Raw genomic sequence first — 44,348 nt, 5'->3', positions numbered from 1 at the left:
ATTTCAGCATCATCAATACTCTTATCTGCCTTTAGGTATTTATTAATAATTTTTATATTTTCTTCTGCTGATAATAATACGTCTTCTTTAACTTCCTTAGCTTTTGAATGCACATGATTTATCTCATCTCTACTTTGAGAATGTGCAATTATTACTTTACCTGATTTATTTAGAAGCTTTGATAAATGATTAAACAACTTTTCTTTATCTCCAAAATGAGGATATGCAGAATATATAAATATATAGTCAAAATTTTCTCCATCAAAATCCATAATATCAGTTACAACAAACTTTACATTTCGGTCTTTATATTTACTTTTCGCAACTTCTATCATATTTTCTGAAATATCTACTGCAACTATCTCTTTAGGTGATTTTTCTAATAAATAACTTATTAATATACCTGTTCCTGTGCCTATATCAAGTATCTTTGCATCTTCTTTTACATTAGACAAATCAATTATCTTCCTTATTTTATCATCATCATGATGGCACATACTATCCCACTTATATGCCAAATCATTAAAAAACTCTCTATTATTCATTTACAAGTACATTTCCTTTCTTTACCTTCTCTATAACTTTAACTAATATTGGTATTAATATTAACTGTATAATCATTCCCCATACACCTTTTACAAAAGTCCCAGTTATAAAGGCACTTAGTATAAAGCCACTTCCACCAACTGTTAGTAATATATAATTAGCAATTCCCGAAACTACTCTTCCTAAAATCATAGCGATTATTAGTGACATGAATATGTTGTACTTCTTTCCTTTATAAAGTACTCCTGTAATAAATCCATATGTCGCAAGTTCAAAAACCATCGCTACTCCTGTTGGAAAAATTGGAGGCATTCCTAAAATAGCTGAATTAACCAGTGGTGATAATACACCTACTAGCAATCCATATTTTCCCCCTAAGATTAAACCACATAAAATCACTGGAATATGCATTGGCAAAAACACTTGACCTGGTAGACCAGTTACGTGAAAGATATAAGGAATAACAATACCGATAGCTAAAAAAAGTGATGCCCATACTAAGCCTTTTGTTTTTTCGTTCATTTTAATTACCCCCATTTAATTATAAAAATAAAAGGTATAGCAATAAAAGCTATACCTTCGTGATATACATAAATAAATTCCTATTTGTTTTTTATTTTTCACTCGTCTTCGTGACACTTTTATAATATCATCAAAACTGAAATTTGTCAATAATTGGATTGCTAAATTTTCGGTTTATAGTTCTATATCCTGTCTAGTATCTATATCCCTTAACTCTTCTTCATCTTCAATCTGAATTACCTTTAGGTCATCTATATGTTTTTTCAATACATACTTTCCACCAACATCATCCTTTAAACTTAATAGGTCATTCAAATACCTACTACTAAAGATATTTGGATTTCCTAATCTATCTTTATAGCCTACAGAACATATCCCTTTATTACAACTATTAAATTCTTCTATTAATTTATTTATACTTTTTACTTTAATAAAAGGCTGATCACAGACCATAAACATATATCCATCAGCACTTTTATCTCTATTTATCCCTAAAATAATAGAATTAGATATACCTAAATCACTATCTTGATTTAATACGACATCAAAACCTAAATTTATAGACTTTGACTTTATTTCATCGTATTTAGTCACTACAATAACTTTATTTAAACCTTTTATACTTTTTATCTTATCTAATGTATGCATATATAGTGGTTTATTATTGAAATTAGTTAACAGTTTATTCCCATTAAACCTCTTACTATTTCCTGAAGCTAATAAAATTAAATTAATCCTCATTCTCCATCATTCCCATTGCTATTTTTTCAGCAGTAATAGGAAGTGTTCTTATATTTACTTTAGTAGCATTATAAACAGCATGTGCCAATGCTGGAGATGGTGTGTTTATAACAATCTCTCCAATTGATTTTGCCCCAAAAGGTCCACTTGGCTCATAGCTACTTTCAAATTCTACTCTTATATTTCCTACATCAAGTCTTGATGGAATTTTATATTGCATAAATGAATCATTTCTCATTCTTCCTTTAAAATCATAAGATATATCTTCATATAATGCCATACCTATTCCTTGAACTATTCCACCTTCTGCTTGTATCTTAGCTAAATTTGGATTTATCATAGTCCCACAATCAACTACTGCTACATAATCTATTATATCAAGTTTTCCAGTTGATTTGTCAATTTCTACTTCAACTGCTCCAACCATAAATGGCGGTGGTGATGTCTTTGAATAATGAGACTCACTAGCACTAATTGTTTTACTTCCCCCAACTAAACATCTATTAGCTAAATCCACTAGAGATATTTCCTTATCATCTTGGTACGAATGAATTGATTTTCCATCAAACTCTAAGTTTTCTATTGGACACTCAAGAATTTTAGCTGATTCTTCTAACATCCTAGCCTTTAATGTTTCACAAGTCTTAATAACTGCTCCACCAGTTACATATGTAGTACTTGAAGCATAAGACCCTGTATCATATGGACTTTGGTCTGTATCAACACCATGAACTACTATATTTTCAACTTCACAATTTAAGCAATCTGCTGCTATTTGAGCTAAGATAGTATCACAGCCTGTCCCCATATCAGCTGCCCCAATCATCAATGTGTAGAAGCCATCATCATTAAGCTTAATTTCTACAGCAGCAGTATCCACACTAGAAATACCTGACCCTTGCATCGCCATAGCTACACCAACTGATCTTATCTTTCCATTTCCCATATCTCTTGCTGGATATTTATTATCCCAATCAATCATATTTTTAGCTTTTTCTAAGCATCTATCTAATGCGCAGCTGTTGGCAACTTCTCCATAGTAAGCAGGCATTACATCCCCTTCTCTAACCATATTAAGTTCTCTCAATTTGATAGGATCCATATTTAGTTTTGCTGCTAATTCATTTACAGCAGATTCTAATGCAAAAATACCTTGAGTAGCTCCATACCCTCTATAAGCTCCAGCTCCCATAGTATTTGTATATACTACATCATAATTAAACTTATAAGCTCTAGGAGTACTGTATAAAGGCATTGATTTATGAGCACTTAATCCTACTGTTGTTGGTCCATGTTCTCCATAAGCTCCTGCATTAGATAAAGTATTAATCTCTATTGCTTTGATTATCCCATCTTTATTCGCACCTAAACGTACACGTATCTCCATTTCATGTCTTGGACTTCCATTTGTCATACTTTCCTTACGACTAAATATAAGCATTGCTGGTTTACCAGTTTTCATAGTTACTATTGCTGGATAAACTTCACTTACAGCACTTTGCTTTGCTCCAAATCCTCCACCAATCCTTGGCTTTACAACTCTAACTTTAGATTTAGGTATTTCCAGTGCATTAGCAATTATACGTCTTACATGAAATGGAACTTGAGTTGCAGAAGTTATATTTAATCTTCCATAAATATCAAGCTCTGTAAAAGTTCTAAAAGTCTCCATCATAGCTTGATTATTAGCTTTTGTATGATAAGTTTCTTCTATTATAACGTCACAACTTTTAAGTTCTTCCTCTAAATTCCCATGTTCAAATCCACCTGTTGAGCAAAGATTTCTCTTATTATCTGCTCCTACATCACATAAAGCTTTAAAATCTTCTTCAGGATGCACTAATATATTGCTATCTTTAGCAGTTCTAAAATCTAAAACAGCTTCTAAAACCTCATATTTAACTTTAATAAGTTTCATAGCCTTATTTACAGCTTTCTCACTTTCCCCTGCTACTATAGCAACTGGGTCCCCTACACATCTTAACCTTCTATCTAATATTAATCTATCATATGGACTAGGTTCAGGATAAGATTGACCTGCTGTAGTAAATCTAGATCCAGGCATATCTTCATAGGTTAAAACGCACTCAATCCCTGGAACCTTCATAGCTACTGTAGTATCTATACTTTCTATTAAAGCATGAGCATGTGGGCTTCTAAGTAATTTAACAACTAGACAATTCTTTGGTGCTAAGTCTTCTGTATATACTGGTTTTCCTGTTAATAGTGACATAGAGTCGCTTTTTCTTATGCTTTTATTTACATATTTCATCTTTACTACTCCTTAGTTAATCCTAAATAGTTTTTTATCGCTCTTAATTGCCCCATATACCCTGTACAACGGCATAGGTTTCCTGATAAATACATTTTTATCTCTTCATCACTTGGATTTCTTAATTCTTTCTTCATAGCTAAAACATTCATTACAAACCCTGGACTACAAAAGCCACATTGTTCTGCTCCTTGATTTGCCATAAACTGTGCAAATTCTTTTGCCTCTTCTTCTAATCCTTCAATTGTAGTAACTTTTAAACCATTAGCTCTCATAGCAAGAGTTGAACATGAAAGTACAGGTTTTCCCTCTAAATGAACTGTACATAATCCACAGTTTGCTGTATCGCATCCTCTTTTTACACTTAAGAATCCTTTACTTCTAACAAAATCTATTAATAATGTATCTGGTTCAATATCATCCTCAAAAACTTTATTATTTATCCAAACCTTAATTTTCATATGAACCTCCAATTATTCCTTCTATTCCTCTATTTATCAACGCCTTAGCAAGAAGTAATCTATACTCCTTACTTCCCCTCATATTACTTTCAAATTTAACTTCTTCAATTACCTTATTTATTACTTTTTCTATTTCATCCTTTGTAGGTATCTCACTTAGTAGTTTACTTACTCCTATAACTTTCATTGCTTTCTGAGGTCTAGCCCCTAAAACAATATTCCACTCATTATCCAGCTTAGATACTGCACAAGCTAAAGTAGGTATATCAGTTGCACTATTTCTATGAGTTAAGTATCTAACTTTTCTATTATCTTTTCTAATTAACACTCTTACTAGTATGTCATTATCATAAGGCATGTCCTTATATTCTTCTAAAGGAATTATTCCCCCTTTATATAATTCTACATATGTATCTAATGCTAACAGTACTGTTAATATATCAGAAAATCCAAATCTCGAATAAATGCTTCCACCAATAGTTGCACAATTTCTAAATTGAACACCTACAATGTACTTTAAACTTTCCTTTATAGCTTCATCAAAATATCTATTAAGCTTATTGCTTACTTCCATATCTCTTAAAGTACACATACATCCAATTTTAATAAACTCATCATCTTCTTCTATTTTATTTAATCCTAAGCCTGACAAATCTATAGCATTTTGAATATTTCTTTCACCCATTTTAAGCCAAGCTGTGCCGCCTAAGATTACATTATTTTTCTTCTGATTTAGTTCATAAGCTTCTTCTAAACTTTGAACTACTACATAGTTTTTAATAGTAAACAATTCACAATTCCTCCCAAACTCGTATCTTAAATTTTTCTCATAGGATTCTTTACATAAGAAATTTGCATATCTCCTAGAAATATGCAAATTCTAACAATATATATTCTACATTGTTTTTATTACAAAAAACAACATTTTTTTCTAATTATTAATTACAACTTCATTTTCTTTTTTATCTTTAGGTAAAATTAAATTTAAAACAGTAGCAATAACAAATGTCATTATTATTCCATTTTGTGCAAATATATTTCCAACCCAACTTGGTAATTCTGCTAATGCTTCTGGAACATTTCCAAGTCCAACACCGATTCCTATAGCAAGTGCTACTATTAAGCCATTTCTACCATCTAAGTTTTCTCTAAATAATGATTGAAGACCACTTACAAAGATCATTGCAAACATTATAACAGCTGCTCCCCCAAGAACTGATTGAGGCATTACTGATAAAACTGCACTTAATTTTGGGAAAAATCCAGCTAAAATTAAGAATACTGCACCTGTCATAATCACAAATTTATTAACTACTTTAGTAACTGCAACTAGTCCAACATTTTGGCTAAAAGAAGTATTTGGTGCTACACTAAATAATGCCGCTATAAAGCTTGCAACCCCATCAGCTATTACTCCACCTGATAATTCTTTATCTGTTGCCTCTCTTCCAAGTCCTCCAACAGCTATAGCTGAAACATCTCCTATAGTTTCAACTGTTGTTGCTATGTACATAATTGCCATTGATATAATTGCATCTAATCTAAATTCAAATCCCATAATAAATGGTCTTGGTAAACTAAACCATGCTGCTTCTTTAACTTGTGTAAAATCAACCATTCCCATGAATATAGCTACTAAATACCCAACGATTATTCCTATTAATATAGCAGAAGTCTTCATAAAGCCTTTTGTATAATTTTGAATTATAATAATTACTAACATTACTATAGTTCCAACTAATAAATGCTTAGGTGCTCCGAATTCTGGAGAACCTGCTCCGCCAGCAAAGTATTTAATTCCAACTGGAAGTAAAGAAAGTCCAATAGAAATTACAACTAAACTTGTCACTATTGGTGGAAATAATTTTCTTAATGGTTTAATAAAGAATCCTAAAACTATTTCTAAAAGTGCTCCAACTAAAGATGCACCCATTATTGCTGCATATCCATAAGTTGCTCCAATAACTTTTTCTGTCCCTATAAATCCAGAACTTGTCCCCATAACAACTGGTAATCCTGAACCTACTTTAAACACAGGATATAATTGAATTAAAGTTGCAACCCCTGCAATAAACATAGAGTTTTGAATTAACATACTTTTTGTATTTCCATCTATATTTAATAATCCACAAACTATTATTAAAGGTGAAACATTCCCTAAAAACATAGCTAAAACATGTTGTATACCTAATGGTATTGCTTGTTTTAATGGCACCCTTCCATCTAATTCATAAACACTTCCATTTTTCATACAAATATCCCCCACTCACTGAACATTAAAATAATTATTTAATTTAATATTCGTATTTCCAAAAATATAGTAACATATTTTTTTATGTATGTATACACTTTTTTAGCATTTTTTTCATTTCTTTGTCACTTTTACGAAAAATACTGCATTTTTTTATAATTACATATGTGTTTTTAAGTTGTTTGGCGAATATTCTCCCTTGATTCCTTATAATATTCAACTTTATTATATAATTAACACTTAGTGAATAACAAAAAAGTTATTAAATCAACCTAAAAAGATTAATTTAATAACTTTACCAAATTTATATATATTCAAAAACAACCTTTACTTTTCCGCCACAAATCATTCCTAAAGTTGATGCATCAGAATTGGATAAGTTATAGATTTCCACATCAGAACTTCTATTTTTAATAAGTTCTAAGCTTTTCAAATAAACTGCATTTTCTACACTTCCTCCACCTACAGTACCTTTAAAACTTCTATCTTCCTTTATAAGCATTTTAGTTCCTACTCCTCTAGGTGAAGATCCTAATTTCTCTACTATTGTAGCTAGAACTTTACTTTGCTTATCTTCAATAAGCTCCCTTAAAATCTCTTCAGAAATCTCAGTTTTATTATTTATATTTTTTTCTTGTATAATTTCTGCTGCTATACTAACAGCTATTTCAGCAGGAGTTTGCCCACCAATATTTAATCCAATAGGTGTATGAACCTTATCAATTAACTCTTGAGTATAACCAGCTTCTAGCAATGCTGTAACTACAGTTGCAACCTTTGCCTTACTTCCTATCATTCCTACATATGCATAACCCTTATCTATAACAGACTCTAAACATATTCTATCATCCCTATGGCCTCTAGTTACTATAACAAAGTAAGAGTTTTTTCCAAAACATCTTTCTTTAAGTACTTCTTCAAAATTTCCACATATAACTTCATCTGCAAGATTGAATCTATCATAATTAGCAAATTCTTTTCTATCATCTATAACTGTTACGTTAAAATCCAAAAGCTTCCCAATATTACATAAAGGTAATGCTATATGTCCTCCCCCACAAATAACTAAATTTGCTTTACTTGCTAAATATTCTATAAATATCTCCTTATTATCATAAGTACTGTTATATGTGCCTTTATTCAAGGTTATATTGTTTAAAATCTCATTCCATAATTCTTTATAATTATCATCTTCTATTAAAATATTGTTATCTGCTTTTAACAACTTTTGTCCAGAAAGTTTTTTACCTTGATGCTCTCCTGAAACAATCGTTATCAAGTAGACTTCTTTACTTCTCTTTAATTCATTATATAGTTTGGTATAAAAGTCTCTTTTCATCTTTTCTCTCCCATTAAACATTTTTTATTTATTTTTTAAAAACAGTATTCCCTCTAAAACTCCACCACCAATAGATCTTGCTTTATCAGATATAGTAAAACAATGTTCCTTATCACATCTTGGGTCTATATCTCCACTTTTCATTCCTTTAAAAACTGTTATCCCCTCTTGTAACATACCTCTTACAATACCGCTTATACTTGCATAGACAGGCGTCTTATCTACATAAGCTACTACTTTTCCCTCTTCAACATAATCTCCAATTTTTGCAACTGGATATATTATTCCATCGCTTGTTGCTCTAATAATTCTTCCTACAGTATGGCCTCCTATATTTCCTGGAATTCCTGTGTTAGGTATAGCCTTTCCTTCTGTAATAACTTTCCCTAAATAATGTCCTCTTTTAGTTTCTATTACTAATTGGCAATCTACCCCCGCTTCAAAGCCTGGTCCTACAGCTATTACTATAGGTGCATCATTTATTGATGTCCCCGTATTTTTCTTAGCTATAATAGCATCCACAACTACATCAGGCTTGATCTCTTTTATGATATTCGCCTCCTTGTCCACTATTACAGAGATAATACCATTTGCTATATTTTCTTTTATCATTTCCACATTTGTAACTAATGCAGCTTTAATACCTTCTACTTCTACAGTTTTATCATAAACAGCTTGAGAAAAAGCCACTGTTCTTCTAACTGTAGTGGGCTCTTCTATTTCTGTCATGACAATATCAAAGCCACACCTTCTTAATCTATGTGCTACACCTGTAGCTAAATCTCCTGCACCTTTTATTAATACAAGCACTTTAAATTCCCCTCTCTATTTTAACGTCTAAATATGTGATGTCATTATAACTTTTATATTTTTACCGGCTAAAATTTTTTCAATTTTAGTTGCCCTTACTAATAACCCATCATTATCAACTTTATTAATAATTACTCTAAATTCCATAGTATCTACATCCACACCTTTCATAGTTCCATCTTTACTAGAAAGTATATGTGCAATATCCTCTTCCTCTACTATATCATCTTCAGGTTTTCTAATAATTTTTGAAACTATAGTAGATCTATGGCATGTCTCTTTTATCGTCTTTCCTAATGCATCTATACCACAAACGCCAACAACCATACTAGATATATTTAATATTACAGGCTCATGGCTAGCAGGAGCTTTTAATGGTAACATTTTTGCACCATCAGCTTCTATAAGTAAAAAATCACATATTTCTTTAAGTTCATTTACCTGCTCCATAGATACAGATGAAATTTTACCATTTTCAGCTTTTATCCCTACAGTTACAAAATTACTTTCTTCCAAAATTTTATTAATATCATATATATTATTGTTTAGAATAACTTTATTCTTAGGCATCTGCATATGGGTAGTAGTCGTTACTATAACCCTTTTACCTTTTCTCGTTAACTCATCTGCTAATTTATAAATGGATGTTGTCTTACCTCCACCTCCTACAAATGAGATAACATATTTTTTATTTAGATCTATTTCTAGTCCTTCATATAAATATTCTATAACTCTACTCTGATTCCCTTTATTTTCAATTATCTTCACCAGCTATCACCACACTTTAATTATTAATACTTACTATATACTTTTTACCAATATTTATTAAATGCTATATATTAAATATAAAATCACATAGTCTCTATTTCAAGTAATTATTATATCTATATAATAATTTTCTAATAATTCGCTCACTCTTTTCATCACTATTTCATATACTATACTAAATAAAACTTATGAAAAGTAAACTACCAATAGAATATTTACGCTCTGTAATGTACATAATTATAATTATCAAAACATATAGGAGAGTATTTATGAGAATTCCAAATCATATAGGCATAATTCCAGATGGAAATAGACGTTGGGCTGAATCAAAAGGCTTTTCAAAAGAAAAAGGATACTCGCTAGGAGGTATTACCCCTGGTTTATTGCTATTTAAACTTTGCCAAAAGGCTGGGATAAAAGAAATTACATACTATGGTTTTACTACCGATAATACCAAACGTCCATCTATTCAAAAAGAAGCTTTTGTTAAGGCTTGTATAGATGCAGTTAAAATATTATCTAAAGAAGATGCAGAACTATTAGTCGTAGGAAATACAGAATCAAAATCTTTTCCTAAAGATTTAATACCTTATACTACTAGAAGAGTATTTGGAAAAGGAGGAATAAAAGTTAACTTTTTAGTTAATTATGGTTGGGAATGGGATTTATATAATTTAAAATCCTCCTCTAATAAAACTAAGAGTATAATACCAACTATTCACTCTAACGAAATCTCTAGAATAGACTTAATTATACGTTGGGGCGGAAGAAGAAGATTAAGCGGTTTCTTGCCTGTTCAATCTGTATATTCAGACTTTTATATAGTTAATGATTTTTGGCCTGACTTTAAACCAGAGCATTTTTATGATGCATTAAATTGGTACAATGATCAAGATATTACTTTAGGTGGTTAATATCCAGAAGGAGTTATTTCTATGAAAAAAGTATTTATTATCGGTGCTGGTATTGGAGGTTTATCAATCGCAGCGCGATTATTACAATATGGATTTAAAGTTGAAATCTTCGAAAAAAATAATACTATTGGTGGTAAAACTAATTTTATTCAATATAAAAATTTTAAATTTGATTTAACAGCTTCCATAATGATGTTTCCTCAAAACTATATAGATCTTTTTCTATTTTGTAGAGAAGATTATAGAAACTACTTTACACCAATACCTATAAATAACCTATATAATGTTTTTTATTCTGATAATAGCATATATACCTTTAATGCACACCTTCCTACTTTAAATAAAACTATATCAGAAATAACAGAAGGCAATATAAAAGATAACTATGGTTATTTCGAATTTCTATCAAATAACTATAAAAAGTATCTATGGGCTGAAGATTCTATTTTAAATAAAAGCTTTTTAAAAACATCTAATTTATTAACTTCTTTGACATTGCCTAAAGTAATAAATTTAAATGCATTTGCTTCAAGCTATGATGATGCAAAAAAGTATATAAAAAATAAAAAATTATTAGATTATTTAATGTTTCAGACTATGTACGTAGGTATTTCTCCCTACACCTCATCTTCAATATATAATATAATACCAACAGTCACACAATATTATGGATTGTATCATATAAAAGGTGGGATGTATTCTTATATTGCAGCCTTAGAAAAGCTTGTAATAAAGAAAGGTGGTATTATACACAAATCTTCACCTGTGCATAAAATATTATTCAAGAATAATAAAGCTAACGGAATAGTAGTTAACGGTCAAAATCACTACAGTGATGTAGTAGTATGTAGTAGTGATTATTCTTATACTATTAAAAGTCTTATTAAAGATTCTAATGTAAAAGACTTAATTAAACCAATTAACAATTTAGAGTATTCATGTTCAACTTTCATATTATATTTAGGATTAGATAAAAAATACCCTAATCTTAATTTGCATAATATATACATTAATAATGAACTTAAAGAAAATCTAAAACTTACTTTTGACGGATTTCTTCCTAATGATATATCAATGTATATCTATTGTCCTAGCTCACTTGATGATACTATGTGTCCCAAAAACTGCGAAGCAATCAATGTTATGGTAAGAGTTCCAAACACATTAAGTAATAATGTAAATTGGACTTCTGAAACTATTTACTATTTCACTAAAAAAACCTTAAAAACTCTAAGTTCACTGAGAGGACTGAAAGATATTTTAGAGCATATAGTTTATATAAATCATTTAACACCTTTAGATTTTAAAAATAAATTTAACACCTATGGTGGTTGTGCTTTCGGTTTAAGCCATACTTTAAAACAAAGTGTAATTTTTAGACCTCAATGTCAAATTCCTAAGATTAAAAATTTATTTTTTACTGGTGCATCTATCCATCCTGGTAATGGAGTTGCTATGGTATTAAAATCCTCAAAAATTTGTGCCTCTAAAATAAATAAAATGTATATGCACAACACTTAATAAGTTAGTGCATATACATTTCAACTCTTTACTATAATAATTATCATTCTTTTCACTTCCTAGAAAATAGTACTTATGTAGCTGAAAATAATAATTTGGTAAAATATTATGCGAAAATTTAAAAATTAAATATATACACTACTAACTATTTTCAAATCAAAAATCAATTCTAAATAATAGCTAATAAAAAAAAATTAGGGTCTATAGAAATTAATTTTCTCTAGACCCTAACAAACTTACTATATGATATTATAAATTAAAGGAATCTTATTAATTCTAATTAACCTCTAAATTATGCATTTTGCAGGTATTCATCTATAGCTATTGCTGCTTTTTTACCTGCACCCATAGCTAAAATTACTGTAGCTGCACCAGTTACGGCATCTCCACCAGCGTAAACACCTTCTTTAGATGTTAATCCAGTTTCCTCATCAGCAACTATACATTTCCACTTATTTATCTCTAATCCTTCTGTTGTTGATGATATTAAAGGATTAGGAGACGTCCCAAGGGACATAATTACAGTATCTACGTCTAAGATAAATTCAGATCCTTCTACAACTACAGGTCTTCTTCTTCCTGACGTATCTGGTTCACCTAACTCCATTTTTACACATTTCATTCCTTTAACCCATCCATTTTCATCTTCTAATATCTCCATTGGATTAGTTAAAACATCAAATATTACGCCTTCTTCCTTCGCATGATGAACCTCTTCTAATCTTGCTGGAAGCTCAGCTTCACTTCTTCTATATACAATATGAGTTTCTGCGCCTAATCTTAATGCCGTTCTAGCAGCATCCATAGCAACATTACCTCCACCTACTACAGCAACTTTTTTCCCTACTTTAACAGGTGTTTGATACTCATCTTTGTAAGCTTTCATCAAGTTTACTCTTGTTAAAAATTCATTTGCTGCAAATACTCCATTTGCATTTTCCCCTGGTATTCCCATAAACTTAGGAAGTCCTGCGCCTGATCCAATAAATACTGCATCAAATTTTTCTTCTTCCATAAGTTCATCTATTGTAACAGTTCTACCTATAACTACGTCTGTTTCTATCTTTACTCCAAGCTTTTTGATATTTTCAATTTCTGACTTTACTACTTCCTCTTTAGGTAGTCTAAACTCTGGAATTCCATAAACCAAAACCCCACCTGGTTCATGTAAAGCTTCAAATACTGTTACATCATACCCTTTTTTAGCTAAATCGCCAGCACAAGTTAATCCAGCAGGACCACTTCCTATTACAGCAACTTTTTTACCTTTTTCTTCTTCTTTATTAGTTAAATCTACATCATTGGCTCTAGACCAATCTGCTGTAAACTTTTCTAATTTACCTATAGCAACAGGTTCCCCTTTAATCCCTAACACACATTTACCCTCACATTGTGTTTCTTGAGGGCATACTCTTCCACAAACAGCAGGTAAAGCACTATATTTTGCTATATCTTTTGCAGCTGCTTCAAAATTTCCATTCTTTACTTCTGCAATAAATCCAGGTATATCAATAGAAACTGGACACCCTTCTACACATTTAGGATTCTTACAGCCTAAACATCTATTGGCTTCTTTTATAGCTCTTTCTTGATCATATCCTAAACATACTTCTTCAAAATTCTTTGCTCTTAATTTAGGTTCTTGCTCTGTTACAGGAGTTCTTTTCATTCTATCTTGCATACTCATTACTTATCACCTCCGCAACCACAGCCAACACGATGATGTGTATCGCCTTCTTCTACCTTTAAAATAGCTCTTCCTTCTTCTGTCTTATACATTGTTTGTCTTCTCATTGATTCATCAAAATTAACTAAATGTCCATCAAACTCTGGTCCGTCAACACATGCAAATTTAACTTCATTTCCTACTGTTACTCTACAAGCCCCACACATTCCTGTTCCATCTACCATAATTGGATTTAAACTTACAGTGGTTGGTATGTGTAATTCTTTAGTTAATATAGACATAAATTTCATCATTATCATAGGCCCAATAACTACTGCATGATCATATTTCTTTCCTTTATTATTAACTAAATCTAAAAGGCAATCAGTAACTCTTCCATTAAATCCATATGAACCATCATCAGTAGAAACATAAAGGTTACCTGCTACTTTTCTCATTTCATCTTCTAATATTAGAAGTTCTTTATTTCTTGATCCTATTATCACATCAACTTCAATTCCATTTTCGTGGAACCATTTAACTTGCGGATAAACTGGAGCTGCCCCAACTCCACCAGCTACAAAGATAAACTTTTTATTTCTTAATTCATTAATATCTTCATGAATAAATTCACTTGGCATCCCTAATGGTCCTACAAAATCTTGAACATATTCACCAACTTCAAATTCTGATAATTCTCTAGTTCCAACTCCAACAGTTTGATAAACTATTGTTACAGTTCCCTTCTCTGAATCATAATCTGCAATTGTCAAAGGAATTCTTTCTCCCTTTTCATCTGTTTTAACAATTACAAACTGCCCTGGTTTTGCTGATTTAGCAACTCTTTTTGCTTCTATATCCATTAAATAAATATTATCTGTTAGAAGCCTTTTATCCACAATTTTAAACATTTCATCGTCTCCTTAATTTTTAGAACTCAACTTTATTTCCATAATAAGTACATTCAAATAATTTTGCCATCGTATTAGCATCTATTTCTCTTGGATTTGATCCTGTACAAGCATCAGCTACAGCATTTTTAGAAATGAAATCTAAATTAGCTTTGAAGTCATCTTCTGCAACTCCATATTCTTTCATTGAATGAGGTATATTTAAATCATTATTAAACTTATTAATTCTTTCTATTAATGCATCTGTTAATTCAGCATCAGTAGAACCTTCTAATCCAATTGATTTTGCTATATCAGCATATCTATCTTCACAAGCTGTTCTATTGTATTGAATTACATATGGTAAGAAAATAGCATTGGCGCATCCATGTGGTATATGGAATACAGCCCCAACCTTATGTGCCATTGAGTGAACAATTCCTAATAATGCATTTGAAAATGACATACCAGCTAAACATTGAGCTTCATGCATTAAGTTTCTTGCTTCTTCGTTTCCAGCATAGGAATTAACTAAATTTTCTTCTACCATTTGAATAGCTTTTATTGCTAATGGATCTGAAAAGTTTGATCTTAATGATGCAGTATAAGCTTCAATTGCATGAGTTAATGCATCCATTCCAGTATGAGCTACAAGTTTCGCAGGCATTGTTTGTGCTAAATCTGGATCAACTATAGCTATATCTGGAGTTATGTTAAAATCAGCTAGAGGATATTTAATCTTAGCTTTATAATCTGTTATAACTGAGAAAGCAGTTACTTCTGTAGCTGTTCCTGATGTTGATGGTATTGCTATAAATTTAGCTTTTTGTCTTAGCTCTGGTAATCCAAATGGAACTACAGCTTGTTCAAATGTAAATTCTGGGTATTCATAGAATATCCACATAGCTTTAGCAGCATCTATTGGAGAACCTCCCCCCATTGCAACTATCCAATCTGGCTCGAACTCTCTCATTACTTCTGCACCCTTCATTACAGTTTCAACTGATGGGTCCGGTTCAACACCTTCAAATATTCTTACTTCCATTCCTGCTTCTTTTAAATAATTTTCTACTCTATCTAGGAACCCGAATCTTTTCATTGATCCGCCACCTACAACTACTATTGCTTTCTTACCCTTAATTGTTTTTAATGTTTCTAAAGATCCTTTTCCATGATATAAATCTCTTGGTAATGTAAATCTTGCCATTTTTATCCCTCCATAAATCAAAAAAATCATTTCTCAATTATTTATTTAGCAATTACTATGCCAAACCTACAACCCCTTATTATTCGTTATTTTTTTAACCATCTTTTATTTCTTAAGTAATTCTAAGTGTTCATTTTCTTCGCACTTTCTTATTTTTGCTGTTATATTTTTGAACACTGTTCACTTTTAGCACACTTCTATTTGATATTTTTTTATCTTATTGTACAAAGTATTTCTACTAATCCCTAAAGCATTAGCTGATTTATATATATTGTTTTTGTATTTTCTTAGAACTTTAATAATATGTTTTTTTTCAATATATTCTAAAGTTATTTCATCATTTTGGATCTCTTCTGCTTCCTTTACAGAATTATCATAACTTTTTTCTTTATCTACGTCTAATGAAAAAGACATATATCCATCTAGATTAACTATATTCTCAATAACATTCTCCAACTCTCTTATATTACCTGGCCAACTATAATTAATAAGGTCATTATATAGTTTTGTGCTAACTTCTGGGACAGTTTTATTAAGTTTAAATGACTTCATCCTTAAAAAATAATTAATAAGTTCTTTTATGTCACCATTTCTTTCTCTAAGTGCTGGCAAATTTATAGGAATAACACAAAGCCTATAATATAGATCTTCTCTAAATTTCCCCAATTCAATTTCTTTTTTTAGATTCTTATTAGTTGCTGCTATTATTCTAACATCAACACTAATCTCTTCTGTGCTGCCCAATCTAGTAATTTTACCTTCTTGTATTACTCTAAGTAAATTAACCTGATGTTCTAGTGGCATTTCTCCAATTTCATCTAAAAATAAAGTACCTCCATTAGCCATTTCAATTTTCCCTATCTTTCCACCCTTTTTCCCACCTGTAAAAGTACCATCTTCATAACCAAAAAGCTCGCTTTCAATTAAATTTGATGGAATAGCGCCACAATTAATAGCTATAAATTTATTATTTTTTCTAACACTATAATTATGTATTGATTGAGCTAAAACCTCTTTACCTGTACCACTTTCTCCTTGAATCAATATTGTTGAAGGACTATTAGCTACTATCTTACAATTAGTTATTACATTATTCATAATGGAGCTTGATCCTATTATATCCTCAAAATCATAACGAGCAATACCTTTTGCATACGGTTCTTTCTCATCCTTTAATGTAATAACTAAACCTATTAATCTTTTACCATTTCTAACACCTTTAATACTTAATAATGTCTTAAAATTACTATTTTCACTTGTCTTTACTTCTCTAGTTATAGATTTCTCATCTTTTTCTAAAACTTCATAAATTTTAAACCAATCAGGCAAAATAAAATCAATATCTCTATCAATAATATCTATTTTATTGCCCTCTAATATCTTGGCTCCATGTTCATTTATATTTTTTATTTTTCCTTTTGAGTCAACTATAATTACACCTTTATCAACATTTTTAATTATACTATCCATATAATTATAGGCCTCTTGAAGTATTTCTTGAGATTTAACATTATGTATTTCATTTTCTATAGCTTTAACCCCAAAAATAACTAATCCTAATGTATGAGGATGCTTTTTATCCCATTTCCCTGTTAAATTTAATGTTCCAATTATATCGCCTTTTATATTATGTATAGGAGCTGCTGAACATGTTAATCCTTTAAATATATCTACATAATGTTCATCTGCTGTAACTTGAACTGGTCTATCTTCAGCAAGAGCTACTCCCATAGCATTAGTACCTATATTTTTTTCATCTACAAATACACCTATATCTAAATTAAGCCTTGCAAATTCATGCACTACTCTTTCTTCACCTTTTATATCTAATATACAACCATTCCTATCAGTTAATATTAATATAAAATCATTATCTTCTATAGTTTCACATACCATATTTATATATGGCATAGATATAGTTATAAGTTCTTTATTCTTCTCTAATAATGTATAGACTTCATTTGCTTTTAATTTCTTTTTAGAGTTATTAGTCTTAGTTTGTACTCCAAATTCCTTTGATCTTTCATGAGATTTTTCTATCAAATTCCCTTTATCCACTCATTTCATCCCCTACCAAATAAATTGTTTTTGTAAAACAGATAAATTTTAATCCCCATATATATTTATATTATACATTTTTTACAAGTTACTCTCCAGTGATTTATTATATTTTTCTCTTAATATTTGCATATCTGTTCCATTGAAGCTAATACTAAATTTATTAGGAGGTGTTATTGTGAGTGATGAAATAATATGCTTATGCAAAGGTATCCCAGAAGATACTATAATAGAAGCTATAAAAAATGGAGCAGATACAGTTGAAAAGGTAAAAGAAACTACTGGAGCTACAACAGGTTACTGCCATGGTTCTAGATGCAAAGGCAAGATTGAAGAACTTATAGCTAAATATAAATAAAACAAAGGATCTAAAGCTTATATTCCTATGCTTTAGATCCTTTGTTTAATCTATAAATGTTACTACTTCATCTAACGGTTTACGTGGTGGTGCTTTAGGAGTTTCATCTTCGGGAACACCTAAGGATATCATAGACATTAACTCATATCCTTCTTTATTAAAATCAATGAGTTCTTCAATCTCTCTTTTAGAATGAGCTGGTCCTGTCATATAACAAGTTCCGTATCCCATTGCAGTTGCCGCAAGAAGAAAGTTTTCTACTGCCGCACCTATCCCTTGAACTTCAGAATGTGTCGATTTCAATATATCAATTATTTCTTTATTAGCATTATTAGCTTTTAAAATCTCTTCCTCTATCATCTTATAAGCCTTTGAATATACTACTACTACAACTGGTGCATCCTTAAAACAAATATAATATGGCAGTGTACTCATCATAAGCTTTCTTTGCTTTTCATCTTTAGCTATTTCCGCTAGATAAGTATGCGTTTTAGTAACTATTTCGGCCATCTTATTTATAACTTCCCTATTCTGAATAACTACAAAGTGCCATGTTTGCTGATTTTTAGGTGAGGGTGCTTGCGTTGCAGCTTCTAATAATTTAATTATATCTTCTTTAGGTATTTTAGTATCTTTAAACTTCCGTATACTTTTTCTATCATAAATAAACTCTAAATTACTCATCTATTTTCCTTTCGTATCAATATTATTTATATATTGATATCTTTAAATTTTTATTTTTCTCTCAAAAGCTATTCTTAGACTTTTATCTTCAAGATATATCACTCCACAATATTCAAATCCATTATTTAAAAGAAATTTTTGCATTGAATTATTATCTTTATGAGTATCTATCTTAATACTTTCTATCCCTTTAGCTTTACAAATTTCTATTGCATTATTTATTATTTCTGCGCCTAACTTTAACCCTTTAAAGTTATTATCTACTGCAATTCTATGTATTACTGCATATTTACCTTCAGTCAACCACTTCCCATCATATATGTTATCGTATGTTTTATCTCTCTCAATCGCAAACATAGCAGTGGCAACTATTTTCCCATCCACTTCTAAGAGATAGCTATTACTATTAAAAATATCATTTTTTATAACATCTTCATTTGGATATCCATCTTGCCATTGATCTATATTCATCTCTTTAAAATATGCTTTTGCATCATTAATAATTTTCATAATATTATTTATATCATTTGCAGTCGCTTTTCTAAAAAACATCATTAGCTTACTCCCTTTATCTATAATTTATAATATATTTATTATGTATTATTATAACATAATGTCCGATCAAATTTATTAAATAATCATAACTTTAATTATTTAACAATCAAGATATAGTGAAAATAAAACTAATTCGAATATAAATCAAACTCATTAAAAATAGGGCTAAAAATTAGCCCTAGACCTTTAATAAATATTATTTATTTTTTAAACAATTTTCTGGATTTAAATAAATCCTCTCCCATTCATTTGCACTATTCTTCTTAAATTGTGCTACCTCTATATCATAATCATTTGTCAATGTAAAAAATTCTATTTTATACTCTTTTCCATCTGTTCCATCAAACTGAATATCTTTTACATAATCGTTTATTTCAACTTTAGGATCACCTTTAATCAAATTGCACCAATTTCCATATTTAATCTGTACAGAGTATTCTCCACTATAAAACCAACTATGATATGGTGCACATAAATACTCTTCCGGGGTTACTGTTATATTAGATATTTTATATACATCATTATCCCTTACCAAGTTAATATAACCATAATAGTATGCAAAATATCCTATCCCACTTTCCGAACCTTGAATAGTCTCTATCTCATAAAAATATTTTAACTCTTTATTATTAGTTTCAGGTATTTCCTTAAATTTAATTAAGTTTATATGAAGTATATTCTTAAATGAATCTTCATATTGTCTATATTTTATTTTTTCTTTATATTCATTAGTAAAAAAATTATACGCTATTGGATATGGTGCTTTTCCTTCTCCAATGCTTCCACAACCAGTATATTTGTCTTTTTCAGGGTTAGAAGCCTCTCTTAATAAGGAAAAATAATTAATTATTGTATTCTCTGGACTTTTTAAATATTCTTTAGGTATCTCTACATTTTTATATTCAACATTTTCACTTTCCCAGATAAATTTATTTATGTCTTTATTATCATTTAATATAGGAAGATTGGATGGTCTAAAATATTTCTCCAAATCTATATCCTCATAAAACGCTTCACTCTCACCAACTAAACATTCAACACTCTCTAGACTACCACCTATTAATACTTTATTTTCTTTTTTTGAATACATATTCACCCCTACAACGACTGAAGCTAAACACATTATAATAAAAATAATAATTATAAATCTTTTTTTTATAAATAAAACCATAGATTCCTCCTATTTAAATACATTTCAAACTCTTCCTAATTAAAGCTATTATTAAATTATATTTAATATTACATAAATCTACTTTTCATTTTATTTTAATTTCTAAAATAAAAGTAGATTAATCCTTTCTCTTAAGATTTAACCTACTTTATTTATATATCAATTACCAAGTAACATTAATTTTATTTTTAGAATTTCTACAAGGTAATTTAAACTCGAAGAACTTCAGCTTCTTACCTCTTGGAGAAAATCTATCACATACTATATGTAATACATAACCCATAGTAAATCCAATAGTCAAATAAGTATTTCCTAATGTATATACACTAAAACAAAACAATGTCGTACCAAACCACTTGTGAGTAAACATCCTATGAGGAGATAATTTACCCAATATAATTAACATAGCAAAAAATATAATAGGAAAATACTCCTGACCATGTTGCTCAAAAAATATAATTATATCATTTATATTTAAAGCCATCCCTAACGTATATCCTATAACTAAAGCTATTATTAAAAACACAATAAATTTATTAAAAAACTTCCTTGCTTTTGAATTTTGCGAATCTATGTCGGGCATATAAGATCCTATAAATCCTCCAATAATTAAAGGAAAAATAAATTTTACATTTGATATATTATTAGTTAGTAAAAATCCTATTCCCATAGTAGTTGTCGCTGTTGTTCCTACTATCATGTGTTCTCTTCCGGTCATATTATTAATCCATCCTTTGTTAAATATAGTTTTATTCTACTATATTTTACGACAAAGAGAAAGTATGTTCTTTCATTTCTTTATTTTAATAAAAAGAGAGTTGCTATTCACAACTCCCTTCTATCACATAACTTTATTAACCTTCAATTATATCTCCGACAACTTCATTAGTACCTTTATTCTTTAATCCTGATTTAAGCATTACTGTTCCAGTATATATTACAACTACAACAACTACCCAACGTAATACATCTAACGGTAAAGACTTAACAACAAAAGCTGCTACTAAAACTGCTATTGATCCTGGTATAGCCATAGCTAATGCCGCTTTTCTATTGTATGCTTTTTCTTTTATAAACTTAACTGATGCTGGTGGCATTAAAAATGCACATGAACCCATCATTATAGGGAATGCAACTAATGGTGACATTCCAAGCATAAAGATTAAAGCCATACATGGTGAATATAATCCAACTCCAGCAGTCATTAATGCACCTAATACGAAGTTTATTGCAACAGCAAATACTAACTTAACCCCTGTTAGCCCTATTGCTTCTCCCCCTACTGGCATTAATCCTAATAAACTTGCAAGCATAACTATAGCCGTAATAAATAATGCTACTCCCATTGTAAGTTGAACTTTTTTCTCAGGCAGTTTTGCTACGATACCAGCTCCTACTACAGCTCCTAATGTAGCAGATACTAACATAGCAACTAAAGTAACTACTTCAACCTCAACAGCTTTTATAAATATTAACGCTTGCAATAACACTGGCACTGTATTAGCTACATTCATTGTACCTGGTATTACTCTATCCTTTGTTTCCTTTGTAAATTTCAACAATGCTGCTTGTGGTGCAAAAGCTCCAATTCCTAATACATCAAAAAAATTAACAAACCCGCCAATTAATCCTGACTTTATCCATGATGAATCTTCTAACTCATCTCTGTGTTGCCATACATCTTTCCCAAAGACATACACATACCAAACTAACATAACCACTAATAATCCCCAAATAACCTGTACCATAATATCAACTCCTATTTCTATTTATTTAATTTTTATTTAGACATAAATTTAGATTTCTCATAACATTTATTCATAGCTGATATTACAGCACTTCTGAATCCATTTGCTTCTAATTCTGCTACCGCCTCTATTGTTGTTCCACCCGGCGAACAAACCATATCTTTTAATGCACCTGGATGCATTCCAGTTTCAAGTACCATCTTTGCAGATCCTAAAACTGTTTGACTAGCAAATTTATAAGCCTTATCTCTTGGCATCCCCTGTAATACTGCAGCATCTGCCATAGCCTCAATGAACATATATACATATGCAGGTGCTGACCCACTAACTGATGTAACTGCATCTATTAATTTTTCACTAACTACTTCTACTTTGCTAAAACTACTAAGTAAATTACATACTTCTTTAACATCGTCTTCAGTAACTAATGAATTAGGACAAACAGCAGTCATACCTTCTCCTACAAGAGCTGGTGTGTTAGGCATAGTTCTTATTACCTTTAAAGTTCTTTCAAAAGACTTTTCAGTGCTTTCTATAGATTTTCCTGCCGCAATTGTAACTATAATTACATTATCTTTTACTATATCCTTTATTTCATTTATAACCATTGGATATAAATTAGGTTTAACAGCTAAGACTAAAATATCAGATTTTTCTGCAACAACCTTATTTTCAGTAGTAACTTCTATACTGTATTTTTCCTTAGCCTTTTCTAAACTTGGCTTATATAAATCAGACATAATAATATTGCTAGAAGGTATTAAATCCGAGTTTATTATTCCACCAACAATCGCTTGCCCCATATTACCAGCGCCAATAAATCCTACTATCTTTTCCATATCTTCTTCTCCTATCCTCACTTTAAACTAACAACATGTCATCGATTCAAAGGATTGCTCTGTTCTTTCTATAATTTCATTTTGAAGCACTCTATCAAGATTATTGAAGTAATCACTATATCCAGCAACTCTAACAATTAGATCCTTATACTCTTCTGGATTTTGTTGAGCCTTAATTAATGTTTCCCTACTGATAACATTAAATTGGATATGATGCCCATCTAAGTTAAAATAAGATCTAACTAAATTAGCCATACTATCAAGACCTTTTTCACCTGCAACTACTGATGGTGTAAACTTTTGATTTAATAAAGTTCCTCCAGTTTTTAGATGATCCATCTTAGATGCTGATTTTATTACAGCTGTTGGTCCATTTATGTCCGCTCCCTTTTCTGGAGATATCCCTTCTGATAATGGCGCCTTAGCTCTTCTTCCATTAGAAGATGCTCCCATAACAGATCCAAAGTATACGTGACATGTAGTTGGTAACATATTTATTTTGTATACTCCACCTCTTATACTCTTTCTTCCATCAACTTCATTATAGTATGCAGCAAAAATTTCTCTCATAATATCATCTGCGTAATCATCATCATTACCATATTTAGGTGTTTTATTCTTAACTAGATTTAATATTGCTTCATGCCCAACAAAGTCATCCTTAATAGCATCTAATAGTTCTTGCATAGTTATAGCTTTTCTATCAAATACTTGATACTTAATTGCTGAGAAACAATCAGTAATCGTTCCTATCCCAACGCCTTGAATATAGTTAACATTATATCTAGCTCCTCCAGCATTATAATCCTTACCTTTTGTAATACAATCATCTGTAACAACTGATAAGAAAGGTACTGGCATCATTGTTGCATATAACTTTTCTATTATTCTATTACCTTGCATTTTTATATCAATAAAATGATGTAATTGCTTTTTATAAGCATCCATTAGCTCTTCATAACTTTCGAACTCTATTGGATCTCCAGTTTCTATTCCTAATCTTTCTCCAGTCATTGGATCTATACCATTATTTAATGTAATTTCAAAAATCTTAGGTAGATTCATATACCCTGTTAATATATAAGCTTCCTTACCAAATGCTCCTGTTTCAACGCATCCACTAGTACCACCACATCTTGCATCTTCTAAGGATTTTCCTGCATTAATCAGTTCTTGTATAACAGCATCTGCATTAAACATTGATGGTTGTCCCCAACCTTTCCTTGAAATCTCACAAGCTCTCTTCACAAATCTTTGAGGACTCTTTTTACTAATTTGAACATTTGAACTTGGTTGTAATAATCTCATTTCATCAATTACATCAAGTAGCATATAACTTACTTCATTAACTCCATCAGAGCCATCAACTTTAACTCCACCAACATTAATATTCGCAAAATCTGTATAAGTGCTACTTTCTTTTAAAGTAACTCCAACCTTTGGTGGTGCAGGTTGATTATTAAATTTAACCCAAAAACATTGTAATAGCTCCTCTGCATCATCATGAGTTAATGTACCTTCTTCTATTTCTTTCTCATAGAACGGATTTAAATGTTGATCTAATCTACCTGGATTATAAGCATCCCAAGGGTTTAATTCAGAAATTACGCAAAGATGAGTAAACCAGTACATTTGAAGCGCTTCTCTAAAATTTCTCGGAGCATGAGCAGGCACATTACTACACACTTCTGCAATATCAAGTAATTCTTTTTTTCTAACTTCGTCATCTTCTTTTTCTGCTAATTCTCTTGCATATTCCTCATAACGTTTACCTAAAATCATTATTGCATCACAAGCAATACTCATAGCTTCTAATTGATGTTTTCTATCTAAAGCCTCATCATCATTTTGATAATCTAGATTTCCCATAGCAGTTTCAATATCATTTTTAAAGTCTATAAAACCTTTTTTATAAATTTTATTATCACAAACAGTATGTCCTGGCCCTCTTTGTTCCATAAACTCTGTAAATATTCCTGATTTATAGCAATCTTTCCATTCATCAGACATTCTTGAAAGAATTTTATGTCTCATAGACCTATTTTCCCAATATGGAATAATAGTTTCAGCTTGTACTTTTTTATCATCTTCTGTTACTTTAAATGATATTTTCTCACGAATATTCATTATTTCTAAATCTTCAACTGTATGGCAACATAACTCTGGATAAGTAGGTGTAGCCCCTGGTGCTTCTCCTCTTTCCCCTACTATAAGCTCACCCTCATTAATACAAAGTTTCTTATTAGTCATTAATTCTCTTAATGCTAAAGCTCTTAGTACCGGTACTGGTACAGTTCCCTCATATTTTTTATAGACAGAATCAACTATTTTAGCTCTTTCCATCGAAATGTATGGTACTGTATCCACACTTTGTTTTCTTAGTTTCTTTACTCTTTCTCTCATAATGATTTTTACCCTCCTATTTTCACTTTAATTCCAGCTTCTTTAAACTTTTTGGCTAACTCATTCATTTTTTCTTCAGTTGGTACTTCAGTACCTGTTAATTTATAAATTTTATTTACTCTTTTATATTTATCCATCCCCATCTTATGATAAGGCAATAAATTCACCTCTATAATATTTAAATTTGATATATAGTCTATTACACTATTTACATGTTCAAAATCATCATTTATACCAGCTATTATAGGCATTCTGATAATAATATTGCTATTTTCTTCACAAAGTTTTGCAAGATTATCTAATATTAATTGATTATCAGCACCTATATACTTTTTATGTTTTTCATTATTCATAAGCTTTATATCATAAAGAAACAAATCAACATTTTTGATAACCTTTTCAAATTCTTCCCACTTAACATATCCGCTTGTTTCAATTGCAGTGTGTAACCCATTTCGTTTACACCTTTCCAATACTTCACTTAAAAACTCTACATAAAGCATAGGTTCTCCACCTGAAAAAGTAACACCACCATTTGATTGTTCATAAAACATTTGATCTTTTATTAATTCTTTCATCAATTCATTTACTGTTATATCTCTTCCTACTAACTCTCTACCTTCATTTATGCATACTTCGCTACACCTTCCACAAAGAGTACATTTTTCATCATCTACAACTGCCTTTGATTCTATGATTTCAATAGCTCCATTTGAACAATTTTTTACGCATCTCCCACAGCCTGTACACCTATCTTCAAAAAACATTATTTCATGTCTTTTTAAATGTGTCTCAGGATTATGACACCACCAGCAATTCAAAGGACATCCTTTAAAAAAAGTTGTAGTCCTTATACCTGGTCCATCATGAACTGAATATTTCTGAATATTAATAATTGTACCTTCTGCCATCTACTCACCCCTATTACTTCATTTAACATATTATATTTTAAAAGGGGTATACAAAATATTTTTAAATTTTGAGCTTTTCTACCCCTTAGCAATCGTTATTTTTAAGTATCTTTTTTAGTAGAATGTACCGTAATAATCTTAACTATTCTATTAGTATTATTACACCAGTTATGATCTATCGTGGATTGATAATGTGCTGAATCACCAGGAAATAAATCATAACTTTGTCCTCCAATATGCAATGTTAATATTCCTTCTAATACATATAGGAACTCTTCTCCACAATGAGGATAACTCTTTATTTGTTCCTTTGCTTTAGATGGTAATATTTCTATTAATCTAGGCATCATTGATAAGTCCTTGTTACCGCATAAATCATAATGTATGAATTGATTGCTAGTTACCTGCGAAACCTCTTTTTCATAACTTCTAATAACTACCGTCTTATCTTTTTTCCTGTCCTCTTGAATAAAATATGCTAACTCTACATTTAAACTTTTAGCTATCTTCTCTAAAGAATCAATAGCAATAGTTGTTAATCCCCTTTCTAATTGCGATAAAAACCCAACCGAAAAACTAGTATCATCACTTAATTCCTTTAATGTTAGTCCTTTTTCTTTTCTTAAGTTCTTAATTTTTTGTCCTACATCTGCTATCAAAAAACTTCCTCCATGTCTTTACTTATAAATATTAAATTTCTACAAGCTCTTTCGTTATTTTTTTAACTTTTCACCACAATGAATTTAATCATTGATTTTATCTTACAAATTCATTTTATCATATAATTTCTATATTTTCCATATATTTCTTTTCATTCTTGTGAATATTTTTATTTCCTTTTCACGAATATGAAATTTATACAACAAATATTATTCTGTAATAATTATTTTTTATATATAAAAAGAGTACTTACATATGTAAGTACTCTCTATAATTAATCTAAATGAATACATTTAACAGGACAAACTTCTACACAAGCTTTACAGTTTGTACACTTAGAGTGATCGATTGTTGCCACGTTATTTGAAACAGTAATTGCTCCAAATTCACATGTCTTCTGACATTTCATACAGCCAATACATCCATTTGTACATGCCTTTCTTGTGATTCCACCTTTGTCTTTGTTATTACAAAGAACTTTAACTTCTTTGCTTATTGGTCTTAAAGCTATAATAGCCTTAGGACAAGCCTTGATACAAGCTCCACAAGCTGTACATTTTTCTGGATCAACCTTAGCTACTCCATCAACTATATGTATAGCATCAAATTCACATGAAACTGTACAATCTCCAAAACCTAAACATCCAAATGCACATGACCCTTTTCCTGAGAATAAAAGGTTATTTGCTGCACAAGTTTGAGTTCCTTTATATTCATACTTAGAAGTGGTAGCTGACGGTACTCCGTTACATTTAACGAAAGCTACTTCTCGTTCAGCTATTTCTGCCTCTGTTCCTAATATTTCACCAATTTGAGCTGTAGCTTCAGCTCCACCTGGTTTACAAAGTGTTATTTTTTCATTTTTTTCTATTAATGCTACTGCATATTCATCACAACCAGCATATCCACAAGCTCCACAGTTAGCTCCTGGTAAACACTCTCTTACCTTACCAACTCTTTCATCTACTTCAACAGCTAGCTTCTTAGATGCTACTGATAATAGAAGTCCTGCAATTAATCCTAGTACTATAAATATTGCAATAGGTACTAAATAAGCTTCTAACATACTTTTTATACCTCACTTTACTTTATTTAAATAGACCTTCAACTACTCCTGAGAATCCAACAAATGAAACTGCTAATATAGCTGCAGCTATTAATGTTATTGGTAATCCCTTAAATGCTTTTGGAATATCTGTATTTTCCATCTTTTGTCTTACTCCTGAGAATAAGATTAATGCTAATGTAAATCCTAGACCTGCACCTAAAGCATTAACTACTGATTGTAAGAATGTATATCCGTTATCTATGTTTAAAACAGTAACACCAAGTACAGCACAGTTTGTAGTTATTAATGGTAAATAAACACCTAATGCTTTATAAAGTGGTGGCATAAACTTCTTTAAAACTATTTCAAGTAATTGAACAAATGTTGCTATTACTAGGATAAATGCAACAGTTTTTAAATATCCTAATCCATAGTTATTTAATAATTCGTATATTGGGAATGTAACCGCTGATGCCATAACCATTACGAAAGTAACAGCAGCACTCATACCTAAAGCAGAGTCTATCTTCTTAGATACTCCTAAGAAAGGACAAATTCCCATGAATTTAGCTAAAACAAAGTTATCAACTAAAATAGCGCTAACTAATATAGTCATTATTTCTTTCATTTATTAGCACCCTCCTTCTGATCCATGGCAAGCATCCTTACCAGGACATGCAGAACATCCTGCTTTTTTCTTTGAAATACTGTAATTTGTAAGTTTATTAACTAATGCTATTAAACATCCAAACACGAAGAATCCACCAGCTGGAGTAACAAATATACCCATTGGTTCGATTATGTCCTTAGTTAAAGTGATCCCCATCCAAGTACCTGAACCTAAAATTTCTCTTATAGAACCTATAGCAAATAATGCTAAAGTAAACCCTAGACCCATTCCTATTGCATCTAAAATAGAAGCAAATACTTTATTTTTACAAGCAAACATTTCTGCTCTTGCAAGTATAATACAGTTAACTGTTATAAGTGATAGGAATACCCCTAAAGACTTATAAAGTGATGGTACGTAACTTTGTAATAAGAAACTTACAACTGTAACGAAACCTGCGATAATAACAATAAAGCTTGGAAGTCTAACTTCCTTAGGAATAAAGTTTTTAAGTAATGATATAACTATGTTTGAACCGATTAAAACGAAAGTAGTAGCTAGTCCCATTCCTAGACCATTCATAGCCATAGAAGTTACCGCAAGGGTTGGACACGTACCTAATAATAGTACAAGTACTGGATTTTCCTTGATTAAACCTTTAGTAAGAATCGATAGATTATTTACTTTTTCCTTCATTATGCATCCACTCCTTTCATAGCTTCTATAGCAGCTCTAACTGCATCATTTAATCCTTTTGATGAGAAACTAGCTCCTGATACTATGATATCTTCAGCTATTTCTGCTTTTCCAACGAATTGCTCTAAGTATGCAGCATCCGCAACTTGAGTTCCTAAACCTGGTGTATCGCTTATTCCTAATACTTTTACACCTGTAATATTTTTATCAGCATCGAATCCAACAACTACACTTATAGTATCTTCGAATCCTTCACCATTTGCATTTACAACATATCCTGCTCCATTAGCAGCTTTAAGAACAAACTTTACGTTATCAGCTTCTACTGAAACTTCTTCAAAGCTATCTCCTTCTGCTAACACTTCTGCTGCTACTGCATTAACATCATCAACAGTAACTGCACTTGCAGCTTTAAACTCTTGAGCTGGAGCTGCTGGCTTTTCTTCTGCTACTGGCTTGTCATCAGCTGGAGTAGATGCTGCATCACTTCCACCTTCTAATTTTCCGCCAGATTTAATTGTGTTAAATGCATCAAATGCATTTGTTATTGCTTCATTTAATCCCTTAGAAGAGAATGTAGCTCCTGATACTGCATCGCTACCATCTACTGAATCTTTTCCTATAAATGTTGCTAAGAATGCTGCATCTTCAGTAACTTTTGTTCCGATACCTGGTGTTTCAGCCATTTCATACACTTTAACTCCAGTAATCTTTCCATCGTTATCTAATCCGATTAAAACGCTCATATCTCCACCGTAACCTTTACCGATGGCATTTATTACGTAACCTGCATCATTAGAAGTTTTAATAACAGCTGGAACAGTTGCACTTGAACCTACACCTGCATCTTCAAATCCATCTCCACCTGGTAGAATTTCTGCTGCCATTGCTAACATTTCATCACTTATAGCTGGTCCAGCAACTCCTACTCCAGTAATATTATAAGTTAAAACTAATAAAGCTGATACTACTAAAGTAATTAATCCTAGAACTAGCGTTGGTCTTAATATTGAACTTTGTTTGCTCATTATCTCTTACCTCCTAACGCTTTTAATTTAGTTGCTTTATCAATATAAGGAACTAAAATGTTCATAAGTAATATAGCAAAAGATACACCTTCTGGATATGAACCAAATACTCTGATAAGAACTGTGATAAGACCACAACCTATACCGAATATTAATTTACCCATATTAGTAACTGGTGATGTTGAATAATCAGTTGCCATAAAGATTGCTCCTAAGAATAATCCTCCACCTAAAATTTGTGCTAAAGGATTTCCCCCTAAAACAGCAGTGAAAACAAATACTGTTCCTATAAATGCTACTGGAATTATTGGGTTTATTACTTTTCTATATACTAAGTATATTCCACCAAGTAATAAAGCTAATGCACTAGTTTCACCTAATGATCCACCTGTAGTTCCTAAGAACATATTTAAAATATTTGGTGTTTCACCTGCAGCTATTTGAGCCATTGGTGTCGCACCTGAAACTGCATCTGCTACAGCAGCAATTTTGGGAGCTGCCCAGTTAGTCATTTGTGTACCAAATGAAACTAAAAGTACTATTCTAGCTGTTATAGCTGGATTAGCAAAGTTTTGTCCAATTCCACCAAATAATTGTTTAACTATAACTATTGCTACGAATGAACCTATAACGCACATCCATAATGGCATAGTTGATGGTAAGTTAAACGCTAAAATTATTCCTGTTACAACAGCACTTAAATCGCTAATTGTATTCTTTTTATTCATTATTCTTCTACTTAAATATTCAAAACCAACACATGAAGCTACACATACAGCTGTAACTAACCCTGCTCTTAATCCAAATATAATATTTGAAGCTATTAAAGCTGGAATTAAAGCTATTATTACATCTCTCATTATTGTAGATGTAGTTGTGCTACTTTTAACGTGTGGTGATGATGTTACTATTAGTTTTTCCAAAACAAATCACCCTTCAAATTAAATTTTATATGATATTATTTTTGCATTGCTTGTCTTACAAATATCTTAGCTAATTGATTCTTTTGAGCTAAATTACGTTTTGCCGGACAAACATATGAACAACATCCACAGTTCATACATAAGTTAACATCGTTAGCTACTAAGCTTTCTGCATTTCTTGCATCATATGCCTTTTCTAATGCAGCAGGCATTAAGTTTAACGGACATGCATATACACATTTTCCACATTTGATACAATTAGTTTCTTCTGCTGGAGTAGCATCTTTCTCATTTAAAGCGATAATTGCATTGTTATTTTTAACTATTGGTTGTTCTAAATCTGGAACTGCTATTCCCATCATTGGTCCACCCATTAATATTTTCTTGCAATCTGCTTTTAATCCACCACAGAATTCAAATACATCTTTTATAGCTGTTCCTAACGGTACTATAACATTCATTCCCTTGTTAGCACCAGAACCGTCAACTGTTAATCTCTTAGAAACTAGTGGCATCCCAGTCTTTAGATACTTAGCTATAAAGCTTACAGTTGTTACATTTAGTACAACAACACCTGCATCAGCTGGTAATTGTCCATCATTAACAACTCTACCTGTAGTTGAATAGATTATAACTTTTTCAGCTCCTTGAGGATATTGAGCTTTAAGCTCTACAACATCAATTCCTTCATGTTTTTCACTTAATTCGCCTAATAATTTTATTGAAGCTGGTTTATTGCTTTCAATTCCTATGTAAGCATTTTTAATGTTAAGCCACTTCTTAACTACATTGATACCTTCAATGATATCTTCTGGAGATTCCATACATTCTCTGTAGTCAGATGTTATATATGGTTCACATTCTGCTGCATTGATAACTAATGTATCAATTTGATCTAAATTTTTAGGATTTAATTTGATATGAGTTGGGAATCCAGCTCCTCCTAGACCAACAACTCCTGATTCCTTAACAGCGTTAATAAAATCTTCCCTTGAATTTATTACTGGAACCTTAATGTCTTCACTGATAGCTTGTTCACCATCAGCTTCAATTACTACAGCTTTTGAAACCATCCCTAATGCATTTCTAAATTCAGTTACTTGTTTAACTTTTCCTGATACAGAAGCATGTATAGGAGCACTAAACGGAGCATTGCTTTCTCCAATTTTTTGTCCAACCTTTACTAAGTCACCCATTTTTACTAATGGCTCACATGGCGCACCAATGTGCATGCTCATCGGTATTGTTACAGTGCTTGGTACAGGCATAGAAACAGTTTTTTCTTCTGCAGTATTTTTTAAATGTTTTACAAAAATACCACGTAGACTTTTTGTACTTTTAATCCTTCCCACTAAAATCACCTTTTCCTGTAATTTCTTTTTTTCAATTAAATATTGTTAAAAACATATCTAATTGTAATTCACAATAAATACAACTTTCAAGAGGTAAAATTCTTCCAAAAGCGCATATTTATTGACTTTCTATAAACTATATTTAATATATATTGTTTAATAACTATTTCATTATAGCACAAAAATTAAAAGTTTCAATTTAGTTGTTATAAAAAACACACTTTTTTAAATTTTTTAAATAAAAACTTTATATATAATAAAATTTTTTCTAAACTTTACCTTAATCTTAAAACATAAAAATACATACCGGATTATTTTTTTAATATCCGGTATGTATTACCTTAATATTTTTTATTTATTACATACATTGCATTATTTGATTTACTCCAAGCTATTAAAAACTCATTTAATTTATATTTTCTCCTTACGCTTTCATTATTTTTTCCAGCTGGATCATTTACCACAATATAAACTTCGCCACTATTATTAACTTCTATTCCACAAACTACTATTAGGTGCCCCGATGTAGTTAAAGGTGAATTTTCTATATATGGATATTCCTTATTATTAATGTCATTTGTATATTTAACGCTAACTACAACTGGATACCCTTTTGATATTTCTCTTTGTAAAGATTCAAACGACCCATATTCAATATACGCCTCATAACCAAGGCTCCCTGCAAATGCCACGTTAAAAGCCCAATTTCCAAAACCATCATACTTATAATCATAGCAATTCCAAGCAACATCTTCTACTATTAAATTTTCCCCCATCCTATTTAAGACCATTGTTAAACTTGTTGGACTACATATTCTCGAAGCTATAGACTCTTCTCTTTCATATTGTGAAAAACATGGAGTTTCTAAAATTTTTTCATAATAAATTTTCTCTGCATTATCTGCCAATACTTCCTTAGATTTATTATTATCTATAAAAGTTGCTGTCAATTGACTCAATGTTGGAGTTGATTTCAAATCTGCGCTATATAAATTAACTTTTATTTGAATTTTTTTGCCTACACTATTAACTTTATCTTTTACAACAAATACATCAGTATCAATTTTCGCTATTTCACACTCTGAATCTTTCGAGCTACTTTTTATGCTTGTTCCCCATATTCCCCACGAAAGATACTCAGACCAACTTCCTGCCCTTCCATCTCTTTCTACTATATATGCCCTTGCTAACACTTCCACATAAGTATTCTCTGGAGTTTTGCTATTCCATGTTAAAATCAAACTTGTAAAATCTTCTGTTCCTATTTCCTCTGATATATATGTCCCTAATTCTTTATAATTATTATCCTCTTCTGAAAGAATTAGTACATCTTCATTATTAATCCTAGAAATACCTATACCTTTAAAATATCCTTTATTAAATTCATCTTTCCCTCTTATCTTAATTAGTCTTTCTTTCAAACTTCCATTATTTTTACTATATATACCCAAAAACTCCTCTCCTTTAAAATTATTATTTTTTATAAACATAAAACTCTTAAAACTCACTATACTAATCATAATACATAAAGCAATATAAAATATTGACCTCTTTTTTACCATTATATTTTATACCCCTCAAAACTGTTTATTTTTTCATTCATAAAAAATACACCTCCTAAATATAGCTGCATTTCAAGCTAAGAAGGTGTATTATAATTTCTTTTTCTCTCTATATTTTCTTTTAAGTCTATCCTTTATACCTTCTAAATCACTTTTAATAACTAAACTTAATTTTTCTAAAATTTTCTTAAGTTCTTCGATAGATATAGTATTATTCTAACTAAATCTCTACATTCTATAAGTCATTATATTATCAACCTCAGCTACTCTTACTGAATCTAAACTTTCAATTACATCCATTATTTCAGCAATCTCTTCCTTATATATTCTATCTATATTTCTCTTAATATAGTTATATATTATATATTTTAACTCTTGATTTACATCTAGGCTTAGCTCTAATTCTATAGTCGATATTTCTTCATACTCAAAAACATCCTCTATTTTATTAAAAAACAAACTATATTTTATTAAACATTCCTTATCTATATCTAAGAAATATTTAACAGCCTCATGATTTACAATTGAATCTCCTATTATTTCTATAAATGTATTTACCTCTTTTCTTGATAATAATAATTTATTTATAATCATACTGTCCCCCATATAATATTTACTTTATTATTTGAAAATTTTTACTTTTATCCACTTTAAATAAAACTTTCCTTAGATTATATTAGGTAACTTTACGAATTATTCCGATACATATTAATTAAATAAAAAAAGTTATTAGCAAACAATTTTATATCATATAAAATTGTTCACTAATAACTACCTTATCTATTATTCTTCTGCTTCTTCTGTTTCTCCATCCTCAGAAGTTTCGTTATTCTTTGCTTCACTTTCCTCTAAATCACTATTAGATTTTAAATCTTCAAATGTGTTGCAAGAGAAACTTTCAAGAGAAATTTTATTTTTTATAGGTGCAAGTAAAAAACCTACTGTTGCTCCTGCTAAAAAACCTACTGCTCCAATTAAAACTTTTTCTTTATTATCCATTTTTCCTTACCTCTATATATTAAATACTTCATACTTTTATACTATTCAAATCTTTAAATTTTGTACAAAATTCTACTTATCTTACTATTTTCCTAGTAACAGTTCCTACCCCTATTCCTATTATTATTAATCCAATTAACATTTCAACATTTGATATAAATTCTGAAAACCTAATTGGTTCAATGTTATTAGCTCCAACACCTGAAAACATCCCACAGCTTAAGGTAATTCCTTTATGAAAATTCATCAAGTGATATATTATACTATTGTTATATACTTTATAATCTAAGTAACTTATTATATTTCCATCTATCTTAACTCCAAACAATAAATATAAAATTGCAAATATTAATATTATTGATAGTGCAAATATAATTGAATATGTAGGTCTTTCCCCATAGCCACAAGTTGCCCAATAAAAAAACGAATATATTTTAGGAATAATTTTTAAAGTCTTCCTTTGGGTCTCTTTACACAAATAGTAATACTCTCCAAAATTATTGTTTAAATTATTTTCTTTAAACTTGTTAGCTATAGTTTCATATGTCATATATATCCCTTCATACTCAGCTCTATCTTTATTACGATATTCTATTTTGTCAAAAAAAGTTTTTTCATCCAATTTAGTTTTAACTTTATCTGTAAAGTCTAAATCTATTACATATGTACTCATTAATTTTGCTCCAGATAGGTCACAATCTTCTATTCTAATAGTTTTTATCTCGGAATCAACTGTTATTAAACTCGTCATATCACTTAGTAGAAAATATGTATTTTCAATAAAACATTTACTAAATATACAATAAGATATTGTACAACTATCAAACTTAGCATATATTTCACAATTTCTAAATTCACAAGAAAAGTTATCTCTTCTATTTAATGAAGGTTTTTTTTCACTTTCTTCCTTATAAAAACAACAATTTTTAAAAATAACTCCTCCACTTTCAAATTTGCAGTTTTCAAATCTACAACCTATAAAATTACAGTTTTCAAACTTTAAATTTCCAAAAGTGCAATTATCAAATATAGCACATATTATATCCTTATTTACTATTACTTCATAATCTTCTTCATCTTGAATTCTTCCTCCTCCAAAATGCTTCTCTATAAAACATCTATAACTATATTCCTTATCAGGATTATAACATTTAGGTAAATCTTTGCTTTCCATTAACTTATTAAATAATTTTTCATTATTTGTTCTTCTCTTTTTTAACTGTTCTTTTGTTACCTGTCTTTCCTCTTTAAAGTTTACATAAGCCATAATACTTTCAACCCCTTATATAGCTATTATGTTATACAAACCTATACTTTATTCTTATATATTAGACATAAAATAAAAGCACTTGTTTTGTACAAGCACTTTTACCACTTAATTAACTTTATTTAAATCAACTTTATCATTTTCCTCAGTATTACTAGACATATTTTTAGTAGTAGTACTATTATTAGCAAGTTCTTTACTATCTGTATTAGTAACTGAATATACTTTATCTATAATAATATCATAACCACCACATAGCATTACAGTTACTATTAATGAATTAATAAGAACACTATAATAATATACTACTGTTTGTGTTGCTGTTTTAGTTACAAAGCCCATTATTATAATATGACTTAGAGCTAAAATAAAAGTATAAAACCTGGTTCTAACCTTTTTTATTATAGGTAAATTCTTTGTAACAAAAACCATTAGTTCTACAACAAAAAGTGTCCCTGTAAAGCTAGCTAGAAAATCTGTAGTAACAAAGTTATTTATCTCCATAATATTTACCCCATTTAAATCTTTATAATCATTATATTGCTAAAATTACATTTCGTTCTTAACTCAAACTTTAAACTTCTTTTTAAAGTTACTTTACTAACCTTATATGATAATGGTGTTAATATTATGAATCCTATATTTATACTTTATATTAAATTAGCCCTATTTCTTTTAATAAACCTTCCTCTTCCTTTTTTCCCTTTAAACTTTCCTTCATTATATATAATTTCTCCATTGCTTATAGTAATTATAGGATAGCCCTTTACCTTAATTCCCTCATAAGCGGTATAATCCACATTTGAATGAAGCTTATCTTTAGTTAATATCACTTCTTTATTAGGATCAATTACAACTAAATCTCCATCACTTCCAACTTGAATTGTGCCTTTTTTAGGGTATAATCCAAAAATCTTTGCTGGATTTGTTGAACATACCTCAACAAATTTATTTATGCTAATATTCCCCTTCATTACACCTTCTGAAAATATTAACGGAATTCTTTCCTCTACACCTGGAGCACCGTTTGGACACTTAGTAAAATCATCTTTACCTAATTGCTTGTCTTTTGAGAATGAAAATGGACAATGGTCAGTTGCAACAGTTTGAATATATCCTTCATTTATTCCTTTCCATAGTTCGTTACAATTATGCCTTTCCCTAAGTGGTGGACTCATTATATATTTTAATCCTTCATTATTATCAAGCTCATATTTTTCTTTATCTAATATTAAATATTGTGGACATGTTTCTGCATAAATTTTCTGTCCTCTTTCTCTTGCCATTTTTATATAATCCAAACCTAATTTAGTTGATAAATGTACAATATATAATGGTGAATTTCCTGAAATCTTTGCAATATTTATCATTCTGTTAACAGCTTCCCCTTCTGATTCTTCTGGCCTACTTAAATAATGATAAATTGAAGATTTTAAGCCTTCTTTAACATATTTATCTTTTAAATACTTTATAGAACCATGATTTTCACAATGCACAGTTGTTATCCCACCTAGTTCTCTTAACCTTTTAAATATTTTAACCATATCTTCGTCATCTATTTTATAATCATAAGTTAAATAGGCTTTAAAGCTGCTTATACCTTCATCTTCTACTATACTTTTCATCTCCTCTAATATATCTTGATTTATATGTTGTATTACTCCATGGAAACTATAATCAATCACAGCATTATCCTCTGCGTATTTATGATATATATCTACTTGATGTTTTAAATTACATCCCTTTGGTCCAAATCCCATATGATCGACTATTGTTGTTGTGCCCCCACAAGCTGCTGCTAAAGTTCCCGTATAAAAATCATCATTAGCTATAGCTATACCTACATCAAGATTAAAGTGAGTGTGAACATCTACTCCTCCTGGAATTACATACTTCCCTTTTACATCAACTATCTCATCGGCTTCCTTTGAAATTTCTAAACCTATTTCACTTATTTTTCCTTTTTCTATATAAATATCTCCATTATAAATATCACTAGCTGTTACTATAGTTCCATTTTTAATTAATAAAGACATACTTCTCAACCCCACCTTAAATATTCTTTTATAATATTTTACCATATTATTACATGTGTTTTATATAACAAAAAGACTGAAATTTATCAGCCTTTTTTATTTATTAATATTATTTCAAACTATTTTTAACTAGTTCAATAATCGGAGCTATTGTATTCCTATCTATAAAATCCACTTTATATCCATAAGTTTTAAGTAATAACATTTCTTCGTCAGTTATATCTTTTGCATCTTTTTTAGTTATTGTTCTTTTAAGCATTTCCATCATTATACTGTGAATCTTTGATAACCCCTTATAATCTATAGCTCCCCTTAGGTTGAAAAAAGTTATATTCTTCATCATATCTTCATTAAAATTCCTATTTTTAATACTCTCGAAGTTCTCTTTCATTTTAGGATCAGACAAACCAACAGTAAAAACTATTATATTTTTATCTTTTAATTTATTATAATTTTTCTTTATAAATGATACTCCGCTTATTCCACTTGCATATAAGCCTCCTCCATAAATAATAGTTTTATAATTTTCTAAATCTTTAATTTTTACTTTCTTTACTTCCACGACATTACAGTTTAAATCCTCAGCTATCCATTTAGCATACTTTTTAGTACTTCCATATATAGACTTATAAATAACTAGAACATTATCCATTTTTCACCTCAAAAAAATACTTACCCCTATAGAATTTATATTCTAACTTTTCTATCTTTATGATAAATATAAAAAGATGTAATACACTTAAAATTGTATATTGCATCTTTCAATATTTACATCTACTTTTTTAAAAGTATTCTATTCCTATAGCTTCTCTTACTTCTTTTGTAGTCTTGCTTGCAACTTCCCTAGCCTTCCCACTTCCTTCTTTCAATACTTTATAGACATAATCTATATCCTTTTCAAATTCACTTCTTCTTTTTCTTATAGGCTCTAACTCCGCTTGTATCACTTCATTTAGATACCTTTTTACCTTTACATCTCCTAAGCCTCCTCTTTTATAATGCTCTTTCAAATTAATAACCTGTTCCTTATCTTTACAAAAAGCATCTAAATAAACAAAGACTGTATTTCCTTCAACTTTGCCCGGATCAGAAACTCTTATATGGTTAGGATCTGTATACATACTCATAATCTTTTTAGTAATAACATCAGCTTCATCTGAAATATATATCGCATTCCCTAAAGATTTACTCATTTTGGCTTTGCCATCTATTCCTGGCAATCTTCCTAAGGTATCCTCTGGAACCATCGCCTTTGGTTCTACTAATACATTTCCATATATTGAGTTAAATGTCCTAACAATTTCTCTAGACTGCTCAATCATAGGTAGTTGGTCTTCCCCTACAGGCACTAAATTAGCCTTAAAAGCTGTTATATCAGCAGCTTGACTTACAGGATATATTAAAAATCCTGCTGGTATACTATTCTCAAAATTTCTTAATTTTATTTCTTCTTTTACAGTAGGATTTCTATTTAACCTAGATACTGTAACTAGATTCAAATAATGCATAGTTAGCTCGTTTAACTCTTGTATTTGAGATTGTACAAATATAGTAGATTTAGTTGGATCTATTCCTACTGCTAAATAATCTAAAGTAACTTCTATTAAGCTTTTTCTTATTTTTTCAGGATTCCTAGCATTATCTGTTAAAGCTTGTTGGTCAGCTATCATAATAAAACTATCGTACTTACCTGTATCCTGTAATTTGACTCTATTTCTTAAAGATCCTATATAATGACCTAAATGTAATTTACCTGTTGGTCTATCCCCTGTTAAAATTATTTCTTTATTCATTCATCTCACTCCTATAAAATACTAATTAAAAATTTATAACAAAAAACCGCCCTATTATAATAATAGGGCGGATATAATCCGTGGTACCACCTAAATTGTATAATTAAAAATTATACCTCTCAAACTCAAGTACTAACATACTCTCTCTGCTATAAGATGCAGACCACCATATCACATACTCTTATAAAAATTTCTGCTAATTCCTCTAAGGTCCATTCACTAAATCTTTTCTTGCTAAGATCTCACCATTCTTAACTCTCTTTATTGAATCTAGATTTACCTACTCTTCCTCTTCATAGGATTACTTTATTCTATTTTAATATATTGTATAACAAACTTTTACCATATTCAACCTTTTTATATTTTTATTTTCCATTTATTCTATCAATATATTCTCTCATTATTCTAGCAGATGAGGTGAATTTTTCTTTTTCTTCATCTGAAAAATCAACACTAAGCACTTTTTCAACTCCATTTTTTCCTACAACAGTTGGAACACTTAAATATGTGTCACTTACACCACAGTAGTCATTTAAAAGTGTTGATACTGTTAATATAGTTTTTTCATCTCTTAAAAGTGCCTCTACTATTCTAACTAAAGCAACTGCTACTGCAAAAGCTGTAGCTCCCTTACGATTAATAACCTCATAAGCACAATTTTTCACATCTTCAGCTATAACTTTTTCAGTTTCTTTATCCCATTCTATAGAATATTGTTCTGAGAAGCTCTTAACTGGAATAGTTCCAATTCTTAAAGATGACCAAGGAACAAACTCACTATCACCATGCTCACCCATTACAAATCCATCAACAGTTCTACCATCTATTTCAAAATATTTTCCTAGTAAACTTCTGAGTCTCGCTGTATCTAATACTGTACCAGAACCTATTACTCTTTCTTTAGGGAAACCTGATAACTTATATGTCATATAAGCTAATACATCTACCGGATTTGAAACTACTAATAATATAGCATCTGGACTAGCTTTTGCTATTTTAGGAATAAAATCTTTAAAAATAGAATAATTTTTATCTACTAAATCTAATCTAGTTTCACCAGGCTTTTGATTTAACCCTGCTGTTATAATTACTACATCTGAATCTTTTGTATCTTCAAGTGTTCCTAAAGTTACATTACAAGGTCTACATAGTGAACTTCCATGCATTAAATCCAATACTTCACCTAGTGCCTTTTCTTGATTTATATCATTAATTACAATTTCTCTTGCTACACCTTTTTGTAACAATGCAAAAGCTGTTGTAGCTCCTATTGATCCTGCGCCTATAATTGATATCTTGCTCATTTTGCCACCTCTTCTTTAGACTAATATTTGTATAATAAATATTTTCTTTAAATAATAATTATCCTTTTCTATATTATACCATATTTCTTTGTTTATGATAACTTAAATTCATTCATATTATTAACTTTATTAAAAGTTATATTCATCTTTCTATAATTTTGAATATAAGTTTAATAATTTTATTCTTTAAAATAAAAACTAAGAGACAATATGAACAGCTTTCTGTCAAGCAGATATAAGACAGTTCATTATTTATCCCTTAGTTTAATTTATTTTTTAATTATATTTATTGCAAAATCTATTACCTTCTCAGCATTTCTCATGCCATATGTTAAGTGATTAATAATTTCAACTGGTATGTCCATAGGCTCTGCTATTTCAACAACTTTTCTTAGTAAGTACTTTACTTGAGGTCCAAGCAAAATTACATCGGCTCCATCTATTTCATCAATAATATCTGTGTATCCTATGCCTTTAATATCTAAATCAAGCTTTCTCTCATCAGATATCCTCTTCATTTTCTTTACTAACTCACCTGAAGACATTCCTATTGAGCAAACTAGAATTATTTTCATATTATTTATTCTATTCCCCCTATCATTAAAGCCTTCTTAATATTTTACCTCCTCTCTTTAATGATACCCTTTACACCTACGCTATAATATATATTTATTTACATATTTCTAAATATATTCATCAATTTTATTTTACATATAAAAAACCTCAGATGATTATCTATCATTTGAGGTTCACATCTATATTTATTTTTCTAACATTACATTTTTTAGTTTTATATATGTGTATTTAGCATCAATAGATAAGATTATCCCTGATAAACATAAAAGATAATAATACTTCCCTATCTCAACATAATATATTTTCTCAATTATAATACTTGTTAGAAAGCAACATATTATTACCCCTATAAATTTCATAATATTAGAGAAAATCTTTTTGCTTACTTTAAGAAAAAATGGTAATGCTAATGCGTATAAAACTAATACTAATCCACTAAAAAATATTATAAGAGCATATAGTTTTATATTTTCATTTTTATTAATCCTTAATATATATGAAGTTAATTTTATAGAAAAGGATATTAATACTACATATAATAATGAAGAAGTTATATTTATTTTTACTATTTCCTTAAAAGTATAGTCACCAAAATCATTCCATCCTTTTATAAAACTATTAAAGTATTTAATTTTAATCACACCTTGTAATAGTGCTATAGGAATCCTGCCTAATATTTATATCATTTATAACTTTTATAAATACTTTTACTTTCCCACCAATAACAACATTAATATTTAATACTTTATCAGTTTCTCGCTTTTCTTTTTCGTACTTCTTATCCCAAATAAATATTTCCTTATTTAATATTGCTGAAGAAATTCTGACAACATTAACTTTATATTCTAACTTCTTTTTTTGCTCTTTTATCTCTTTATACTCATTATATATTGAATCAACAGGTTTTAATACTTCATTATCTAATATTGTTGCATATTCTTTTAATATTTCATTTTCTAATTTCTTCTTTGGATATTTCTCAATTTTCCATTCAAAAAACTTAGTTGAATATATTTGAAACTCCTCTTCTCCTTTACTTTTAACCACTCCTATAGGATGATATAATCCAAATTCATCTACCCTATACCTTTTCTTAATTTCTGTAATAATATCTTTATCTCCCTCATTTACATACCTATCTTTAATTATATTTTTCAAAACACCTTGCCTAATCCTTAATTCCTCTATTTTATAAAGATATTGGGCTACAGTTTCTATATCTAAAGATCTTAGTAATTTATGATTTGTTATCTCTATTTTACTTAAATCTAAGGTAATAATCTCTTCTCCATATATATTGTTTATTGATTTTATAAGCTTTCTTTTTTTGTATTTTGACTTAAGTTCATTAGAAAGCTTACACCATATATAACTTTGATTTAATCTACCATTTAATACTATAATGTATTCTCTAAATATATGAGAATCTAACTTCAAATTAGTCTCTTTATCTTTAACTTCTCCTTCAACTTTTGCCTTAAGACAAATATTTAACTTCTTACTTCCTATAATTATTTCTGTAATCTCTCCATAACCTACTTTTGGTTTTATAAATACATAATTATCTTCTATCATCCTATTTTTTGAAGTTGCTCTACTATAATCATAATTATAATCCCATAATAATTTAGATTTATCATCACCTAATATCTCATTTAATATTTCTATTAAACATTCATTTTCATTTATTATTAAATTATTCTTTATATTAATTTTCCCCTCTTTAAATCTACTTTTCCTATCTGCAATACATAAGTTTAATAAATCTATTATTTTTTTCTTTTCTTCTATATCAAATTCATTCTCTAATAGTTTATATATATAAATATCCCCTAATTGCCTTATTACTTCTTGTCCAT

The 44,348-nt window shown here is 29.8% G+C and carries 44 protein-coding genes; 3 read left to right on the top strand and 41 right to left on the bottom strand.

What is annotated here, in order from left to right; translation table 11 throughout:
• The 10 genes from H8S20_RS05640 to yqeC all read right to left on the bottom strand — a co-directional run.
• The coding region (locus tag H8S20_RS05640) for a class I SAM-dependent methyltransferase (protein ID WP_186859510.1) at positions 1–545 on the bottom strand (545 nt) is incomplete at its 3' end.
• On the bottom strand, positions 538–1,068 hold the full coding sequence (locus H8S20_RS05635; protein WP_032118244.1) for an ECF transporter S component: 531 nt from the start codon (positions 1,066–1,068) through the stop codon (positions 538–540). The genes H8S20_RS05640 and H8S20_RS05635, both read right to left, overlap by 8 nt.
• 174 nt (positions 1,069–1,242) lie before the next feature.
• On the bottom strand, positions 1,243–1,809 hold the full coding sequence (locus H8S20_RS05630) for a nucleotidyltransferase family protein (RefSeq protein ID WP_032118243.1): 567 nt from the start codon (positions 1,807–1,809) through the stop codon (positions 1,243–1,245).
• Positions 1,799–4,081, bottom strand: coding sequence for a xanthine dehydrogenase family protein molybdopterin-binding subunit (locus tag H8S20_RS05625; RefSeq protein WP_032118242.1), 2,283 nt, complete (start codon positions 4,079–4,081; stop codon positions 1,799–1,801). The genes H8S20_RS05630 and H8S20_RS05625 overlap by 11 nt, the downstream gene beginning before the upstream one ends.
• Before the next feature lie 5 nt (positions 4,082–4,086).
• On the bottom strand, positions 4,087–4,542 hold the full coding sequence (locus tag H8S20_RS05620; protein WP_032118241.1) for a (2Fe-2S)-binding protein: 456 nt from the start codon (positions 4,540–4,542) through the stop codon (positions 4,087–4,089).
• Positions 4,532–5,332 (bottom strand): FAD binding domain-containing protein, encoded by an 801-nt coding sequence (locus tag H8S20_RS05615; protein WP_186859509.1) that lies wholly within the window; start codon positions 5,330–5,332, stop codon positions 4,532–4,534. Before H8S20_RS05615 ends, H8S20_RS05620 begins: the two co-directional genes overlap by 11 nt.
• A gap of 141 nt (positions 5,333–5,473) precedes the next feature.
• Complete coding sequence (locus H8S20_RS05610; protein WP_186859508.1) at positions 5,474–6,793, bottom strand: uracil-xanthine permease family protein; 1,320 nt, start codon at positions 6,791–6,793, stop codon at positions 5,474–5,476.
• 304 nt (positions 6,794–7,097) lie between these two features.
• Positions 7,098–8,153: an XdhC family protein gene (locus H8S20_RS05605; RefSeq protein ID WP_243177533.1), complete on the bottom strand. Its 1,056-nt coding sequence runs from the start codon at positions 8,151–8,153 to the stop codon at positions 7,098–7,100.
• Between the two features lie 3 nt (positions 8,154–8,156).
• The gene (gene yqeB / locus H8S20_RS05600; protein ID WP_186859507.1) at positions 8,157–8,942 is read right to left on the bottom strand and encodes a selenium-dependent molybdenum cofactor biosynthesis protein YqeB; all 786 of its coding nucleotides are present in this window, start codon (positions 8,940–8,942) and stop codon (positions 8,157–8,159) included.
• 27 nt (positions 8,943–8,969) lie between these two features.
• Entirely contained in the window at positions 8,970–9,710 is a 741-nt protein-coding gene (gene yqeC / locus H8S20_RS05595; RefSeq protein WP_186859506.1) for a selenium cofactor biosynthesis protein YqeC, read from the bottom strand.
• Between the two features lie 269 nt (positions 9,711–9,979).
• Between yqeC and H8S20_RS05590 the strand changes: the two genes are divergently transcribed.
• Both H8S20_RS05590 and H8S20_RS05585 read left to right on the top strand, forming a co-directional pair.
• Entirely contained in the window at positions 9,980–10,624 is a 645-nt protein-coding gene (locus tag H8S20_RS05590) for an undecaprenyl diphosphate synthase family protein (protein WP_032118235.1), read from the top strand.
• Positions 10,625–10,645: 21 nt separating this feature from the next.
• Positions 10,646–12,145: a phytoene desaturase family protein gene (locus tag H8S20_RS05585; protein ID WP_186859505.1), complete on the top strand. Its 1,500-nt coding sequence runs from the start codon at positions 10,646–10,648 to the stop codon at positions 12,143–12,145.
• 292 nt (positions 12,146–12,437) lie between these two features.
• On the opposite strand, the gene gltA is transcribed toward H8S20_RS05585, so the two are convergent.
• From gltA to H8S20_RS05565, 4 genes are all read right to left on the bottom strand, one after another.
• On the bottom strand, positions 12,438–13,832 hold the full coding sequence (gene gltA, locus H8S20_RS05580; protein WP_032118233.1) for an NADPH-dependent glutamate synthase: 1,395 nt from the start codon (positions 13,830–13,832) through the stop codon (positions 12,438–12,440).
• Entirely contained in the window at positions 13,832–14,722 is an 891-nt protein-coding gene (locus tag H8S20_RS05575; RefSeq protein WP_032118232.1) for a sulfide/dihydroorotate dehydrogenase-like FAD/NAD-binding protein, read from the bottom strand. The genes gltA and H8S20_RS05575 overlap by 1 nt, the downstream gene beginning before the upstream one ends.
• 19 nt (positions 14,723–14,741) lie before the next feature.
• On the bottom strand, positions 14,742–15,908 hold the full coding sequence (locus tag H8S20_RS05570; RefSeq protein WP_186859504.1) for an iron-containing alcohol dehydrogenase: 1,167 nt from the start codon (positions 15,906–15,908) through the stop codon (positions 14,742–14,744).
• A gap of 186 nt (positions 15,909–16,094) precedes the next feature.
• Complete coding sequence (locus H8S20_RS05565) at positions 16,095–17,966, bottom strand: sigma-54-dependent Fis family transcriptional regulator (RefSeq protein WP_186859503.1); 1,872 nt, start codon at positions 17,964–17,966, stop codon at positions 16,095–16,097.
• Positions 17,967–18,144: 178 nt separating this feature from the next.
• On the opposite strand from H8S20_RS05565, the gene H8S20_RS05560 reads away from it, so the two are divergent.
• Positions 18,145–18,324 carry a (2Fe-2S)-binding protein gene (locus H8S20_RS05560; RefSeq protein WP_436231590.1) on the top strand — a complete coding sequence of 60 codons (180 nt, stop codon included), beginning with the start codon at positions 18,145–18,147 and terminating at the stop codon, positions 18,322–18,324.
• A 45-nt stretch (positions 18,325–18,369) separates the two neighbouring features.
• Here the strand turns inward: H8S20_RS05560 and H8S20_RS05555 are convergent, their stop codons facing one another.
• The 27 genes from H8S20_RS05555 to H8S20_RS05425 all read right to left on the bottom strand — a co-directional run.
• Positions 18,370–19,008 carry a nitroreductase family protein gene (locus tag H8S20_RS05555; RefSeq protein ID WP_186859502.1) on the bottom strand — a complete coding sequence of 213 codons (639 nt, stop codon included), beginning with the start codon at positions 19,006–19,008 and terminating at the stop codon, positions 18,370–18,372.
• A gap of 42 nt (positions 19,009–19,050) precedes the next feature.
• Positions 19,051–19,560, bottom strand: a complete 510-nt coding sequence (locus tag H8S20_RS05550) for a GNAT family N-acetyltransferase (protein ID WP_186859512.1) — start codon at positions 19,558–19,560, stop codon at positions 19,051–19,053.
• 199 nt (positions 19,561–19,759) lie between these two features.
• The gene (locus tag H8S20_RS05545) at positions 19,760–20,734 is read right to left on the bottom strand and encodes a hypothetical protein (protein ID WP_186859501.1); all 975 of its coding nucleotides are present in this window, start codon (positions 20,732–20,734) and stop codon (positions 19,760–19,762) included.
• Positions 20,735–20,897: 163 nt separating this feature from the next.
• Complete coding sequence (locus tag H8S20_RS05540) at positions 20,898–21,452, bottom strand: metal-dependent hydrolase (protein ID WP_032118227.1); 555 nt, start codon at positions 21,450–21,452, stop codon at positions 20,898–20,900.
• A gap of 136 nt (positions 21,453–21,588) precedes the next feature.
• Positions 21,589–22,482 carry a sulfite exporter TauE/SafE family protein gene (locus tag H8S20_RS05535; protein ID WP_032118226.1) on the bottom strand — a complete coding sequence of 298 codons (894 nt, stop codon included), beginning with the start codon at positions 22,480–22,482 and terminating at the stop codon, positions 21,589–21,591.
• Between the two features lie 32 nt (positions 22,483–22,514).
• Entirely contained in the window at positions 22,515–23,321 is an 807-nt protein-coding gene (gene proC, locus H8S20_RS05530) for a pyrroline-5-carboxylate reductase (protein ID WP_186859500.1), read from the bottom strand.
• Between the two features lie 27 nt (positions 23,322–23,348).
• Positions 23,349–25,727, bottom strand: a complete 2,379-nt coding sequence (gene hypD / locus H8S20_RS05525; protein ID WP_186859511.1) for a trans-4-hydroxy-L-proline dehydratase — start codon at positions 25,725–25,727, stop codon at positions 23,349–23,351.
• A gap of 5 nt (positions 25,728–25,732) precedes the next feature.
• Entirely contained in the window at positions 25,733–26,635 is a 903-nt protein-coding gene (locus H8S20_RS05520; protein ID WP_186859499.1) for a trans-4-hydroxy-L-proline dehydratase activase, read from the bottom strand.
• A gap of 101 nt (positions 26,636–26,736) precedes the next feature.
• Positions 26,737–27,294 carry a helix-turn-helix domain-containing protein gene (locus H8S20_RS05515; RefSeq protein ID WP_032118222.1) on the bottom strand — a complete coding sequence of 186 codons (558 nt, stop codon included), beginning with the start codon at positions 27,292–27,294 and terminating at the stop codon, positions 26,737–26,739.
• 275 nt (positions 27,295–27,569) lie between these two features.
• A complete protein-coding gene (locus tag H8S20_RS05510) occupies positions 27,570–28,361 on the bottom strand; it encodes an RnfABCDGE type electron transport complex subunit B (RefSeq protein ID WP_032118221.1) in 792 nt (263 codons plus the stop codon).
• Between the two features lie 22 nt (positions 28,362–28,383).
• Complete coding sequence (locus H8S20_RS05505; protein WP_032118220.1) at positions 28,384–28,971, bottom strand: electron transport complex protein RnfA; 588 nt, start codon at positions 28,969–28,971, stop codon at positions 28,384–28,386.
• Between the two features lie 3 nt (positions 28,972–28,974).
• Positions 28,975–29,649 carry an electron transport complex subunit RsxE gene (gene rsxE / locus H8S20_RS05500; protein WP_032118219.1) on the bottom strand — a complete coding sequence of 225 codons (675 nt, stop codon included), beginning with the start codon at positions 29,647–29,649 and terminating at the stop codon, positions 28,975–28,977.
• A complete protein-coding gene (locus H8S20_RS05495; RefSeq protein ID WP_186859498.1) occupies positions 29,649–30,677 on the bottom strand; it encodes an FMN-binding protein in 1,029 nt (342 codons plus the stop codon). The genes rsxE and H8S20_RS05495 overlap by 1 nt, the downstream gene beginning before the upstream one ends.
• Positions 30,677–31,600 (bottom strand): RnfABCDGE type electron transport complex subunit D, encoded by a 924-nt coding sequence (locus H8S20_RS05490; RefSeq protein WP_186859497.1) that lies wholly within the window; start codon positions 31,598–31,600, stop codon positions 30,677–30,679. Before H8S20_RS05490 ends, H8S20_RS05495 begins: the two co-directional genes overlap by 1 nt.
• A gap of 35 nt (positions 31,601–31,635) precedes the next feature.
• Positions 31,636–32,952 carry an electron transport complex subunit RsxC gene (rsxC, locus tag H8S20_RS05485; protein WP_186859496.1) on the bottom strand — a complete coding sequence of 439 codons (1,317 nt, stop codon included), beginning with the start codon at positions 32,950–32,952 and terminating at the stop codon, positions 31,636–31,638.
• A 341-nt stretch (positions 32,953–33,293) separates the two neighbouring features.
• Complete coding sequence (locus H8S20_RS05480; protein WP_186859495.1) at positions 33,294–34,403, bottom strand: C39 family peptidase; 1,110 nt, start codon at positions 34,401–34,403, stop codon at positions 33,294–33,296.
• Between the two features lie 339 nt (positions 34,404–34,742).
• Positions 34,743–35,108 (bottom strand): hypothetical protein, encoded by a 366-nt coding sequence (locus tag H8S20_RS05475; RefSeq protein ID WP_186859494.1) that lies wholly within the window; start codon positions 35,106–35,108, stop codon positions 34,743–34,745.
• A gap of 189 nt (positions 35,109–35,297) precedes the next feature.
• Positions 35,298–35,513 (bottom strand): hypothetical protein, encoded by a 216-nt coding sequence (locus H8S20_RS05470; RefSeq protein WP_186859493.1) that lies wholly within the window; start codon positions 35,511–35,513, stop codon positions 35,298–35,300.
• Between the two features lie 76 nt (positions 35,514–35,589).
• On the bottom strand, positions 35,590–36,780 hold the full coding sequence (locus H8S20_RS05465; RefSeq protein WP_186859492.1) for a pentapeptide repeat-containing protein: 1,191 nt from the start codon (positions 36,778–36,780) through the stop codon (positions 35,590–35,592).
• 108 nt (positions 36,781–36,888) lie between these two features.
• Positions 36,889–37,284, bottom strand: a complete 396-nt coding sequence (locus tag H8S20_RS05460) for a hypothetical protein (RefSeq protein WP_186859491.1) — start codon at positions 37,282–37,284, stop codon at positions 36,889–36,891.
• A gap of 146 nt (positions 37,285–37,430) precedes the next feature.
• Entirely contained in the window at positions 37,431–38,816 is a 1,386-nt protein-coding gene (gene hydA, locus H8S20_RS05455; protein WP_186859490.1) for a dihydropyrimidinase, read from the bottom strand.
• 109 nt (positions 38,817–38,925) lie between these two features.
• Positions 38,926–39,468: a flavodoxin domain-containing protein gene (locus H8S20_RS05450; protein ID WP_186859489.1), complete on the bottom strand. Its 543-nt coding sequence runs from the start codon at positions 39,466–39,468 to the stop codon at positions 38,926–38,928.
• Between the two features lie 130 nt (positions 39,469–39,598).
• Positions 39,599–40,609, bottom strand: coding sequence for a tryptophan--tRNA ligase (gene trpS, locus H8S20_RS05445; RefSeq protein ID WP_186859488.1), 1,011 nt, complete (start codon positions 40,607–40,609; stop codon positions 39,599–39,601).
• A gap of 365 nt (positions 40,610–40,974) precedes the next feature.
• Positions 40,975–41,913, bottom strand: coding sequence for an L-lactate dehydrogenase (locus tag H8S20_RS05440; RefSeq protein ID WP_186859487.1), 939 nt, complete (start codon positions 41,911–41,913; stop codon positions 40,975–40,977).
• A 269-nt stretch (positions 41,914–42,182) separates the two neighbouring features.
• On the bottom strand, positions 42,183–42,488 hold the full coding sequence (locus tag H8S20_RS05435) for a PTS sugar transporter subunit IIB (RefSeq protein ID WP_032118208.1): 306 nt from the start codon (positions 42,486–42,488) through the stop codon (positions 42,183–42,185).
• 186 nt (positions 42,489–42,674) lie between these two features.
• Complete coding sequence (locus H8S20_RS05430; protein ID WP_186859486.1) at positions 42,675–43,130, bottom strand: hypothetical protein; 456 nt, start codon at positions 43,128–43,130, stop codon at positions 42,675–42,677.
• On the bottom strand, positions 43,123–44,348 hold a 1,226-nt coding region (locus H8S20_RS05425), incomplete at its 5' end, for a hypothetical protein (protein WP_186859485.1). The genes H8S20_RS05425 and H8S20_RS05430, both read right to left, overlap by 8 nt.

It is taken from the genome of Clostridium hominis (assembly GCF_014287825.1).
GTDB lineage: Bacteria > Bacillota > Clostridia > Clostridiales > Clostridiaceae > Clostridium > Clostridium hominis.
This window is presented reverse-complemented; position numbering and strand designations above follow the sequence as displayed.

Bases quoted from the DNA above. Each gene is read 5' to 3' on its own strand.
- H8S20_RS05465 (WP_186859492.1), bottom strand. From the start codon at position 36,780: ATGGCTTATGTAAACTTTAAAGAGGAAAGACAGGTAACAAAAGAACAG.
- H8S20_RS05585 (WP_186859505.1), top strand. From the start codon at position 10,646: ATGAAAAAAGTATTTATTATCGGTGCTGGTATTGGAGGTTTATCAATC.
- H8S20_RS05590 (WP_032118235.1), top strand. From the start codon at position 9,980: ATGAGAATTCCAAATCATATAGGCATAATTCCAGATGGAAATAGACGT.
- H8S20_RS05550 (WP_186859512.1), bottom strand. From the start codon at position 19,560: ATGTTTTTTAGAAAAGCGACTGCAAATGATATAAATAATATTATGAAA.
- H8S20_RS05470 (WP_186859493.1), bottom strand. From the start codon at position 35,513: ATGGATAATAAAGAAAAAGTTTTAATTGGAGCAGTAGGTTTTTTAGCA.
- hydA (WP_186859490.1), bottom strand. From the start codon at position 38,816: ATGTCTTTATTAATTAAAAATGGAACTATAGTAACAGCTAGTGATATT.
- H8S20_RS05540 (WP_032118227.1), bottom strand. From the start codon at position 21,452: ATGACCGGAAGAGAACACATGATAGTAGGAACAACAGCGACAACTACT.
- H8S20_RS05575 (WP_032118232.1), bottom strand. From the start codon at position 14,722: ATGTTTAAAATTGTGGATAAAAGGCTTCTAACAGATAATATTTATTTA.
- H8S20_RS05440 (WP_186859487.1), bottom strand. From the start codon at position 41,913: ATGAGCAAGATATCAATTATAGGCGCAGGATCAATAGGAGCTACAACA.
- H8S20_RS05520 (WP_186859499.1), bottom strand. From the start codon at position 26,635: ATGGCAGAAGGTACAATTATTAATATTCAGAAATATTCAGTTCATGAT.
- H8S20_RS05450 (WP_186859489.1), bottom strand. From the start codon at position 39,468: ATGGATAATGTTCTAGTTATTTATAAGTCTATATATGGAAGTACTAAA.
- H8S20_RS05505 (WP_032118220.1), bottom strand. From the start codon at position 28,971: ATGAAAGAAATAATGACTATATTAGTTAGCGCTATTTTAGTTGATAAC.
- H8S20_RS05620 (WP_032118241.1), bottom strand. From the start codon at position 4,542: ATGAAAATTAAGGTTTGGATAAATAATAAAGTTTTTGAGGATGATATT.
- H8S20_RS05475 (WP_186859494.1), bottom strand. From the start codon at position 35,108: ATGATTATAAATAAATTATTATTATCAAGAAAAGAGGTAAATACATTT.
- H8S20_RS05495 (WP_186859498.1), bottom strand. From the start codon at position 30,677: ATGAGCAAACAAAGTTCAATATTAAGACCAACGCTAGTTCTAGGATTA.
- H8S20_RS05625 (WP_032118242.1), bottom strand. From the start codon at position 4,081: ATGAAATATGTAAATAAAAGCATAAGAAAAAGCGACTCTATGTCACTA.
- H8S20_RS05535 (WP_032118226.1), bottom strand. From the start codon at position 22,482: ATGGTACAGGTTATTTGGGGATTATTAGTGGTTATGTTAGTTTGGTAT.
- H8S20_RS05555 (WP_186859502.1), bottom strand. From the start codon at position 19,008: ATGAGTAATTTAGAGTTTATTTATGATAGAAAAAGTATACGGAAGTTT.
- trpS (WP_186859488.1), bottom strand. From the start codon at position 40,609: ATGAATAAAGAAATAATTTTAACAGGGGATAGACCAACAGGTAAATTA.
- H8S20_RS05510 (WP_032118221.1), bottom strand. From the start codon at position 28,361: ATGTTAGAAGCTTATTTAGTACCTATTGCAATATTTATAGTACTAGGA.
- H8S20_RS05460 (WP_186859491.1), bottom strand. From the start codon at position 37,284: ATGGAGATAAATAACTTTGTTACTACAGATTTTCTAGCTAGCTTTACA.
- H8S20_RS05635 (WP_032118244.1), bottom strand. From the start codon at position 1,068: ATGAACGAAAAAACAAAAGGCTTAGTATGGGCATCACTTTTTTTAGCT.
- H8S20_RS05570 (WP_186859504.1), bottom strand. From the start codon at position 15,908: ATGGCAAGATTTACATTACCAAGAGATTTATATCATGGAAAAGGATCT.
- H8S20_RS05435 (WP_032118208.1), bottom strand. From the start codon at position 42,488: ATGAAAATAATTCTAGTTTGCTCAATAGGAATGTCTTCAGGTGAGTTA.
- gltA (WP_032118233.1), bottom strand. From the start codon at position 13,832: ATGAGTATGCAAGATAGAATGAAAAGAACTCCTGTAACAGAGCAAGAA.
- H8S20_RS05630 (WP_032118243.1), bottom strand. From the start codon at position 1,809: ATGAGGATTAATTTAATTTTATTAGCTTCAGGAAATAGTAAGAGGTTT.
- proC (WP_186859500.1), bottom strand. From the start codon at position 23,321: ATGGAAAAGATAGTAGGATTTATTGGCGCTGGTAATATGGGGCAAGCG.
- H8S20_RS05610 (WP_186859508.1), bottom strand. From the start codon at position 6,793: ATGAAAAATGGAAGTGTTTATGAATTAGATGGAAGGGTGCCATTAAAA.
- H8S20_RS05605 (WP_243177533.1), bottom strand. From the start codon at position 8,153: ATGTTTAATGGGAGAGAAAAGATGAAAAGAGACTTTTATACCAAACTA.
- rsxE (WP_032118219.1), bottom strand. From the start codon at position 29,649: ATGAAGGAAAAAGTAAATAATCTATCGATTCTTACTAAAGGTTTAATC.
- H8S20_RS05545 (WP_186859501.1), bottom strand. From the start codon at position 20,734: ATGGTTTTATTTATAAAAAAAAGATTTATAATTATTATTTTTATTATA.